This is a genomic window from Acidimicrobiia bacterium, from assembly GCA_041394025.1.
Classification (GTDB): Bacteria; Actinomycetota; Acidimicrobiia; order IMCC26256; family JAOSJL01; genus JAOSJL01.
The window spans coordinates 805,343-863,013 of record JAWKJA010000002.1 but is presented as its reverse complement, the minus strand read 5'-3'; the positions used below and the strand labels follow the sequence as shown (position 1 = coordinate 863,013).

The following is a 57,671-nucleotide window of genomic DNA, read 5'->3' as shown; positions in this document are numbered from 1 at the left end:
CGACGGCGCCGCCCACACGACCGACGCGGAGGCCGGGGTGCGGGCGCTGTTCGAGGCACTCATGGCCGCCGGGCCCGAGACCACCGACCACCTCCTGCGCGCGATGGAGGAGCTTCTCCTGGCGGCACGCACGGTCATGGTCGCCGCGGAGGAGGGCATCGTCGAGCAACGGGCGGCCCACCGACCCACGCACGGGTTCGCCGCGGGCGAAACGGGCGACGACTCGACCACACCCGACGACGGCGGATCGGCCCACTCCGGGTTCTCGTCCATCGATCTCGACTGACCGGTGTGCCGATGAGCACCGTCGGGATCGATGTGGGCGGCACCAAGATCCTCGGTGTCGCGCTGGACGACAGCGGAGAGGTGCTGTCCCGGACCCGGATTCCGACGCCCGACACCTATCCCGACCTGCTCGACGCCCTGGAGCAACTCACCGCGACGTTGAGCAGTGATGCGGGGGAGGTGTCCGGCGTCGGCGTCGGCATCGCAGGGCTCGTGACCCTCGACGGGAGAGTCCGCTACGCCCCCAACCTGCCGGCGCTGCGCGAGGCGTCCGTGGCTGCCGACGTCTCGCGCCGCGTCGGCGTGGCCGTGGCCGTCGACAACGACGCCAACGCCGCGGGGTGGGGTGAGGCCACGGCCGGGGCTGCACGCGACCTCGACAACGTCCTCGTCATCACTCTGGGCACCGGCATCGGGGGTGGCATCGTGACCGACGGCCGTCCCTACCGGGGTGCCAACGGGTTCGCGGCGGAGATCGGGCACTTCACCGTCGACCCGAGCGGCCCGCGTTGCGCGTGCGGCGAGACCGGCCACTGGGAGGCGCTTGCCTCCGGTACCGCCCTGGGCCGGCTGGCGCGCGAGTGGGTGGCGGCGGGACGTGCCCCGAGTGTGCTCGCCGACGCCGGCGGTACGGCCGACGCCGTCGGCGGCCACAACGTCACCCGCGCCGCGGCTACAGGCGCCGACGACGCCCTGGCGCTCCTGGCCGAGTTCGCCGACCGCGTGGCCGTGGGTCTCGCGGGCCTCGCCAATATCCTCGACCCCGAGGTGATCGTCGTCGGCGGCGGGGTCATGACGGTGGGGGAGGCGCTGCTCGAGCCCCTGCGGCGGAGCTTCGGCCACCGCATCGAGGCTCCCGAGTACCGCCCGGCCATCCCGATCGTTCCGGCAACGCTCGGCGAGGACGCCGGCGCCATCGGCGCCGCGACGTTCGCCAGAGTCCCCTCTACGACGTAGTGCGTCCTTGAGGCCACCTCCGCTATGCGGACCTCAGCGACGCACCACCCAGACGTCAGCTGTAGCGGGCCTCGACGCCGCGCGACTCGCCGTGGTGGGCGACCGCGTCGGCCAGGTCGGCGAGGAACACGTCGACGATCCGGGCATGACCCGGAGAGATCATCATGTGGAGTGCGTCGGGGCCCGTCTGGCGGTCGAGGTGCCAGCCGCGGTCGTCCATCACGTCGCCGACGGCGTTGATGTCGACGATGTCCGAGCCGAACGCCAGGAGGCTGGCCACCGGGTCCCCGAAGATCCCGAGCTCGGGGATCGCCTCGATGCCGGCCTTCAGGGCGTCGCTCGTGTCGAGAAGCGAGCGGACGAGCGCGCGGTATCCCTCCATGCCGAGATGCCGCATGACCGCCCAGGCCGACGCGATCGGCGCGGCGGGCCGGGCCCCGGCCATGGCGGGGGAGCCGTAGAGTCCCCCGGGCCACCGGTCGTAGAGGAAGACCTGGTGGTCGACGAAGTGCTGCCGGTCACGGTGGAGCACGACGGAGGCGCCCTTCGTGGTGTAGCCGTACTTGTGCACGTCGGCCGACATGGAGGTGACACCGGGCACGCGGAAGTCGAACGGTGTGACGTCACGACCGAGGCGCTCCACGAACGGGAGGAGGAAGCCGCCCACACAGGCGTCGGTGTGGAAGGCGATACCCCGCTCGGACGCCAGGGAGGCGAGATCCGGGATCGGGTCGATCACCCCGTTCGGGTACCCGGGAGCCGACCCGACGATCATCGCGGTGCGGTCGGTGACGAGGTCGGCGGCCGCGTCGACGTCGGCGCGGAAGTCGTCGGCCAGCGGGATCTGCACGTGCTCGAGACCGAGGTAGTGGGCCGCCTTGGCGAACGCCGGGTGCGCCGACATGGGTGCGAGGAGCTGCGGTTCGGTCACCCCGCGCTCGGCCAGGGCGCGGCCCCGGGCGACCGTGGTGGCCATGAGGATCGACTCGGTGCCCCCCGAGGTCATGGAGCCACCTGCGCTCTCGGGCGCGTTGAGCAGGCCCGCCGTCATCGACACCACGTCGGCCTCCATGTCCTTGAGGGACGGGAAGCGGAACGGGTTGAGAGCGTTCTCGTGGAGGTAGAGGTCGTGAGCGTCGGCCACGACCTCGTCCACCTCGAGGTCGAGATCGGTGGCCGCGCCCTCGGTGGGGTAGATGAGCGAGAAGGTGCGGCCCTCGCGCCAGCGGGCGTCGTGCTCCTTGGCCTCGCGCATCTCCGTGGCGATGACCTCTCGGGCGATTCCTCTGTCGGGAAGCTTCATGACCCGGTCCCTTCGCTCGACGTAGCGTTCGCAGCCGTGCGACGGAGCTCGCCGAAGTACTCCTCAGCCAACTCTGCGTCGAGCCCCACGAACAGGCCCTCGGCCTCGCAGGTCAGCTCGCCGTCGACGTGCAGCGTCGCATGCGCGACGAAGCGCCGCCCCTGGCGCCGCTCGTGCCACGCCTCGAACACGGCAGGCCGGTGCAGGGGTGTCGGGCGGCGGTAGCGCACGGTCAGCTTGGCGGTCATCCCGGGCGCCTCGCCCTCGACGTTCGCCACACCCAGCAACTCGTCGAAGACCGACGCGATCACCCCACCGTGTACGAAGCCGGGCGGGCCCTCGTAGGGAGCGGTGAAGGTGACGTGCCCGACGACGCGACGGTCGACGACGTCGATCGTCACGGGGACGGAGAGGGGATTCTCCGCCCCGATCTGCGGGCTTCCCAGCATGTGACTTCTCGGTCCCTCGAGGCCTGCGGCACCGTGCAGCTCGATCCGGTTCCGAGCGGTGGGACCCGAGGAGCGGAGCTCGGTGACGACCGCGTCGATCGCCGTCGATGCCTCCTCGAACGCGGAGTCGGGTACCTGCGCCGTCATGGCCGCGTCGACCGCCGCACGCACCGATGCGGCGAAGCGGTGCCGCGCACCCTCTCGTGAGGAGCGCCCACCCGACGTCGGGTCGGAGCGGGCCCCGCGGTCGCTCACCTGCCCCGGAAGTTCGGTGTGCGCTTCTCGGCGAACGCCTTCGGACCTTCCTTCGCATCTTCGGTGTCGAAGACCGGCCACCCGAACTCGAGCTCCCTGGCGAGGCCTTCCTCCTCCGACATGTCGCGCGTCGCCACCACCGACTCCTTGATGGCCTGGACGGCGAGAGGCCCGTTGGCGGCGATCTGCGCAGCGATCTCCCGGGCCTTGTCGAGCGCCGTCCCGTCGGGGACCACGTGGCCGATGAGCCCGATCTCACGCGCCTCGTGGGCCTCGACACGGCGGGCCGTGAGCAGCAACTCCATGGCGAGTGTGTAGGGGATCTGGTGCTGGAGGCGCACCGTCGACCCGCCCAGCGGGAACAGCCCGCGCCGGGCCTCGAAGATGCCGAAGAACGCCGACTCCGCGGCCACGCGGATGTCGGTGGCCTGGAGGATCTCGGTGCCCCCGGCCACGGCTGCCCCCTCCACGGCGGCGATGAGTGGCTTTCTCACCCGGTAGTGGCGCAGGAGCGCCTTCCAGTGCAGCTCGGGGTCGTCGGCCATGCGCTGCCGGTAGACCTCGGGGACCCCCGGGTCGGCCATCGCCTTGAGGTCGGCACCGGCGCAGAAGTCGCCACCTGCTCCGGTGAGGATCGCCACGCGGACGTCGGGGCTCTCGTTGATGTGGGCCCAGGCGTCGTACATCGCCACGAGCATCGGGGCGGACAGCGCGTTCTTCGCCTCGGGCCGGTCCATCGTGACGACGGCCACGCCCCCGTCCACCTCGAGGCGGCAGTCGTCGTTGGAGATCTCCTCGATCAGGGGCACCACGGACCTCCGGGTCGGCCGTCCGGGCCTGCGGGGGAGCGCCCGGTGTCAGCGGATACTGTCAGCGGATACTAGGGGGGCTCGTCGCCCGCCCCTCGTTCCGGCCCGCCGCCTTGTGCCGGAAAAGAGAACCTGTTTTCACTCTACTAGGGTGACGTTTGTCCGGATCGCGAGTGCCGCCGATTCCGAGAACGACCACCGCACCTGCCGTCGCACGCCGAGAGGATCGAGGTCGCTCCACCATGACCGTCACGTTGCGCCACGACGAGTTCCCGCTCGAGGACCAGACCGCCTACGGCGACGCGTCGCCGATGGAGTTCCTGTTGGAGCTCCAGGAGCACGACCCGGTGCACTGGCACCCGGCCGAGGGTGAGTTCGAGCCCGGCTTCTGGGTCGTGACGCGCTACGACGACGTCGTCACGGTGTCGCGCGAGGCGCAGACGTTCCGGTCGGGTGACGGCTTCCTCATGGAGAAGATGGTGCCGGGCCTCGAGAACCTCATCATCAACCAGGACCCGCCCGACCACACGCGCAACCGGATGATCGTGGCGCGCGCCTTCACGCCGAAGGTGGTTCGCGCCATGGAGCCGGCAGTGCGCCGAGCGACCACCGCCATCGTCGACCGCGCTCTCGACCTGAAGGAGTTCGACTTCGTCCGGGAGGTCGCCGCGGAGCTGCCGCTGGTCGTGATCGCCGACCTGATCGGTGTTCCCCAGGAGGACCGGTCGAAGGTGTTCGACTGGAGCAACCGCATGATGGGCCGCTTCGACCCCGAGTACGGCGGTGACGACGCCATGCTCGCGGCCGACACCGCGGCCGCGGAGCTGTTCGCCTACGCACAGGACATGGCCGAGGACCACCTGGCCAATCCCCGCGACGACCTCGTCACCAAGCTGCTCACCCCCGACGAGAACGGTGACCGGCTCACCACCGAGGGCTACAACTACTTCGTGCTCCTCCTGGCGGTGGCGGGGAACGAGACGACGCGCAACCTCATCTCGGGTGGGCAGCAGGCCCTGTTCGAGCACCCGGAGCAGCGCCAACGCGTGGCCGACGACCGCTCGCTGATCCCGTCGGCCGTGGAGGAGATGCTGCGCTGGGTGTCGCCGGTTCGGTACTTCCGCCGGACCGCAGCGACCGACACGTCGATCGGCGACCAGGAGATCGCCGCCGGCGACAAGGTCACGATCTGGTACGGCGCCGCCAACCGCGACCCGCGGATCTTCAACAACCCGAACGTGTTCGACGTGAGCCGCGAGCCCAATGAGCACCTCGCCTTCGGAGGGCGGGGGCCGCACTACTGCCTGGGTGTGGCGCTCGCCCGCATGGAGATCAACGTCATGTTCGAGGAGCTCGTCGAGCGCATCCCGAACCTGGCGCCCACCGAGCCGCCGTCACGCCTGAAGTCGAGCCTGATCAACGGGATCAAGCACCTGCCGGTCACCGTCTGACGTGCACGGTGCCGGGGTCGCGTCGACCCCGTCGCCCCCGTCGCCCGCCGCGGTCACCCCGCGGCCGTGACAGCTGCGACACCGGCGACCGACCACGTGGCTCCCGTCGCGAGGAGTTCGGGTGGCGAGACGACGAGCGCGTCCTCGACCGCCGCGGCAACAGCGGCCGCCATCGCATCTCCGCCCTCCGGACGGAGATGGAGCCCGTCGGCCCAGTTGGCGTTCGGTGTCGACGCCACGATCGCGTTCCAGTCGAGCACCTCGAGGGTGGCGTGTCGTCGCTGCGCCGCGCGCAGCTCCGCGTTCATCGACGGTCTGTCGCTGCGGAACTCCTGCTGGGTGAGCCAGATGACGTGGTCGACGTTGCCGAGGCCCGCCATGATCTCGTCGATGCGCGACCCGAAGCCGGCCGGGCCGTCGTTGTGTCCGATGGAGATCACCACCACATCGTCGGTCCGCCCGGCGAGGATTGCGGGCGACTCGAGAGCGGAACGGCTCTCCACGGCGTCGATCTGCACCGTGTAGCCCGCCAGGGCCTCCTCGATCTGGGGTGCCGCTCCGAGGAGGACCGAGTCGCCGACGACGAAGATCGAGGTGTCGCCCGGTGCCCCGTCGGCACGGCGGGCGCCGGGGACCGCAGCGACGACGGTGACGACCAGGAGAAGGCCCAGTACGGCGGAGAGGGGTCGAAGGGGTTTCATCGTGGGCCGTCCACGCTACCGCCCTGCCGTGACAGACTCGCCGCATGCCACCTCCCGGGACCGCGCCCGACATGTCCGTGCTCACGAGCTTCGGGATCGAGCCGATCGACGAGGGACCGCACCCACACAGCCCCGACGAGCCGTGGTGGAACGAGTCGTGGTTCCTCGACTGGTTCAACGACGACGGCTCACAGGCCGGCCACATGCGGATCGGCCTGCACCCGAATCAGGACCGGGCCTTCATCTGGGTTGCCATCTACGAGGACGGCGCCTGGACCCTCCTCGAGGAGCCCCGCCTCGCCCGGGAACTCGTCGACACCGACCGCCTGGCGTGCGACAGCTACGGGCTCCGCTTCGAGTGGGACCGCTCGGACGCGTTGCGAAGCGGCCGGTTGCGTGCCTCCGGTCACGGCCGGACCATGACCGGTCCCCGCGCGGGTATGACCGCGCCCTTCACGATCGACCTGTCGTACACCGCCGCGGGAGCCGCGCACTCCGGTGGTCCCTCCGACGTCGAGGGGCATTCCGCCGAGGGGTATGTGGCGAACCGCTTCGAGCAGCCGGTGACACTCGACGGTACGGTCGGCCTCGCCGGGGGACGTCCGTTCACCGGTCGCGGTGAGCGGGACCACTCGTGGGGCCCGCGTCCCTGGGACATGGAATGGCTCTTCGTGGTCGTGGGCTCCGCCACACAGCGGATGCAGTGGGCCGTCGTCGACATCCCCGGCCTCGACCGGATCGCGACCGGATACCTCCTGCGTGAGGCCACGTCGACGATCACCGGGATCGACTGCGGGTTCGAGTACGGCGACGACGATCTCGACGACCCCGTGCACGGGCCCTTCACCGTCACGACCGGGGACGGCACCGTCGTGAACGGCGCTGTGGAGTCCATCGCCGGTGTCGAGCTCGACATCTCGCACTGCTTCGACCCACCCCGGGCCTCCTGCTACCGCCGGACGGTCGCCCGGTTCACGCTCGACGGCGACGAACCCGCCATCGGCTGGATCGAGCGCAACACCTTCGGCGACGGCGACCGCGCCGGCTGAGGTGCCGGCCCGCGACCGGCGGACCGACCGTGTTGCAGGCCGAGTGAAACGTGTTCTAGTTTCGGTGCCCGGGCGCCGGGAGCCACCCGGTCGACACGCGACAGGGGGCGGGCGTATCCATGGCCGACGTCGGGTTCTGGAAACTGGCCGAGGCTGATCCCGACCGTCTCGCCGTCGTCGATCCCGACGGCACCGAGCACACGGCCGGTGAGGTGCTGGCACGCGCCAACCGCCTCGTCCACGGCCTCCGCTCGCTCGGCCTCGAGCACGGCGACACCGTCTCGACGATGCTTCCCAACGGGGCTTCCGCCCTCGAGGTCTACCTGGCCGCCCTGCAGGCGGGCTGGTACCTCACGCCGATCAACTACCACCTGAGCGGCCCCGAGATCGCCTACATCGTCAACGACGCAGGCGCCCGGGCGTTCATCACGTCGCCCCGCTACGCCGAGCAGGCGACGAGCGCCCTCGGTGAGATGGAGTTGCCCGACGGGTCACGGTTCACGGTTCCCGACAGGCCCGACGGTGGAACCGTCGACGGGTACCGACCCGTGGCCGAGCTCGTCGACGGGCAGCCCGACAGCGCGCCCGACAAGCGCATCGCGGGCCTCACGATGCACTACACGTCGGGAACCACCGGACGTCCGAAAGGCGTGAAGCGCACCCTCCCCGACCTCGATCCCAACACCAACGTCGAGCTCTTCTCCATGATCCTGTCGCTCTTCGGGATCCAGCCCGGCGACGGCAACGTGCACCTCGTGACGTCACCCAACTACCACACGGCGGTCACGATGTTCGGCGGCAGCTCGCTGCACTACGGACACCCGCTCGTGATGATGGACAAGTGGACGCCGGAGGGAACGCTCGAGCGCATCGAGAGGTACGGCGTCACCACCACGCACATGGTCCCGACGCAGTTCCACCGGATGCTGGCGCTCCCCGACGAGGTACGCGAGAGCTACGACGTGTCCTCGATGCGCTACGCCGTCCACGCCGCCGCACCGTGCCCCGTCGACACGAAGCGCAAGATGCTCGACTGGTGGGGGCCCGTGATCTACGAGTACTACGGCGCCACCGAGGGCGGCGGCACGCTCGCCACGCCCGAGGAGTGGATCGAGCACCCCGGCACGGTCGGGAAGCCGTGGCCGATCTCGGAGGTCGTCGTTCTCGACGACGACGGCCGCGAACTGCCCCGTGGTGACATCGGCACCGTCTACATGAAGACGATGGGCGCCGACTTCGAGTACAAGGGCGACCGCGAGAAGACCGACGAGAACCGCTTCGACGACTTCTTCACCGTCGGCGATGTCGGCTACATGACCGACGACGACTTCCTGTTCCTGTGCGACCGCAAGTCCGACATGATCATCTCGGGGGGCGTCAACATCTACCCGGCCGAGATCGAGGCCGAGATCCACTCGCATCCCGGTGTCGGTGACGTCGCGGTGTTCGGAATCCCGGACGCCGACTGGGGTGAGCAGATCAAGGCCGTGGTCGAGGCTGCCGAGGGCGTGGAGGCGGGCGACGAGCTGGCGGCGTCGATCCTCGAGCACGTGCAGGGCCGACTCGGGAAGTTCAAGTGGCCGAAGTCGATCGACTTCATCGAGACGATGCCGCGCGACCCGAGCGGAAAGCTCTACAAGCGGAAGCTGCGCGACCCGTACTGGGAAGGGCACGAGGCGAAGATCTGATGTCGTCGCCGTCAGGCGCCCCCGCCCTCGTCGAGCACCACGTCCTGGAGTACCCGGGTGGCTACACGCGCTCGCTCGGCCCGGTCATCGGCCGTTTCGTGACCGGGCTGCGCGACCGCAGGATCCTGGGTGTGCGGCTCGCCGACGGACGCGTCCTCGTTCCCCCCCTCGAGTACGACCCGGCCACTGCCGAGCCCCTCGGCTCCGATGACGACGACTTCGTCGAGGTCGGTCCGTCTGGTGTCGTGGAGTCGTGGACGTGGGTGTCGGAGCCGCGCGCCGGCAAGCACCACCTCGACCGTCCGTTCGCCTTCGCCCTCGTACGACCCGACGGGGCCGACACGGCGATGCTGCACGTCGTCGACGCGGGGAGCCCCGAGGTCATGTGCGTCGGCCTCCGTGTGATGCCCCGGTGGGCGGATGAGCCGACCGGTGGGCTCACCGACCTCGACGCATGGGTGCCGCAGGCCGACGGTGAGGAGCCCGTCGCACCCGTGGAACCCGGTGCAGCAGGCGACGCGGTGGAGCGCGTCGCCGTGCCGATCCGCCTGGAGTACGACATCAGCGCCGGGAAGGCGCCGGGCCGGTTCCTGCGAGGACTGGCGCAGCGGCGCCTGGTCGGCGAGCGTGCCGCCGACTCCGACGAGGTCTACGTACCGCCGCGGGGCTCTGACCCCAAGACCGGCCGGCCCACAGAGATCGAGGTCGAAGTCGGCCCCCGGGGCACGGTCACGACCTTCTGCATCGTCAACATCCCCGGCCTGTCGGCCCTCGCCCCCGAGATCCCCTACGTCTGCGCGCAGATCGTGCTCGACGGGGCCTCGCTGGCGTTCTTCGGGCTGATCGGGGAGTGCGAGGCCGAGGACGTGCGCATGGGGATGCGAGTCGAGGTCGTGTGGGCCGACGAGGTGAGTGCCGACCAGCGCAGCATCCGGTACTTCCGCCCGACCGGCGAGGCCGACGCCGACTACGACGACTACAAGGACTTCATCTAGTGGGCGGGCTGTACCGGGGACGGGTCGGACATGCGTGACGTCGGGATCGTGAGCTTCTCCCAGTCGCGCCACGTCGCCGCCGACACGGAGCACAACGAGGTCGAGACCATCATCCCGGTCGTGCGCGACGCGGTGGAAGCCTCGGGGATCCCCCGCGAGGAGATCGGTTTCACGATCTCGGGGAGTTGCGACTACCTGAGCGGTGGGCCCTTCACGTTCGTGGCGGGTCTCGACGCCGTGGGTGCGTGGCCGCCGATCAACGAGAGCCACGTGGAGATGGACGCCGCGTGGGCGCTCTACGAGGCATGGGTGGCGATCCAGACGGGGACCGTCGACTCTGCGCTCATCTACGGCTTCGGCAAGTCGTCGCTCGGCGACGTCCACGAGATCATGACCCTCCAGTCGGACCCCTACTACGTGGCACCGCTGTGGCCGAGCACTGTTCACCTCGGCGCACTCCAGGCGTGCGCGTACCTCGAGGAGACCGGTCGGGTGGAGGCGGACCTGGCCGAGGTGGCGGCCCGGTGCCAACGCGCGGCGCTGTCGAACCCGAACGCGGTGCGCTCCGGCGAGGTCACAGCCGACGACCTGCTCGCCGGGCCGGTCGTGGTGCCGCCGCTGCGCGACGCCGACATCGCTCCCGTCACCGACGGCGCGGCCGCGATGGTGATCACCGCCGGCGACCTGGCCACCTCGGTCTGCGAACGTCCTGCGTGGATCCGGGGAATCGACCACCGCATCGACCCTCAGGCGATGGGGCTGCGTGACCTGTCGGTGAGCGAGTCGGCCCGTCTCGCCGCGTCGAAGGCGGGCGTCGGTGACGGCCCCATCGACGTCGCCGAACTGCACGCGCAGTTCAGCCACGAGGAGCTGATCCTCGTCGACGCACTCGGCCTGTCCGACGACGTCACCGTGAACCCCAGTGGTGGGCCTCTGGCCGCCAACCCCGTGATGTCGGCCGGGCTGATCCGTTTCGGTGAGGCCGCGGCGAGGATCACCGACGGGAGCGCGGAGCGCGCCGTCGCACACGCCGCATCGGGCCCCGCGTTGCAGCAGAACCTCGTCGCGGTCCTGGAGGGCAGCTGAGGTGGGCGCGCAGCGATGTGCCGTCGTCGGTGTCGGTCAGACACACCACGCCGCGGAACGCAAGGACGTGTCGATCACCGGTCTCGTCCGCGAGGCGGCCCTCGAGGCCCTGGCCGACGCAGGAATGGGCTGGGACGACATCGACGCCGTCGTTCTCGGGAAGGCACCCGACACCTTCGAAGGCGTCGTCATGCCCGAGCTCTTCCTCGCCGACGCTCTCGGTGCGGTCGGCAAGCCGATGCTGCGCGTGCACACGGCCGGCAGCGTGGGCGGCTCCACCGCCATCGTGGCCTCGAAGCTCGTCGAGTCGGGCGTCCATGAGCGCGTGCTCACGGTGTCGTTCGAGAAGCAGTCGGAGAGCGACTCGGTGTGGGGCCTCACCGTGGAGATGCCGTTCCAGGCCCCGCTGGTGGCCGGCGCCGGCGGCTACTTCGCACCCCTCATCCGTGCCTACATCGAGCGGGCGAAGGCCCCGGCCGACACCGGCATGATGGTGGCGGTCAAGGACCGCCTCGCCGCTCTCGGCAACCCCAGGGCCCACCTCCACATACCCGACATCACCCTCGAGATGGTGGAGGAGTCGTTCATGCTCTGGGACCCGTTGCGCTACCTCGAGACATGCCCGAGCTCCGACGGCGCGATGGCCCTCGTGATCGGCAACGAAGACACGGCGATGGCCGCCGACGGCCCCCCCGCGTGGATCCACGGCACGGCGATGCGCTCGGAGCCCACGATGTTCGCCGGGCGCGACCAGGTGAACCCGCAGGCCGGTCGCGACTGTGCCGCCGACGTGTACGCGCAGGCCGGCGTCACCGACCCCCGTGCCGATTTCGACTGCGCCGAGGTCTATGTGCCGTTCAGCTGGTACGAGCCGATGTGGCTCGAGAACCTCGGGTTCGCCGAACCGGGTGAGGGCTGGGTGCTGACCCGCGAGGGTGCCACGGCACCCGACGGTGACATCCCGTGGAACCCGTCGGGAGGCGTGCTGTCGTCGAACCCCATCGGAGCGTCGGGGATGATCCGCTTCGGCGAGGCGGCGCAGCAGGTTCGCGGGCGCTGTGGCGACTACCAGGTCGACGGTGCGCGCCGCGCCCTCGGTCACGCCTACGGTGGAGGGTCACAGTTCTTCAGCATGTGGGTCGTGGGCTCCGATGCACCCGCCTAGGCCCATCGCCTGCCACGTCAGTGAGAGGGGGTAGAGCACCATGGCGCGATTCCCGTTCCCGATCCCGTTCGGCTGGTTCCAGGTCGGGTACCCCGACGACGTGGCGCCCGGAGAGCTGACACCGCTGCGCTACTTCGACAGCGACCTCGTGCTGTGGCGCGACAACAGCGGGGAGATCCACCTCCAGAACGCCATCTGCCCGCACCTCGGCGCCCACGTCGGCTACGGCGGGTGCGTGGAGGGCGACACCATCCAGTGCCCGTTCCACGGCTGGCGCTTCGACGGAGCGGGTACATGTGTGGAGGTGCCCTACAGCGAGCGGATCAACAAGCAGGCGAGGCTCGCCGATCTTCCCGTCGTCGAACGCAACGGGCTCATCATGGCGTGGTACCACCCCCACGGCACCGAGCCCACGTTCGACGTACCTGTCGTCGACGACATCAACACCGACGACTACACCGACTTCTACAGATCGTCGTACACGATCAAGACCGCCATCCAGGAGATGGGCGAGAACAGCGTCGACCCGGCCCACTTCCGCTACGTGCACGGAACCGACGAGGTGGCGGAGTGCGAGGAGTACGTCACCGACGGCCCGACCTCGCGGATGCTGTCGGCCCAGAAGTACGTGACGCCGCAGGGCGTCGTGAACGGCCGCATCGACTCCTACGCCACCGGGCCGGGCTTCTCGGAGGTCCGCTTCGACATGCCCGGGGTCGTGCAGGCGTGCCTGCTCGGCTGCGCCACCCCCATCGACGCCGAGACGGTCGAGCAGCGGTTCAACTTCAAGGTCAAGAAGACCGGCGACGAGAGACTCGACTCGGTGATGGCCGACGCCTTCGTGGCCGAGATCAACAAACAGCTCACCGAGGACATCCCCATCTGGGAGCACAAGGCCCACCTCGAGAAGCCGCTGCTGATCGACACCGACGGACCGTTCATGGCCTACCGGAAGTGGGCCTCGCAGTTCTACGCCGAGCCCGTGGCGGGATAGGAGAAGCGACGATGCGAGACGCCGTCGAAGCCTTCCTGCACCGGATCTTCGTCCCGATCGCGCGACTGCTCTCGCGCGTCCTGCCCGACCGGGTCCCCGTCACCTTCGCCGGGAGTGGCGCCGTCGACGACCTGTGCCGCAGCATCGCCCAGCGCGGGTTCCGGCGCGTACTGGTCGTGAGCGACAACGGGCTCGTCGGTGCCGGCGTTGTCGGCACGGTCACCGACCGTCTCGATGCCGCAGGAGTCGAACACACGCTCTACAGCGGGGTCGAGCCCGACCCGACGACCGACCAGGTCGAGGCCGGCCTCGCCCTCTACCGGGAGGACTCGTGCGAGGCCGTCGTCGCCGTCGGGGGTGGCTCGCCGATGGACGCCGGGAAGCTGATCGCCACTCTCGCCACCAACGACAAGCCGCTGCGTCGGCTGCGCGGCAAGTTCCACATCCGGCGCCGCTCTGCGCCGGTGTTCGCCGTGCCGACCACGGCGGGCACGGGCTCGGAGGTGACGATCGCCGCGGTCGTGTCGGACCCGGTGACCCACGCCAAGAGCCCGGTTGTCGACCCCAAGCTGCTCCCGACGATGGTGGCGCTCGACCCGGGGCTGACCGCCGGGCTGCCGCCGGCCGTCACGGCGGCCACCGGCATCGACGCCCTCACGCACGCCGTGGAGTCCTACATCTCGCTCACGGCGAACGCGCAGACCGAGGAGTACTCCCGCACCTCGGTGCGCCTGGTCTTCGAGTACCTCCCGCGTGCCTACACCGACGGTTCCGACGAGGATGCGCGCCAGGCGATGATGCTCGCCGCCTACTACGGCGGATTGGCCTTCACACGCACCAGCGTGGGCTACGTGCACGCCATCGCCCACAACCTCGGTGCCACCTACGGCACTCCGCACGGTCACGCCAACGCCGTGGCCCTGGCGCCGGTTCTCGATTTCTCGCTGCCCGAGGTGACGGACCGCCTGGCCGACCTCGCCGACCTCATCGGCGTCGAGGGCGCCGACACGGAGGAGAGGGCACGCGGTTTCATCGCCGCGGTCCGCTCGCTCGTCGAGTCGGTCGGCATCGATCCCCGCCTGGCCGAGCTCCGGGAGAGCGACATCCACTCGCTCGCCCGCCGCGCACGCACCGAGGCGTTGCTCGACTACCCGGTGCCGCGGTTCATGACACAGGCCGAGTGCGAGGACGTGATCCGGCAGATCCTCCCGACGGCGGCCTGACTCAGCCCGGCACGCGCCCCGACACGCGCGACGCCAGATCCTGGAGCGACACCACGCGCTCGCAGTCGAGGTGGCTGTTGAAGCCGTAGGGGTCCATGAGGAACGGCTCGATACCCGCGCGGCGTGCCCCGGCCACGTCGATGCCGGGCATGTCGCCGACGTACCAGACCCTCTCGGGGGGTAGCTCGAGGGCGAGGAGAGCCATCTCGAAGATCCGGGGATCGGGCTTCATCACGCCGACCTGACCGGAGTCGATGATGGTCTCCATCTCCACGCCCGGGCCGGGGCCGAGCTGGAGGACCTCCTGGTCCCGGAGACGGGCGCCGACATCGCCGTCGGCGTTCGAGACCACTCCGAGGCGAACGCCGGTGTCGGCCAGCGTGCGCAGCCCGTCGGGCGAGCCGGGGATCACCCGACGCCAGATCGCCGCTGTCGCGAACTCGCTCTCCAGGTGCTCCGTGGCCTCCGCACGGAGGTCGTCGGGGACCTCCAGCTCGGCCACGTAGGCGGCGAGGTACCTCTCCCACATCTCACGCCAGGGGAGCTCCCCCTCGTAGTCGGGAGGAAAGCACGCGGCGCCCGCGTAGTGCGCCCTGTCGAGCAGCTCGGGGTCGACCGCGACGCCGACACGCTCCAACGCGTCGAGGACGATGTCGTGGTCGGGGAGGTGGAAGATGCCACCGGCATCGAGAAGGACGGCGTCGGGTGTCACGACTGCCGAATCCTAACGGCGGTCCGAAAGGCCGGTGGTACCGTGCGCCCGATGGAGTTCCGGAGAATCGGCGACCTACCGCCCTACGTCTTCACGACCATCGACACGCTCAAGGTGGAGGGCCGGCGCGCCGGCCACGACATCATCGACCTGGGCTTCGGGAACCCCGACATCCCGTCGCCCGACGTCGCCGTCGAGAAGTTGGCGGAGGCCGTCCGCAACGGGCGCAACCACCGGTACTCCCAGAGCCGTGGGATCCCGAAGCTCCGTCAGGCCGTGGCCGACCGCTACCGCCGCCTCTTCGACGTCGATCTCGATCCCGACACCGAGGTCTGCGCCACGATCGGGGCCAAGGAGGGTTTCTCCCATCTCATGTGGACGCTCGTCGCGCCCGGCGACGTGGCGTTCGTCCCCAGCCCGTCGTACCCGATCCACATCTGGGGTCCGGTGCTCGCGGGCGCCGACGTGCGCCAGGTGCGCCTCGGCCCCGACGAGGACTTCCTCGCCAACCTGAAGTCGGGCTACGAGGAGTCGTGGCCACGCCCCCGCGTCATCGTGCTGTCGTTCCCGCACAATCCCACGACCGCGTGCGTGGATCTCGACTTCATGCGCGACATGGTCGAGTTCGCGGCCGAACGCGACATCGTGCTCGTACACGACTTCGCATACGCCGACCTCGGCTTCGACGACCACTCACCCCCGTCGATCCTCCAGGTCGACGGTGCCAAGGAGGTCGCCGTCGAGCTCTACACGCTCACGAAGTCGTTTTCGATGGCGGGGTGGCGCATGGGCTTCGCGCTCGGCAACCCCGAGATGGTCGCCGCGCTCGCCAAGCTGAAGTCGTACCTCGACTACGGGAGCTTCCAACCGATCCAGATCGCCGCCACCGTGGCGATGAACGAGGCGCCGGAGTACCCCCGGGAGATCAACGCCGTGTACCGGCGACGGCGCGACACCCTGTGCGACGGGCTCAACAGGGCCGGCTGGCCGCTCGAGGCCCCGCACGGGACGATGTTCGTGTGGGCCCCGATCCCCGAGCCCTACCGGGAGATGGGAAGTCTCGAGTTCGCCGTCATGCTGGTCAAGGACGCCAAGGTGGCGGTGTCACCGGGTGTCGGGTTCGGGCCCGGTGGGGAGGGCTACGTGCGGTTCGCGCTCATCGAGAACGAACAGCGGATCAACCAGGCCGTGCGGCAGATCCGCCGCGCGCTCACGAAGCTGGGCTGACCGGGTACGTGGGCCGCCTCGCGGGCTCCCTCCCGCCGCGGCCGCCACGTCGCCTAGGCTCGCTTTCGTGCTCTACTGGATCATCAAGGCGATCCTCAACCCCGTCCTGCGGTTCTGCTACCGCATCAGGGTGGAGGGGGCCGAGAACGTGCCCGCGAGCGGCGCCGTGATCCTGGCCTCCAACCACCGGTCCTTCCTCGACTCGATCTTCATCCCGCTCCTCGTGCGGCGCCGGGTCACCTTCGTGGCCAAGGCCGACTACTTCGACGACCCGAAGACGGCGTGGTTCTTCCGGGGCGTCGGCCAGATCCCCATCCGCCGGGAGGGGGGCAGCGCCAGCCAGCGCGCGCTCGACTCGGCCGCCGAGGTGCTCGAGGACGGTGGGGTCTTCGGGATCTACCCGGAGGGAACCCGCTCACGCGACGGCCTCCTGCACCGTGGGCACACCGGCTTCGCCCGCCTGGCTCTCTCCACCGGAGCGCCGGTCGTTCCCGTCGGGCTGATCGGCACCGACGAGATCCAGCCGGTCGACAGGAAGATCCCGCACATCTTCCGGACCGTCACGATCCGCTTCGGGACGCCACTCGACCCCGAGCGCTACCGCGAACGCGGCGACGACCGGATGGTGTGCCGCCAGATCGCCGACGAGGTGATGTTCGAGATCCGCGAGCTCACCGGCTACGAGTACGACGACAGCTACGCCACCCGCACGGCCGAGGACATCCCCGCCGAGCCGGCCACGGTCACGCCGCTGCCCGATCACGCCGGCAACGGGCACGGCCACGTGCCGGCAACATCGGAGATGGCGTCCTGAGGGTTCGAGGTCAGTCGGGCCCGCTCCGGGCCCACCCCGTCGACCGCTCCACCGCTCTGTGCCACTGCTCGACCGACGCTGCGACCGCTTCCGGGTCTCCCGAGGGCTCGAAGACGGCGTCCGCACGCCAGGCCGCCGCCGCCTCGGCCCGGTCGCTCCACACCCCTTCGGCGATTCCCGCCAGGTAGGCGGCGCCGAGCGCGGTGGTCTCCGCGACGGCGGCACGTCGGACGGGGAGCCCGAGCACGTCGGCCTGGAAGGAGCCCAACAGGTCCATCACGCTGGCGCCACCGTCGATCCGGAGTTCCGACGGCTGCGTGCCGCTCGCGGCGGTGATGGCTTCGACGACGTCGAGTGTCTGGAACGCCATCGACTCGACGACGGCGCGCGCGATGTGCGCCGTCGTGGTGCCACGGCTCAGCCCGACGATCGTGCCCCGCGCGAACGGATCCCAATGGGGGGATCCGAGCCCGGTGAACGCGGGCACGACGTAGACGCCGCCCGTGTCGTCGACCGACTCCGCGAGCGGGCCGGTCTCCGCGGCGTCGGAGATGATGCCGAGGCCGTCGCGCAGCCACTGGACGGCGGCGCCTGTCACGAAGATGGCGCCCTCCATCGCGTAGGAGACGTCGGCCCCTCCACCGTGCTCACCGAGGTCCCACGCCACGGTGGTGAGGAGGCCGTCGACCGGGTCGGGGAGCGTCGATCCCAGGTTCATCAGGACGAACGAGCCGGTACCGTAGGTGTTCTTTGTCATGCCCGGCTCGAAACAGGCCTGACCGAACAGAGCGGCCTGCTGGTCGCCGGCGATCCCGCTCACGGGAACGGTGAGACCTGCGGCCGACGCCGGGTCGGTCGTGCCGAAGCGACCACTCGACGGGAGGACCTCGGGAAGGATCGAGGCGGGAACGCCGAAGGTGTCGCACATCCGCTCGGACCAGCCGAGCGTGGAGATGTCGAACAGCATCGTGCGCGAGGCGTTGGACGGCTCCGTCGCGTGCACGCCGCCGTCGGGGCCGCCCGTGAGCTTCCACAGGAGCCAGGAGTCGACGGTCCCGAAGGCCGTCGTGGGCGTGACCTCGACGCCGCCGGGGCCGAGAAGCCACTCCACCTTCGACCCCGAGAAGTAGGGGTCCAGGACCAGCCCCGTGAGGGCCCGCACCGTGGGCTCGAGGCCGTCGGCCTTCAGGGCGTCACAGCGACCGGCCGTGCGGCGGTCCTGCCACACGATGGCACGATGGAGGAGCTGTCCCGTGGCGGTGTCCCACAGCACCGTGGTTTCCCGCTGGTCCGTGATCCCCAGGGCCGCAACCGTCTCGCCCTGCTCGTCGAGAACCGCCACGACCTCGGCGAGCGTGCCCACGGTGGCCTCCCAGATCTCGTCGGCGTCGTGCTCCACCCGCCCGGGCTCGGGGAAGTACTGCGGGAACTCGCGGTGAGCAGCAGCGACCGGGCGGCCGTCGGAGCCGACCGCCATCGTGCGGACACCTGTCGTGCCGGCATCGATGGCGAGAACCACACCCATCACGATCTCCCGATACGTCCGAAGTGGGTCTGCCCGGCGCAGGTCTACGATGGGCAGTCTGCCGTCGGCAGGCCACCCTACCGGCGCACAGGATGACGACGGGTGCGTCAGTTCGAGGAGGGTTTCATGAGGGTGGGAATGCTGACCGGTGGTGGGGACTGTCCGGGCCTCAACGCGGTGATCCGCGGCGTCGTGCGGAAGGGCGAAGGGGTCTACGGCCACAACGTCATCGGTTTCTGTTACGGATGGCGTGGGGTCCTCGACGGGACGACCGAGGACCTCACGGTGACGAGCACGCGCGGCATCCTGCAACTCGGCGGGACGATGCTCGGCAGCTCGCGCACGAACCCCTACAACGAGGACGATGGCGTCGAGCGTGTCCTGGCGTCTCTCGAGCGCGACAGGATCGACGCGTTGATCCCGATCGGGGGGGAGGACACGCTCGGGGTCGCCGCCAAGCTGTCCGAGGAAGGCGTGTCGGTCGTAGGAGTGCCCAAGACCATCGACAACGACCTGTCGGGTACCGACTACACCTTCGGGTTCCAGACGGCGGTTCAGATCGCCACCGACGCCATCGACCGGCTGCACACGACCGCCGAGAGCCACGACAGGGTGATGGTCGTAGAGGTGATGGGACGCCACGCCGGCTGGATCGCGCTGCACTCGGGGATGGCCGGGGGAGCCGACGTGATCCTCATCCCGGAGCGGCCCTTCGACATCGACGAGGTCTGCGACCGGATCCGCCACCGACACCGGAGCGGCTCGAGTTTCTCGATCGTGGTCGTGGCCGAGGGCGCCGTTCCCAAGGAGGGCACCCTCGTCGTCCAGGAAGGCGAGCGTGACGCCTTCGGCCACGTGCGCCTGGGTGGAATCGGCACGACCGTACGGGAGGAGATCGAGAGCCGGACCGGCTTCGAGACGCGCGAGACCATCCTGGGCCACGTTCTGCGGGGCGGGACACCCACGGCCTACGACCGGGTGCTCGCGACCCGCTTCGGGGTCGCGGCGATCGATGCGGTGGAGCACGGCGAGTTCGGGACGATGGTGGCGCTCCAGGGTTCCGACATCAACCTCGTGCCGATCGGTGAGGCCGTCGGGACCCTCAAGACGGTCGACGACGACCTCTTCGACGTGGCCGAAGTCTTCTTCGGCTGACGACGACCGCCGAGGAACGGAGACGCCATGGGGACCGCGCTCGACACGTTGTTGGCGCTGCTCGATGTAGAGGCGCTCGAGGTCAACCTGTTTCGGGGTCGCAGTCCCGATGAGGACACGCAGAGAGTGTTCGGTGGGCAGGTGGCGGGCCAGGCGCTGGTCGCGGCCGGTCGTACCGTGGAGCCCGAGCGCGACGTGCACTCGCTGCACGCGTACTTCCTCCGACCGGGTGATCCCGAAGTTCCCATCGTCTACGAGGTCGACCGGCTTCGCGACGGGCGTAGCTTCACCACTCGACGTGTCGTCGCGATCCAGCACGGCCGGGCCATCTTCAACCTCCAGGCGTCGTTCCAGATCCGTGAGGTCGGTCCCGAACACCAGTACGAGGCGCCCGAGGCTCCTGACCCCGAGTCGCTTCCGACATTCGGCGAACGTCTCGAACGCCATCGCGACAGGTTCGGGCCCGAGTTCGACGAGTGGGCCGAGCGCGACCGCCCGATCGACTCGCGTCACTGCGCCGAGCCACCGTGGCTCGATCCCAGCCCCCGGGGCGCTGAGCAGCTCGTGTGGATCCGTGCCGACGGCGACCTCCCCGACGAGCGCTTCATCCACGAGTGCGTGGTGACGTACGCGTCCGACTTCACGCTCCTCGACACGGCGATGCTGCCACACGACATGTCGTCGGCCTCGGGCGGATACCAGATCGCCAGCCTCGACCATGCGATGTGGTTCCACCGGCCGTTCCGCGCCGACGAGTGGCTCCTCTACCACCAGAAGACGCCCTCGGCGTCCGGGGCGCGCGGCATCGCCGAAGGGTTCCTCTACACCCAGGGCGGTGATCTCGTCGTCACGGTCATCCAGGAGGGCCTCATCCGCCCGCTGGAGACGCCGACCGGATGACCATCGGATCCCCGCGGGACGGCGCGGTGGTCGATCTCCGATCCGACACGGTCACCGTGCCGACACCGGAGATGCGCGCGGCCATCGCCGCGGCGGAGGTCGGCGACGACGTCTACGGCGAGGATCCGACCGTCAACCGCCTCGAGTCGCTCACCGCCGCACTGCTCGGCAAGGAGGCGTCGCTGTTCGTCCCGACGGGAACAATGGGCAATCAGTTGGCGCTCCGGGTCCTCGCCGGCTCGGGCACGACGGTGGTGTCCGGCGAGCGGTCGCACATCGTGAACTACGAGCCGCTGGGTGAGAGGGGGGCAGGGGTCGACCTCGTCCGCCTCGACGACTCCGGCGGGACGCTCGGTCCCGACACCGTGGCCTCTCAGCTCGCCGAGCTCGGGTCGGTTCGTGCCGTCACGATCGAGAACACCCACATGGCCGCGAGCGGACGACCGTGGGTGGACAACGAGCTCGCGGCGGTGTCGGGTGTGTGCCGGGACGCAGGTGTTGTGTTGCACATGGACGGTGCCCGTATCTGGAACGCCGCGATCGCCACGGGGCGCACACCCGCGGAGATCGCGGCGCACGCCGACACGGTGATGTGCTGCCTGTCGAAGGGTCTCGGCGCACCGGTGGGATCCCTGCTCTCCGGACCGGCCGACGTCATCGCCGAGGCGCGCCTGCAGCGCCACGACATGGGTGGGGCAATGCGCCAGGCCGGGGTCATCGCCGCTGCGGGCGTGGTGGCGATCGAGACGATGGTGGAGCGCCTCGCCGAGGACCACGACCGTGCCCGTAGGCTCGCCGAGCACCTCGCCGACCGCTTCCCGGGGTCGATCGACCCGGCGGCTGTCGCCACCAACATCGTGTGCACCGTCGCCGAGGCCCTTCCAGGCGACGTGCTCGAGCGCCTCGCGGCGGGCGGCGTGAAGGCGGGGATGGTGGGCGACGACACGGTTCGGTTCGTGACCCACAAGGACGTCGACGATGACGGCCTCACCCACGCCTGCGCCGTCCTCGACGACATGGCCGGCGCCCGGCAGCTGTCGGGCTGAGCCGTCAGTCGCCGGGAATGTTCGCCGGCGGGCCGTCGCGGTCCGGCGGGGTGTCCGTTTCCACTCGACCATGGCGCGCAGCACGAGGACCGCGACCACCCCGACTCCGGCGGCGGCCAGCGCGGCACCGACGAGGGTGCCGAGGGCGACCATCGGGCCGCAGTCGCCGTCGCACATGATGTCGGCGAGGCCGTAGCCGATCATCCCGCCGAGGACACCGGCGACGACGACCCCGGCGAAGGCCAGCATCACCGCGCCGCGGCCCGGCACACCGGGATGACCCGCCGGGATCACGATGTCGTTGGCCTGCGGCGTGTCGTCGGCCTGCGGTGTCTCGCCTGCTCCGGGCGTGTCACCGGGCGTGTCACCGGGCGGGGTCTCGGGTGTGTCGTCCACGCCGCGCAGCGTACCTGCGCCGGTTTCGCGGGCTCCCACCGGTAGGCTGATCGGCCCCATGCGCTCCCTCCTGGTTCTTCCCACCTACAACGAGGCCGAGAACATCGCCGAGGTCCTCCACCGCCTCCGAGCGGCCGCTCCCGACGTCCAGGTGCTCGTCGTCGACGACGGCAGCCCCGACGGCACGGCGGGAATGGCGCGCGACCTGGCCGACGAGATCGGGAATCTCGAGGTCCTCGAGCGCAGCGGTAAGTCGGGTCTCGGCTCCGCCTACCGCGCCGGCTTCCGGTGGGGCCTCGAGCGCGGTTACGAGGCGTTCGTGGAGATGGACGCCGACCTGTCGCACGACCCGGCGGTTGTCCCGTCACTGCTCGCCGGGGTGGAGGACGGCAACGACCTCGTCATCGGGTCGCGCTACGTGCCGGGAGGGTCGATCCCCGACTGGACGTTTCTCCGTCGCGCCATCTCGCGTGGTGGGAACCTCTACGCCAGGATCGTTCTGGGGCTCCGGGTGCAGGACGCCACCGCAGGCTTTCGCGCCTACAGCGCCACGGCGCTGCGCGGCATCGACCTCGACTCGGTACGCGCCGACGGGTACGGCTTCCAGGTCGAGATGGCCTACCGCGTCCAGCAACAGGGCGGGCGCCTCGCCGAGGTGCCCATCGAGTTCCGCGACCGAACGCTCGGGCAGTCGAAGATGTCGAGCCGGATCGTCGTGGAGGCCCTGATCCTCGTGACCTGGTGGGGCATCCGGGACCTCCCGCGCCGCCTGTTCGGCCGGCGACACCGTCGGTCACCGGCGATGGGCGACGGAGCGGTCGGGAGCACGGCACCCGGGGAGGCCGCGCGAGACTGACGTCGTGCCCGGCGCGCCCTCCCCCGACACCGATCTTCTCGACTGGACGGTGGCGGGCGGCCTGGTCGAGAACGCCGACGGGCTCCTCATGGTGCGCAACGTCCGCCACGGCGGACGGGTCGACTGGACGCCTCCGGGCGGGGTGATCGACGCCACCGACCGGTCACTGGCCGCCGGGCTCACCCGGGAGGTCGTCGAGGAGACGGGCATCACGGTCGGTCGGTGGGACGGTCCCGTCTACACCGTCCGCGCCGATGCCCCCGACATGGGCTGGCGGATGAGCTGCGAGGTCCACTACGCACTCGAGTTCGACGGCGAGCTCCTCGTCGACGATCCCGACGAGATCGTCGTGGCGGCCGAATTCCTCGATGACGCGGGGTGCAGCGACGTTCTCTCCACGTGCCCGCCCTGGGTGCGGGAGCCACTCGCGGCGTGGATGGCCGGGAGGTGGTCGTCGCGTGACGCCCAGGCATTCCACTACGAGGTGCGGGGCACACGCGTCGACGCCCTCGAGGTCCGTCGGCTGTCTCCATGAGCCGCGCAGGAGCCGACGACGAGGCTCGTCCCACCACGCGGTCGATCCTCCATGCAGACCTCGATGCATTCTTCGCGTCGGTCGAGCAACTGCACGACCCCTCGCTCGTCGGGCAGCCCGTCATCGTCGGAGGGCTCGGCAACCGCGGCGTCGTCGCCGCGGCGAGCTACGAGGCTCGACGGTTCGGGGTCCATTCGGCGATGCCGACAGCCCACGCCCGCCGGGCCTGCCCCGACGGCGTGTTCCTGCCCCCGCGGTTCGAGGCCTACAGCGAGGCCAGCCGCACGGTCCTGGAGGTGTTCCGGAGCGTCACGCCCCTCGTCGAGCCGCTCGCCCTCGACGAGGCGTTCCTCGACGTCACCGGTGCGCATCGGCTCCTCGGGAGCTCGGTGGAGATCGCCGAGGTGCTACGCGAACGGGTGAGGACCGCGACCGGCCTCGTGGTGTCGGTCGGGGGTGCGACCACGAAGCACCTGGCGAAACTGGCGAGCCAGGACGCGAAGCCCGACGGGGTTCTCGTTCTCGCCCCCGACGCCGAAGCCGGCTACCTCGAGCAGTTGCCGGTCGGCCGGCTGTGGGGCGTGGGCCCTGCCACCCTCGTGAAGCTGGAGCGTCTCGGGGTGGGCACGGTCGCCGATCTCGCACGGCTCCCCGACGGTGCACTCGACCGGGCTGTCGGACCCGGGCGTGCCGAGCATCTCCTCTCGCTGGCCACCAATGCCGACGACCGCCGGGTCGAGACCGTCCGGGAGGCCAAGTCGGTCGGCCACGAGGAGACATTCGCCCGCGATGTGCACTCGCGGCGTGCTCTCCACGCCGAGGTGGTGCGCCTCGCCGAGCTCGTGGCCCGGCGCCTCCGCTCTGCGGGCCTGGTGGCGCGCACGGTCGTGCTCAAGGCGCGGTACCCCGACTTCTCCACGATCACCCGGAGCCGGACGTTGACCGAGCCCACGGACCATGCGGCCACCATCTCGAGCGTGGCGCTGGAGCTGCTCGATGACGTCGACGTCGGCCGTGGACTCCGCCTCCTGGGGGTCTCGACCTCCAACCTCCTGGAGCGCGGGGCATCCCAGGAGACCCTCGACCTGGACGGCGGCGACGATCCGTCCCGGAGGCTCGACCTGGCGCTCGACGAGCTGCGTGACCGCTTCGGCGAGGAGGCCGTGGGACCGGCGCGCCTGGCGGGCCCGGGCGGCCTGCGGGTGCAGCGCCGTGGGTCGCTCTACGGGCCCGACGGGGGGCGGTGACGATCGTCGGTCTCCGCGGGCGTTCGCCGTCCCGCGTGCGCGAGAATGGGGGCCGACACGACCGACGGACCGACCGGTCCGGATCTGGCGAGGAGCCGCAGCGACCGATGCCACTGTCCGAGGACGAGCAGCGGATCCTGTCCGAGATCGAGCAGCAGCTCCACGACACCGACCCCGACTTGGCGCAGCAGGTTTCCGAGACCACCCTCTACAAGCACGCCGCACGGTCCATCAAGTGGTCGATCGCCGGCTTCGTCCTCGGCTTCGTCCTGCTCATCGCCACCGTCTCCACCAGCACGCTCCTGGCACTGGGGGCGTTCGGCATCATGCTGGCGTGCCTCTTCGTGCTCGAGAGCAACGTGCGCAAGATCGGAAAGGCCGGGCTCCAGAACCTCACGGGTGCCATGCGGGGCCGCGGCATCGGCGGTTCCGTCGGGAACGTCGGCCGGCGCTGGCGTGAGCGCTGGCGCCGCGACGACCCGTAGGGAACAGATTCCTACGGGGTCGCGGGAGTGTGCGTGCGGCGTAGGGAACGTGGGTCGAGGCGGCGGCGGAGGCGCCGGCCGGTGGAAACCTCGGCGTCGAGTGCTCGGGCCACGGCATCGGCGTCCTGCCACGCCTCCCGGGCCGACTCGTCGGCGGGTTGCGCCGCGGAGTAGCACGCCTCGGTGTAGTGGTGTGCCAGGTGTTCGAGAGGGGGCGCTGCCTCGCCGGCGGTGAGCGCAGCCCGGCGCGCGAAGTCGTTGGGGGAGTCCTGTGGCTCGGGTCGGATACCGGCCTCGGCGAGGCGCTCACCGGTTTCCTCCCACGCGCCGATGATGCGGTCGCGGGTCTCCGAGCGTGAGGCGCGCGACGAGCGACGGCGGCGCTTGATCCCGACGATCGCCAGGCACGGGCCGCCGACGAGAAGGACGACCCCGGCCGCCACCGCCGCGACCACCCTCGGCGCGGTCCAGGTCGCTCCCGGGGAGGCTGCCGGAACGCCGCCGGGATCGTCACCCTCCGCGGGATCGGGCACGGCGGGCTCCTGCGGCGGTGCGACCGTCGACGGGGGGGTTTCGCCGGTCGGAGGCCCTGTGGGCGGTGGCGCCTGTCCGCCGGCGCCGATCGGCTCGACCGAGTGGTCTCCGGCGACCCCTTCTGCCGCTCCGTTGCCGGGGGTGGCGTCGAAGGGGACCCACCCGGTGCCGTCGATGTAGACCTCCGACCAGGCGTGGGAGCGGTCGCCGCGGATCTCGTAGAGGCCCGACTCCTCCGAGCGCTCACCGCTCAGGTAGCCGACCGCCACACGGGTGGGGAGACCCAGGGAGCGCCCCAGGGCCGACATCGACGTCGAGAACTGCTCGCAGTACCCCGTGTGACCCCCCTCCTCCACGGGCAGCAGCACGAACTGCTCGATGGTGTCGACACCCAGCCCTGCCTCGACGGTGTCGTCGTACACGAAGCGCTCGGGCCCCTCCTGGTTGCGGAACCAGTCCCGCAGGGCCACGGCCATCTCGTAGGGCGTGGTGGCCCCTGCGGCTGCGACGATCTCGGTGGCCTTCTGCCGGAGAGGCTCGGGGAAGTCGTCGGGGAGATCCCGGTAGGGGTCGAGGCCGGTGCCCGCTGCCGGGCCGGCACTGTCGAGGTCGGCCGCGTCGAGCCTCTCGGGGATCTCGGAGCGCACGGTGTACGTGTCGCCTCCGGCGAGTCCGTCCTCGAGGAACACGTCCGGACGGTCCGGTGCCGTGCCCGCGTCGAGGCCGTCGACGTCCACCGGGCGGTACGGGGCGGGCAGCCAGGAGCCGCGGAGCGCCTCGATCGTGATCGCGAACTCGCGCTCGGTGGTGGGGGCCTGCCCCGTACCGGGGAACCCGGAATCGGGGTCGGCGTCACCGAAGCGCTGCTCGGAGAAGGTCCACGAGGTCCCGTCGAACACGTCGAGCGTCGCCTGACGGTAGTAGGGCGCGTCGGCATCGGCCGTGAACATCACGGTGTCGGGGAACTCGAGGAGGTTCGAGTGGATGTCGACGACGGGGTTGCCCGCGACGAGGTCACCGCCGCCGCTGTCCTCCAGGAGACCGTCGTAGTCGAACAGGGCGTCGGCGTCCGAGCCGGGAAGGGCGGGAACGAGCAGGAGCGCACCGAGGACGGCAACGGCGGCGAACGCCAGGGAGCGCGACATGCTCCAACGACGGGGATGTCCGGAGGGGAGGAACCAGCTGCGCGAGCGCTCGCGCAGTGAGGCGTGCCGCAACGCGAGAAAGACGGCGAAGGACAGGCAGAAGACCGCGGCGGGAGCGAGCGCTCCGGTGTCGTCCCCGAGTATCCCGGTGATCGTGAGCAGGACGACGCCGGGAATGGCCGCTCCCACGGTTGCGTCCGCTGTGAACGCCAGCGTGTCGGCTGCCGTCGAGAGCAGCCCGACGCCGATGACCGACAGGAGCAGGACTCCGGGCTCGACCGGGACGGGGACCGCGTCATGGCGCACGACGCTCCAGCCCTGGTCCCAGGAGTCGACGAGCTCCCCCAGCGTCGCCGGCGTGGGGACCCCGAAGGCGGTCGTGCCGGGAGCGACCGTCCAGGCGGCGTAGAGGGCGAGCGCCGCGAGCGCCATGACCGGTACGAGCACCGCCGGCAGGGAGCGTCGGCGGCACACGTGGCCGACGAGGTGCGGGACGACGACGGCGCCGGCGAGCGCGGGGAAGAACCGCCAGTCGTCGAAGACCGCCGAGAACGAGGCGGCCGCGGCGATGCCGGCACCGGCGAGTGCTAGCGTCTCTCCACGGCCTGTGGTGTCCACCGCCGGTCTCCTTCTCGTGGGCTGTGGGCCGGGGCGGGGATGTCGGTGCTCGGCACCGCCGCCAGAGCGTCGTTCCAGGACCGCGCAAAGGTGTCCATGTCGGTGGCGTCCACGGTGATCTCACCGGCGGGAGCGGTGCCGGCGACCGGCCTCGTGAGGACCGCGACCGTGGACGCGCGCTGCCGGACCGGGAGGTCCGTGAAGGGGTCGCGTCCCGGTGCTCCGCTACCGAGGATCACGATCGCGATGTCGCCCTCGGACCACCCCGTGGCCTCCCGGTGGGTGCTGCCCGGTGACCGCCTGTCGTCGGGGGAGACCAGGACGAGCTCGTCCCCGGCCAGGGCGCTACGACCGGGGCGGTGACCGTCGAGGAGCACACCGTGGAGCGTGACGAGCCGGAAGGGCCGTCCGCGCTCCTCGAGTGCTGCAATCACCGAGGCGGCCACCTCCACCGCCCGCTCGAACGACGCGGCATCATGGACGGCCCGACGTGTGTCGAGGTAGACCGTGACTGTCTGCGTGGAGCGCCGCTCGTGTTCGCGCACCATGATCGTGCCCGTGCGCGCAGTCGACTTCCAGTGGATCGACCGGGGGTCGTCACCCGATCGGTACGCGCGCACAGAGCGAAACGTCCCGTCGGTTCCCGAGAACGGGATCGGCCGTCGTACGCCGCTCGTTCCGAGAGCGGTGTCGGGCACGAGGCGCAGTGGATGGACACGTGGGTGGACGAGCAGGGAGTCGACCTGCTCGTCCATGAAGGCGCGGCGGGCGAGGCCGAAGGGGTCGGTGAGCGTGACGCGCAGGGGACCGACGTCGACGCGACCCCGCCTCGTGGCCGGGAGCGTGTAGTGGGCCTCGGTCGTGGCCCGCCGGGCGACAGGACCGACGAGGAACGGGGCGATACGGCGGCCCCCGTCGATCGTGTCGGTGACACTGACGACGGGTGTGGAGCGGGAGACCCTGTTCTCCACGGTCACGGTCACCACGGCCTCCCCACCGACAGAGGTGTGGTGCGGTGCGATCCGACGCCTGACGTCGAGCTCCACCGTTCGGAGGCGGACCCAGAGAACGGTGAGGGCGAGCCCCACCAGCGCGGCCACCGCCGGCACGGCGAGCTCCGGGAGCCCGAGCACCCGACCGGCCACGAGGAGGCCGACGGAACCGCCGAGGAGCGACCACCCACGGCTTGTCGGCACGGTTGCTACCCGGGCGGGCCGGGGACGGCGACCGAGTCGAGCACACCGGCGAGCACGTCCCCGGCTGTGACGTCCCGCAGCCGGGCCTCGGTCGACACCAGCATGCGGTGCGCCAGGACCGGCCGGGCCAGGAGCTTCACGTCGTCGGGGATCACGTACTCGCGCCCGACGCTCGCCGCAAGCGCCCGGGCCGCGCGCTGGAGGCCGATGGCCCCGCGCGGGCTCACACCCAGCACGAGGTCGCGGTGGCGGCGTGTGGCCTCGACGATGTCGACCATGTAGCCGCGCAGCCCGTCACTCACATGGACGTTCTCGACAGCGGTGATCGCGGTTTCGAGGGCGTCACCGTCGAGCACGGCTTCGAGCGTGTCGACGGGGTCGTCCCGGCAATGCGACTCGAGGATCTCGATCTCGGCCGACCGGTCGGGGTAGCCGATCTCGAGGCGCATCAGGAAGCGGTCGAGCTGTGCCTCGGGAAGCGGGTAGGTGCCCTCGAGCTCGATCGGGTTCTGGGTGGCGACGACGAGGAAGGGGCGCCGGAGCGGGTAGGTACGGCTGTCGACCGTGACCTGGTGCTCCTCCATGGCCTCGAGCAGCGCCGCGTGCGTCTTCGGGGAGGCACGGTTGATCTCGTCGGCGAGCACGACGTTGGCGAACACCCCGCCGGGGCGGAAGTCGAACTCGCCCGTGGAGCGGTTCCACACCGACACGCCGGTGACGTCGGAGGGGAGGAGGTCGGGCGTGAACTGGATCCGTCGCCAGGTGCCGCCGATGGAGCGGGCCACGGAGCGTGCCAGAACGGTCTTGCCGATCCCCGGGACGTCCTCGATGAGGAGATGACCCTCGGCGAAGAGGGCCACCAGGGCCAGGTGGACGGCCTCGCGCTTGCCGGTGAGGGCCCGGCCCACGTTCTGCGCCAGACGCTCGAACAACGTGGCGAAGGAGGTGGTGTCGGGTGTGGTGGCAGGCTGGCTCACGCGACCTCCGCGGGGCAACGGCAGACGGCCGTTCGCCGCTCTCGATGGCACTATCGTGCGGAATGATGCTACCCGGGCGAAACCACGCCACCGTCGCAGACCCCGTCGGCGGGACGCCCCGAGACGCCTCGTGGACCGGGTCCGTCCTCGCCGTGGGCGCCCGCCCCGACCTCTGGTGGACGGCGCTTCGCGTGGCCGTGGGGCTGAGCCCCCGTGGGTGGTGGCGGCGCCCGCCATATCTGCCGGTCCCGAGCCGGGGGTACCTGCGCTTCCGAGCACTCACCGCCTACGGGCGCGACCGTCCACCGTCCCGGCACGACATCGTCGACTACCTGGCGTGGTGCCGTGACCTGAGCCGATGTCGTGCCGGGCGGAGTTGAGGTCCCACTACACTCACCTGCCACACGGCGACACGGAGGGTCGAGGTGGGACGGGCACTGCTGCTCAACGCCACGTTCGAGCCTCTCTGCGTCCTCACGGCGCGGCGAGCCGTGGTTCTCGTGCTGAAGGACAAGGCCGAGATCATCCACCGTAACGGCGCCGAGTTCCGTGCCGAGACGATGACGATCCCGGCTCCCGCCGTGGTGCGTCTCCACACCTACGTGCACGTCCCGCATTCCAACAGGGTGCCGCTGTCGCGGCGCGCCGTGTTCGCCCGCGACGGGCACCGCTGCCAGTACTGCGACCGGGCCGCCGAGAACATCGACCACGTCGTCCCCCGGTCGCGCGGCGGCGGGCACAGCTGGGACAACGTCGTGGCGTCGTGCCGGCGCTGCAACAGCGCCAAACGCGACCGGTACCTGCACGAGACGAACCTGTCGCTTCGCCGGGCACCCGTGGCGCCCCGCGCCCGCGTCTGGATCGCTGCGGTGGCCGGCTCGCTCGACCCGACCTGGGAGCCCTACCTCCGCTCGGTGTCCGCCTGACCTGACGCCCCACTCCGGGACACCCGCCGGGTTGGTGCGCTCGTGTTGCCTTGCGCGACAGCACTGCACCATCCCGGCCTGATCGGTGCGGGGTTGGTGCGCTCGTGTTGCCAAGCGCGACAGCCCTGCACCATCCCGGCGACGCCTTGCCGGCGGGTTCGGCGCGCCCGGGTGGTGGCCGGTGGGGGAGACGGGGTCCGGGAAGGGGGAACGAGGGGCACGTGGGGGTTGACGAGTGGGTAGTAGTGGCATATGGTGGTGCGCAGTGGGTTTCAGGGGTGAACGGGACAGCCCGCGTGGACCGGACACGAGTGAAGCGTCGGAGCCCCCACGGGGGCACAGCGTGAGGGGCCAGGCGATGGCCGACGAGGGGGACCATGTTTCTAGGGGAGTACCGGCACTCCCTCGACGCGAAGGGCCGTGTGACCCTTCCCGCGCGCTTTCGCGACGAATTGGCCGACGGCGCCTACATGGCCAAGGCCATGACCGACCCCTGCCTCTACGTCTACACGGCCGGGGAGTTCGAGGAGGTCGCCCGAGCGACTCGCGAGACGATGCGGGAGGGCAACCGGGCCGCCCAGGAGGCCGCACGCTCGTTCTTCGCCGGGGCCACCGAGCTCGAGCCCGACAAGCAGGGCCGTGTGGCGATCCCACCGCAGCTGCGCTCCTTTGCCGGGCTCGACAAGGACGTCGTCGTGGCGGGCGTGTTCGCCCGCATCGAGATCTGGGACGCCGCAGCGTGGGACGAGCGCGAGGCGCGTGCCGAGGCCGCCTCGGCGTCGGCCGACGACCTCCACGGATTCGCGCAGTGAACCCGCCGCCGATCGGCTCACCATTCGCTCAACCGGGGAGGTCGACGTACTGAGACGGCAGCAACCAGAGGACGAGGGTTCGGCTGCGTCGGACCCCTCGACAGCCCCCCGGACGGTGCGGTGGAAGGCCCCTACTCCGCCCGCTTTCAACCGAGCCGCCCGGAAAGTCTCCGGGTGGTGCACGCCGGACCGGGGGGCTGTCGAGGGATCGGGCACGGCCGGGCGGGGGACCAGTGGACGAGCAGTTCGGACATGCACCGGTACTGGTGGAGGAGGTCACCGGCCTCTTCCGACCGGTCCCGGCGGGCGTCATCGTGGACGCCACCGTCGGGGGCGCAGGTCACGCAGTCGCCCTCCTGGAGTCCCGTACCGACATCAGCGTGCTCGGGGTCGACCGTGACCCTGCGGCCGTGGAGGTCGCCCGGAGTCGACTCGCACGTTTCGGCGGGCGGGCCGTCGTGGTCCGGGGAGTGTTCGCAGAATTGGAGAACGTCGTCGGGGACGCGCTCGGGCGCCTCCCCGACAGCAAGGGGGACATCGTGGGCATCCTTTTCGATCTCGGTGTGAGCAGTCCGCAGCTCGACCGACCCGAGCGTGGCTTCTCGTACCGTCACGACGCACCGCTCGACATGCGCATGGACAGTGGCCAGAGCCTCACGGCGGCCGAGGTCGTGAACACCTACGACGAAGACCGACTCACCGGGATCATCCGCGACTACGGCGAGGAGCGCTTCGCCCGGCCCATCGTCCGTCGCATCATGGAGGCCCGGCCGCTGTCGACGACCCGCGAGCTCGTGGACGTCGTACGCGACGCCGTCCCGGCCAGGGCGCGTCGCAAGGGGAGTCCTGCGCGCCTCACCTTCCAGGCCATCCGTATGGAGGTCAACCGGGAGCTTCCCAACCTCGCCGAGGGCCTCGACGAGTCAGTGCGTCTCGTGAGCCCCGGAGGGCGGGTGGTGGCGATCGCCTATCACTCGCTCGAGGACAGGATGGTCAAGGAGCGGTTCCTCGACATCACCGAGGTCGACAGCCTGCCGGTCCAGCGGACCGACGAGGGTGACCAGCCGGAGTTCGAGCGGGTCACGACGCGGGCCCTGAAGGCCCGTGACGACGAGGTGGCGGCCAACCCCCGCTCCCGGAGTGCCCGCCTCCGCGCGGTGGAGCGCCTCCGTCGCCGGAGATCACACGATGTCGCTCAAGGGGTGGGATGACCGCCGTCACCGCTCCCCGCCGGAACGTGGCAACTGCCGCGTCCGCTGCCCCGCTGCGCCGAACGGGTGGCTCACCCGAACGCGCGCGTCCTCGTCGCCATCTCCGTGCGGTCGAGGAGCCTCGACCGCGCACACGAACGCGCGGCCTGGGCCTGGTCCGCTTCATGGGACTCATCGTCTTCGTCGGGCTTCTCGCCATCGTCGTGTTCCAAGTCGTGATCGCACAACGGGGACTGGCCCTCGACTCGATCCGCTCCCGGATCGACGAGGAGCAGACGCGCTACGAGCGACTCCGTCTCGAGGCCGCGGCGTTGAGCTCGCCCGAGCGGATCGAGTCCGAGGCAACGGAGCGCCTGGGCATGGTTCGACCCGATTTCGTGAACTACCTCGAGGCGCCCATCGGGGGAACGGATACCGGAACCGTGGGCGGGACGACCTCCACGCTGGCTGACCCCGAGGAGTGGGACGCGGTCAAGCCGCACCTCGATGCCCAGCCCTAGGCCTGGTGAACGGCCCCGCCGTCCCTCGCACGTCCGCCGGTCGGCGGCGCGTTCGGGGGCGAGGGGCGCCCCGAGGCGTGGGGTCTCACACGGACGCAGCGGAAAGCGCCGTCCGCGGGCACGCCGGCGGAGGCTGGGTGCGGGCGCGCTGCGTCTCCAGGCCCGCCGCCGCGTGGTGGCGCTTCTCGTTCTCGTCGTTCTGGCATTCGGAGGCATCACCGCCCGCCTGGTGCAGATCCAGGGCTTCAGCGCCGATCGTCTGAGCGCCCTCGGTGCCGGTCAGCGCGTCAGCACGGTCGAGTTGTCGGCCGAGCGGGGCACGATCTTCGACCGCAACGGCGTCGATCTCGCCCTCTCGGTCCCCCAGGAGTCGGTCTTCGCCGACCCGCGTCTCGTGCGGGACCCCGTCGGAGACGCTGCACGCCTGGCCCCGGTTCTCGGTGTCGACCAGGCGGAGCTGGAGGCGAAGCTGAGTGTCCCCGACAGTGCCTTCGCCTACCTCGCGCGCCAGATCGACCCGGCGGTCGCGGACGAGGTGCGTGCCCTCGGCATCGCCGGTGTCGACTTCCTGCCCGAGTCGAAGCGGCACTACCCGGCCGGTGGCCTCGCCGCGCCCGTGGTGGGTTTCACCGGGATCGACAACAACGGGCTCGGTGGCCTCGAGGCGGCCTACGACGACGTTCTCTCGGGAACGCCCGGTGAGCTGGAGGTGGAGCTGGATCCGCAGGGACGCGAGATCGCGAACGCCGAGCGGCGCTACACGCCGGCACAGCGGGGCAGTGACCTCGTGTTGACCATCGACCAGTCCCTCCAGCACGAGGTGGAGGAAGCGTTGCTCGACCAGGTGGCTGCCACCAACGCTCGCGGCGGCACCGCCATCATCGCCGATGTGCGGACCGGTGACGTCATCGCGCTGGCGACCATCGACGGCGGTGAGGAGGGTGCACGTCGCGCAGGAGCGACGTCGCACAACCGCGCCTTCCAGGACGTGTTCGAGCCGGGCTCGACCAACAAGGCCATCACCATAGGAGCGGCGCTCGAGGAGGGTGTCGTCACACCCGACACCATGTTCACCGTGCCATCGCAGATCGGTGTGGCCGACGGCGTCTTCCACGACAGCTCTCCACACCCGGTGCTCGGGATGTCCGTCACCGACATCCTCCGTGAGTCGTCGAACGTCGGGACGATTCAGATCGCCCAGCAACTCGGCAAGGACAAGCTCGACGAATACCTGCGACGCTTCGGCCTGGGTAGGAGCACGGCCGTGGACTTCCCCGGCGAGGCACCGGGGATCCTCCTGGCACCGGAGGACTACTCGGGAACGAGCATCGCCACCGTTCCCATGGGCCACGGCCTCGCCGTGACACCGATCCAGATGCTCGACGTCTACATGACGATCGCCAACGGCGGTGAGTCACGTGATCCGCGTCTCGTCAGCGCCACGGTCGATCCCGACGGCCGGAGGCAGAACAAGCCGATCGACACGGGTACGCGCGTCATCTCCGAGTCGACCGCTGCCGCCCTCACGAGCATGATGACGGACGTGGTCACGTCCGGCACGGGGGTCCTGGCTGCTGTCGACGGTTACACGGTCGCCGGCAAGACGGGGACGGCACAGCAGGTCGCCGACAACGGCGCCGGCTACGTCGAGGGAGCCTTCGACGCCTCGTTCGCCGGCTTCGCCCCCGTCGAGGATCCGCACCTCGTGGGTCTCGTCGTGCTGGACCGCCCACAGCCCTACTACGGCGGAACCGTCGCCGCGCCGGTGTTCGCCGAGATCATGCGCATGGCGCTGCGTGCGTGGATGGTCCCGACGAACGGGTCGGGTCAGTACGCGCAGGCATCGGAGGCCGCTGCGGCTCAGGCGGCTGCTCAGGCCGCCCAGGAGCAGGCGGACGCCGAGGCAGCAGCGGCGGAGGCACAGGCCGCGTCGGCGGCCGCCGTCCCGGCGTCCACGCCGGTCGGGGAACCGCCCGCGCCGGCACCGGTCCAGGGTGGCGATCCGGCCGCCCCGATCGGGTGAGGGGCGCCCGTGCTCCTGCGCGATCTCGTCGCACCGGAGGGGCCCCTCGCCGACGCCGAGGTCCTGGGTTCCCCGGCGCCCGCTGACCTCGACGTGACATCGGTGGCCCACGACAGTCGTGCCGTCGCTCCGGGCGCGTTGTTCGCGTGCATCCCCGGGGAGCTCACCGACGGTCACGACCACGCGCCCGACGCCGTTGCCGCCGGTGCGGTCGCCCTCCTCGTGGATCGTCCCCTCGACCTCGACGTGGTGCAGATCCTCGTCGGGTCGGTCCGCGCGGGCCTCGGCCCTGCCGCAGCGGCCGTCGAGGGAAACCCCTCGCGTCACATCGTCGTCGTCGGTGTCACGGGGACGAACGGGAAGACGAGCACGACCCTGCTCCTGGAATCGGTGTTCACAGCGGCGGGGCTGCGACCCGGCGTCGTGGGGACCCTCGGCGCGAGGATCGCCGGTGAGCACCACCCGGGGGCGCGCACGACGCCCGAGGCACCCGACCTCCAACGCTCACTCGCCATGATGAGGGCGTCGGGGGTCGAGGCGGTTGCGATGGAGGTGTCGTCGCACGCGCTCGAACAGCACCGTGTCGACGGCACGTGGTTCACCGCAGCGTGCTTCACGAACCTCTCCCATGAGCACCTCGACTACCACGGGACCCTCGAGGCCTACTTCGAGGCCAAGGCGGCCCTCTTCACTCCCGACCACACGGGTGCCGCGGCTCTCAACGTCGACGACGCCCACGGCCGCGTCCTCCGGGAGAGGTTGGAGGGGTCGCCCCTCGACGTCGCCACGTTCGGAGAGACCACGCCGGCGACCTGGAGTACGGCAGCGGTGCGCAGCACCGGCTGGACCACCTCCTTCACGTTGCTGCGGGAGGGCCAGGGCGTCGGAACGGTCACTCTGGCGCTCCCCGGCGCGTGGAACCGCCAGAACGCGCTCGCCGCAGCGGCGACCGCCGCACTGGCCGGTGTCCCGGCCGATTCCATCGTGGCGGGGCTGTCCCGGCGCGTGCCGATTCCCGGTCGCCTGGAGCGCATCACCGAGGCCGAACCGTTCGATGTCGTGGTCGACTACGCGCACACACCCGATGCCCTGGCCCGAGTTCTCGACACAGCCCGTTCCCTCGCACGGGGCCGGGTCCGGGTCGTCGTGGGTTGCGGAGGGGACCGTGACCGTGGGAAGAGGCCGCTGATGGGTCGCGCCGCCGCCCAGGGCGCCGACGAGGTGATCATCACATCCGACAACCCACGGTCGGAGGACCCCGGCGACATCGCACGGGCGGTGGCCGAAGGTGCCCGGGCGTCCGGGGCGGAGCCCCTGACCGAGCTCGACAGGCGGCGGGCCGTCTACCGCGCGATCGAGGACGCCGAGCCGGGCGACATCGTCGTGATCGCCGGGAAGGGCCACGAGCAGGGCCAGGAGATCCACGGCGAGCTGGTGCCCTTCGACGACCGCGAGGTGGCGAGGCGCGCCATCGAGGAGCTCCGGTGACACCCGTGCCGGACGGGCCGGTCGCGTGGACGACGGCCTCTGTCGCCTCCGTCACCGGTGGGCGCCTCCTCGGTGGTCCCGGGGACACCCCCGTCGTCGGGTTCAGTATCGACTCGCGTTCGCTCGTGGCCGGTGAGTGCTTTGTGGCGTTGCGTGACAACCGCGACGGTCACGACTTCGTGGTCGACGCCTTCCGGTGCGGAGCGGCGGCCGCCGTCGTGGGGCGTGTGCCCGCCGATCCAGCGCTCGCGCCGGGCGCTCCACTCGTTCTCGTGCCCGACCCGCTCACGGCCCTCGGAGAGCTCGCGGCGCATGCCCGTCGCGCCGTCGATCCCACCGTGGTGGGAATCACGGGCTCGGTGGGCAAGACGGGCACCAAGGACCTCACAGCGGCGATCCTGGGCACCGACCGTCGCACCCACGCCAGTCCGGCCTCCTTCAACAACGAGTCGGGCCTTCCCCTCGCCGTGCTCGGCGCACCCGGCGACGTCGACGTGCTCGTTCTCGAGATGGGCGCGCGCTTCCCCGGGAACATCGCCGAGCTCGCGGCCATCGCCCGTCCACAGGTCGGCGTGGTCACCAACATCGGCTCGGCGCACGCCGAGCACCTCGGGAGCCCCGAGGAGGTCGCGGCCGTCAAGGGCGAGCTCCTGGAGGCACTCGAGCCCGGGGGATTCGCCGTTCTGAACGCGGACGACGCCGCAACACCCCGACTGCGGCAGCGAACCGGTGAAGAGGTCATCACCGCCGGTCGGGCGGGCGACGCCGATGTCCGCATCAGGTCCGTGACCGTCGACGACGAGCTGTTCCCGAGTCTCACGCTCGACTCCCGGTGGGGAGAGGTGACGGCGCGGCTGGCAGTGCGGGGTGTCCACCAGGTCGCCAACGCGGCCCTCGCCTCGACCGTGGCACTCCGACTCGGTCTCACCCCGGAGCACGTGTCGACCGGGCTCGCCGCGGCCCTTCCCGCCCGGCTGCGCATGGAGCTCCGGCACTCGTCGTCGGGAGCCGTCGTGCTCGACGACAGCTACAACGCCAATCCGGTCTCGATGCGGGCGGCCCTCGAGTCGTTTGCCGAGCTCCCGGTGTCGGGCCGGCGCATCGCGGTCCTGGGGTCGATGCTCGAGCTCGGGGAGCAGTCGGATCCCGAGCACGCCGACGTTGGCGGACGCCTCGCGTCGCACGGGGTCAGCGAGGTGATCGTCGTGGGGGAGGAGGCCGCGCCCCTTGCGGAGGCGGCTCGCCGTGAGGGGACGTTGCACGTGATCGAGGCCCGCGACCCCGACCACGCATACTCTCTGCTCGCGGGCAGGGTCACCGGCGCCGACGCTGTCCTGGTGAAGGGATCGCGGGCCGTCGGGCTCGATGCCCTCGCCGAGCGGCTCGCACCGAGAGGAGCCGAGGCGGACCCGGCGCCACGACCCGGAAGCGGAGCTGTGCCGTGATCGGACTCCTGCTGGCGGCGACGGCCGCCTTCGTGCTGTCGGTCCTCGGGACGCCGCTGCTCATCCGCGTCCTGTCGACGAGGGGGGTCGGCCAGACCATCCGCGACGACGGCCCCATCTCGCACCCCCACGTCACCAAGGAGGGCACCCCCACCATGGGTGGTGTCGCTCTCGTCGGTGCCGCCGTGGCCGGCTACCTGATCGCGCACGTCCGTACGGAGTCGGTGGCCTTCGCCCGCTCGGGCATCGCCGTCGTCGGCCTCGTCCTCGGGATGGCCGTGATCGGGTTCCTCGACGATGTGCTCGGCGTTCTCAAGCGACGCAACCTCGGACTGCGAAAGCGCGGCAAGACCACCGGGATGGTGCTCGTGTCGGTGGGGTTCGCGCTCCTCGCTCTCGAGTGGGTCGACGTGTCGACCGACCTCTCCTTCACGCGTTCACTCGACCTCCAGATGGGAGCGACCCTCTGGTGCGTGTGGGCCGTGCTCATGATCCTCGGCTCGTCGAACGCCGTGAACATCACCGACGGCCTCGACGGTCTCGCGGCAGGTTCGGCGACACTGGTCCTCTCGGCGTTCGTGATCATCGCCTTTTGGAAGTTCCGTCACCCCGACATCTACGGCATCGAGCCGGCCCAGGCGCTCGATCTGGCGATCGTGGCGGCCGCTCTTGTGGGAGCCTGCGCGGGCTTCCTGTGGTGGAACGCGGCTCCGGCGCGGATCTTCATGGGCGACACCGGCTCGCTGGCTCTCGGCGGCGCGCTCGCAGGACTGGCGCTGCTGCTCGACGTGGATCTCCTCCTGCCGATCCTCGGCGGGCTCTACGTGATCGAGACGTTGTCGGTCATCACCCAGATCGTGTCGTTCCGCCTCTTCGGGACCCGGGTCTTCCGGATGGCGCCGATCCACCACCACTTCGAGGTCGGCGGGTGGCCCGAGTTCACCGTCATCGTCCGTTTCTGGCTGATCGCAGGGCTCTTCGTGGCGCTCGGTGTCGGGATCTTCTACTCCGACTACATCAACATCCCCGGGTCGATCGATTGAACGCCGTCGTGATCGGCTCCGGCGTCACCGGTCTCGCCGTCGCCCGTGTGCTGACCGAACGGGGTGACGCCGTGACCGTCCTCGACGACTCGGCCGAGGCGGTGCAGCGCCGGTCACCCGACTTCGCCGGGCTGCGGGTCCCGATTCTCGTCACACCGGAGCCCGCCGCGGTCAGGGATCTCGTCGCCGCCGCCGATCTCGTGGTGCCCAGCCCGGGTGTCGCGCCCGACCACACCGTGGTGTCCGCCGCCACGACGGTGTCGACACCCGTTCGCGCCGAGGTCGACCTCGCTGCCGAGACGGCGGAACGACGCGGGCACCCGACACTCCTGGCGGTCACGGGCACGAACGGCAAGACCACCGTCACACGCCTCATCACGGCCATGCTCCGGAGGTCCGGCATCGCGGCGGAGGCGGCCGGCAACATCGGCCAACCTCTCATCGAGGTCGTGGCCGATCCCGCCGTCGACGTCGTGGTCGTCGAGGTCTCGTCGTTCCAACTCGAGTTCACGACGGTGTTCCGACCGCGTGTCGCTGTGTTCCTCAACATCGCCGCCGACCACCTCGACTGGCACGCCGACCTCGATGCCTACGCCGCCGCGAAGGCCCGCATCTTCTCCAATCAGTCGCGCGACGACACCCTCGTCTTCAACGCCGACGACGCTCGGGTGTCGACGGCGGCCACCGCGGCTCGGTCGCGAACTGTGCCGTGGACCGTCCGTGGGCAACGCGCGGGAGCCTGGAGTGCCACGGCCGATGCCCTGGTCACGCCGGAGGGCACCGAGCTCGTACGCCGGGCCGAGCTCCTGCGCTCCGGTCCTCACGACCTGGCGAACGCGCTGGCCGCAGCCGCCGCGGCGCGCGAGGCCGGGGCAACACCGTCCGCCATCGCCGCGGAGCTGTGCGACTTCCGGGGATTCCCCCATCGGATGGAGCTGGTGGGAGAAGCTGGAGACGTGCGTTACGTCGACGACTCGAAGGCCACGAACCCCCACGCGGCACGCTCCGCGCTCGAGGCCTTGACCGGGGAGGGGCGCGTCGTGCTGCTCGCCGGTGGGCGGAACAAGGGCCTCGATCTCACTGTCCTGGTGGATCCCTCGTGCCTGCCGCGATCGGTGGTCGGCTTCGGTGAGGCCGGCGCGGACGTTGCCGACGCCTTCCGGGCGGTCACGGGCACACCGGCGGTGCGGGTCGGCACCATGGCGGAGGCCGTGGATGCCGCCAGAGCGGCGGCGGAGCCCGGCGACGTCGTCCTGCTCTCACCGGGATGCGCCTCTTTCGACGCCTACGAGAGCTACAGCCAGAGGGGCGACCACTTCGCAGCCCTGGTCCGTGAGCTGCCCGGGTTCCGGCCTGTCCGAGGGACCACCGGTGACAACGCGCGCTAGCACCACCACGCGGCGCCGTGCCCCGACGGCGGTCGAGCGTCCCGCAGGGGCGGTGCGCACACTGCGCCAGGCGTGGCGCGGTCCAGGAGCACAGCGCCCGGCGCTTTACGTGCTCCTGTTCGCCACTGTCGTGGTCCTCAACGTGGTCGGCCTCGTGATGGTCCTGTCGGCATCGTCGGTCGTCGCCGAGGCGAACTACGGCTCGGCGTGGTTCTTCTTCGAGCGCCAGATCCTCTGGACGCTCCTGGGCATCGGGACCTTCGTCGTCGTCGCGCGTGTCGACTACAGGAAGTGGCGCCGGCTCGCGCTCCCGCTGCTGGCGCTCAGCGCAGGCCTCCTCGTCCTCGTCCTCGTCCCCGGGGTGGGCATCCACGTCGACGGCGCCACTCGGTGGTTGGGAACCGGGTCGCTGCGGTTCCAGCCCACCGAGGTCGCCAAGCTCGCCCTCCTGCTCTTCAGCGCCGACCTCCTCACGCGGCGCGCACGCGAGATCTACGACTGGCGGCTCGTCGTCGCCCCGGTGCTGGGGGTCCTGGCGATCTTCTCGGTCCTCGTCCTCAAGCAACCCGACCTCGACTCCACGATCGTCCTCGGTCTCATCGCGTTCGCGCTCCTCATCGTCGGCGGTGTGCGCATGAAGCACCTCATGACACTCGGCGTCGCCGGCATCTCGCTGGCGGCGCTCCTCGCTGTCGGCGCCGGGTACCGCCGCGCCCGCGTGTTCGCCTTTCTCGACCCGTGGTCCGACTCGTCGAACACGGGGTACCAGATCGCCCAGTCGCTCATTGCGCTGGGAAGTGGCGGCTGGACCGGTGTGGGACTCGGAGCCGGTCGTGCCAAGTGGATGTTCCTGCCGAACGCGCACACAGACTTCATCTTCGCCATCATCGGGGAGGAGCTCGGCCTGGTGGGGTGCCTCATCGTCGTGGCGCTGTTCGTGGCTTTCGCCGTGTTCGGTGTCCTGACGGCGGTACGGGCACCCGATCGCTTCGGGATGCTGGTGGCCGCAGGCGTCACCGTGTGGGTCGTCGGTCAGGCGATCATCAACATCGGCGCGGTCATCGGCCTGCTCCCCGTGTCGGGAATCCCGCTGCCCTTCGTGTCCTTCGGGGGCTCTGCGCTCGTCTTCACCATGGTCGCGGCGGGGATCCTCGGCAACATCGCCCGCCAGGGACGACCCGCCGCGTCGGGCACGGCGCGGTGAGCACCGGCCCCGTCGTCATCGCCGGGGGTGGCACCGGAGGTCATGTGTACCCGGCACTGGCACTGGCCGAGGAGCTCGTGGCCCGCGGGCACGCCCGCGACGACGTCCGGTTCGTCGGTGCACGGCGTGGCCTCGAGGCACGCGTCGTTCCCGGGGCCGGGTTCCCCGTGGAGCTGCTTCCCGGGCGCGGGATCGAGCGTCGCCTGAGCCTGCGCAACATCCGTTCCGTCCTGGAGATCCTCCGGGCCTGTGTGGTGGCACTCGGCCTGATGCGCCGCTGGCATCCGCGTGTCGTGGTCGGCGTGGGCGGCTACGCGTCCGTTCCGGCGGTCCTCGCCGCCCGGCTCCGGAGGATCCCGGTGGTCGTGCACGAGCAGAACGCCGCCCCCGGTATCGCCAACCGACTCGCGGTCCGGCTCGGCGCCGTACCGGCCGTGTCGCTTCCGGACACCCCGCTGCCGGGTGCGGTCCTCACGGGGAACCCGGTCCGCCGGGAGGTCCTGTCAGTGGAGCGCCGTCCCGACACGACCCGGCCCCGGCTCGCCGTCGTGGGGGGCAGCCTCGGGGCGCGGCGCCTCAACGATGCCGCTCTCGGCCTCTACGACCGATGGCGTGAGCGTCGTGACGTCACCATCCGCCACGTGGCCGGGTCGCGGGACTTCGACCGGTGCTCGGGGAGCCTCGACACGCTCCGCCGGCCCGACGATGCCCTCGTCTACGAGCTCGTCGACTACGAAGACCACATGGACACCCTGTACGCCACGTCGTCGCTCGTCGTGTCGCGGGCCGGAGCCGTCACGGTGGCGGAGCTCACGGCTGCCGGTGTGCCATCGGTCCTCGTTCCCTTCCCGGCGGCCACTGGCGACCACCAGACCCACAACGCCCGTGTCGTCGAGGAGGCCGGGGGAGCCGTGCTCCTCGCCGACAGCGACTGCGACGCGGCGTCGCTGGAGCCGATCGTCGACGGAATCCTCGGATCGCCGGCCAGGATCCGGGCGATGACCGAGGCAACCCGTTCCCTCGCTCGTCCCGACGCCGTGAGTGATCTCGCCGATCTCGTCGAGGAAGCCGCCCGTGCCTGAGGACCGCAGGCCCGTGCGTCAGGAAGCGCCTGCCGGCGCCCCCGAACGCGGGGGCTCTCTCGACCTCGCCGAACCGCGGGTCGTCCACGTCGTCGGTGTCGGCGGTGCGGGCATGAGTGCCATCGCCACGGTCCTGGTTCAGATGGGCCACCGCGTCAGCGGTTCGGACCTGAAGGACTCCACCACCCTCGAGCGTCTCGCACTCCTCGGTGTCGATGTCCACGTCGGCCACGACGCCACGAACATCCCCGCCGACGCCGACGCGGTCGTGATCTCCACCGCCATCCTGGCGACCAACGCAGAGGTCGTCGAGGCGCAGGCGCGCGGCGTCCCCGTTCACCGACGCGCCGATGCACTCGTCGCGATCGCGCAGACCCGGCGCACCATGGCCGTCGCCGGATCACACGGCAAGACGACGACAGCGTCGATGCTCGCCCTCGTTCTTCGGGCCGACAACCGGCATCCGAGCTTCGTGATCGGAGGAGACCTCAACGAGGTCGGGACCAACGCCGCCTACGACGACGGTGAGTGGCTCGTGGTCGAGGCCGACGAGAGTGACGGGACCTTTCTGGCCCTCGAGCCGGCGGCCGCCCTCCTCACCAACGTGGAAGCCGACCATCTCGACCACTTCGGCGGGCTCGTGGAGCTGACGGAGTCGTTCCACACGTTTGCCCGCGGGGTCGGAGGGCCGTTGGTCTGCTGTGCCGACGACCCGGTCGCCCGGCAGATCGCCACGGAGTGCTCGGGGATCACCTACGGCTTCTCCGAGGGTGCCCGTTACCGCGGCGTCGACTACCGCGGCGGCGGAAACGGCTCACGCATGCGTGTCGTCCACACGACCGACGCCGGGAAAGCGGAGCTGGGTGAGATCGAGCTGCCGGTCCCCGGCCGTCACAATGCGCTGAACGCCCTGGGGGCCACCGCGCTGGCGCTGGAGGCCGGTGTCCCGTTCCCCGCTGCCGCCGCGGCACTCGCGGGCTTCGGGGGCGTTGCCCGACGCTTCCAGTTCCGGGGCGAGGCCGACGGCGTGACGATCGTCGACGACTACGCCCACCTGCCGAGCGAGGTGCAGGCCGCCATCGCCACCGCACGGGAGGGCTGCGCCGACGGGACCTGGCGACGTGTGGTCGTGGTCTTCCAGCCACACCGCTACTCACGCACGGAGTCGCTGTGGCGCGACTTCGCCGACGCCTTCACGCTCGCCGACGCCCTGGTGATCACCGATGTCTACGCGGCCGGCGAGCCACCCCGCCCGGGCGTGTCGGGTCGCCTCATCCTCCGGTCGGTCCTCGACGCCCACCCCGGCCTGGCCGTGAGCTACCTGCCCCGTCGCGGCGATGTGGAGGCGGCGTTCGCACGCCTCACGCGGCCGGGCGACGTCGTCCTCACGCTGGGCGCCGGCGACGTCAACACATTGGCCGACACGTGGCTCACCCGGCAGGCGTCGTGAACGCCCCGAACCCGACCGGGCTCCCGGAGGTCGCGGACCGCCTCCGGGATGCCATCGGCGACGGGGTCACTCTGGACGTACCCGCACGTGAGCTGACCACCTACCGCCTCGGTGGCCCGGTGGCCGTCCTGGTGCGTGCGCGCGAGGAGGCTCACCTCCTGGCGCTCGCGGAGGCGCTCGCCGGCACCGACGTCCCCGTCCTGGCCATCGGTCGCGGGTCGAATCTGGTGGTGGCCGACGAGGGGTTTCCCGGCGTGGGGGTGCTGCTCGAGGGGAGCTTCGAGACGCTGGACCTGCCACCGGAACCCGCGGGAGCGTCGCCGGGCGACGGTGTCGACGTGGCCGCAGGCGGCTCCGTACCTCTGCCTGTCCTGGCCCGACGGTGCGCCGCCGCGGGGATCACGGGCCTCGAGTTCTACGTCGGGATCCCCGGCAGTGTCGGCGGAGCGGTCCGCATGAACGCCGGGGGCCACGGGCAGAGCACCCACGAGGTCCTCGGTGGCGCGCGGGTCGTGGATCTCGTGGCGGGCACCGTGTCCGACCGGTCGGTACCGGCGCTCGGCCTCGGTTACCGCACGTCGGCCCTGAGAGCACACGAGATCGTTGTCGCCGCCACGTTCCGGGGGGCCACCGACGATCCGGGTGCGTGCGACGCTCGTCTGGGCGAGATCGTGCGATGGCGTCGTGACAACCAGCCCGGCGGGTCGAACGCGGGCTCGGTCTTCACCAACCCACCCGATGACTCGGCCGGCCGCCTCATCGACGCGTGCGGGCTCAAGGGGCTCCGGGTCGGCGGTGTGGAGGTGTCCCACAAGCACGCCAACTTCTTCCAGGCCGACGACGGCGCCACGGCAGCCGACGTTCGGGCGCTGGTCGAGACGGTGCGACGTGTCGTGCACGAGCGCACCGGGGTCGAGCTGCGCCCGGAGCTGGTGTTCGTGGGCGACGGGCCCGGCGCCGGGGACGGGCGAAACGAGCCGTGACGACCACCGCGGAGCCCCGGGCGCGGCGGAAGGTCGACTCCCGCGTGGCGGCCCGACGCGTGGAGGTCACGCGCACGGCGGGCCGACGGCGTCTCCGCGTGCTGCTCGTGGTGCTCGGGCTCGGCGCGCTCGTGGGGATCGCGTACCTCGTCACGCGCTCGCCGGTCCTCGACGTCGACACCGTGGCGGTACGCGCTTCCTCGCCGGCCGGCCCGGAGGCGGATCTGCGCACGACGGCCGACGAGGTCATGACAGCCTCGGGCATCGACGCCGGCGACCCGATGCTGTACCTCGACGCGGGCGCGGCGGCGTCGCGTGTCGAGGAGCTCCCGTGGATCGCCGAGGCCTCCGTCGACAAGAGCTATCCCGGTGACATCACGATCACGGTGACCGAGCGGGTCCCCGTGGGATGGGTTCGCGTCGCCGAGGAGCAGGTGGCCCTCGTCGACCGAAGCGGCCGGGTTCTCGCCGACGACGAGAAGCTGGCGCTGTACATCCCCGAGCTGCGCGGCGTCGGTGCGCTGCCGTCCGCCGGGGGGACACTCGACGGAGCCGACGCGGCGCGGATCGCCGCGGCCCTCCCCGAGGAGCTGCTGGGCCACGTCGTCGCGATCGCGCTCGACGGGCCCGACGCGCGCCTGCTCCTGCGCGAGGGGGGAGAGGTGCGCCTCGGCGACCCGGCGGCGGTGGACGTCGACGACGCCCTGGCCGCCGCCGAGGCGGTCCGGGCGTCGCTCGGGGAGCGCCCGGTGAGCTACATCGACGTGCGGGTCCCCGGCGCCCCGGTGGTGGGCCCCTGACCAGCGCGAGACCACCCGCGCGAGACCACCCGCGCGAGGCTGGCGTGGAGTCGTTGCGTTTCGCGGCGTTACTCTGTACAGTCTTCACCGAAACGAGAGGTTTACATAACTATACACCTCAACCTGAGGTTGAGGGTGTTCCCCGGATGGCAGGGACTCCGGTGTGCATCCTCCCGTACGCACGAGACCGGCGCACGCCGCCGACCGACTCAGGCCCGGCACGCACGAGGAAGCGGGGACAGACGTGACAATGCTCGGAGCTCCGCAGAACTATCTGGCCGTCATCAAGGTCCTGGGAGTCGGCGGTGGGGGTTGCAACGCCGTCAACCGCATGATCGACGCGGGCCTGAAGGGCGTCGAATTCGTAGCGGTCAACACCGACGCCCAGGCGCTCCTGTTGAGCGACGCCGACGTGAAGCTCGACGTGGGCCGCCAGCTCACACGCGGTCTCGGCGCGGGCTCCGACCCCGATGTCGGCAAGCAGGCCGCCGAGGAGCACCGCGAGGAGATCGAGGAGGTCCTCAAGGGCGCCGACATGGTCTTCATCACCGCCGGCAAGGGCGGCGGCACCGGAACGGGTGGTGCGCCGGTGATCGCGGAGGTCGCCAAGTCTCTCGGCGCGCTCACGATCGGCGTGGTCACGCGACCGTTCACCTTCGAGGGGCGTCGTCGCGCCGTGCAGGCCGAGAGCGGTATCCAGAAGCTGAAGGAGAAGGTCGACACGCTCATCACGATTCCCAACGACCGGCTCCTCCAGGTCTCCGACGAGAAGACGTCCATGTTGAACGCCTTCAAGATGGCAGACGAGGTGCTCCTCCAGGGCGTGCAGGGCATCACCGACCTCATCACGACCCCGGGCCTGATCAACACCGACTTCGCCGACGTCCGCATGATCATGACCGACGCCGGTTCGGCCCTCATGGGCATCGGCTACGCCTCGGGGGAGGGCCGGGCCGTCAACGCGGCGCGAGCGGCGATCTCCTCCCCGCTGCTCGAGGCCAGCATCGAGGGGGCCCGCGGCATCCTCCTGTCGGTGTCGGGGCCCTCCGATCTCGGTCTTCTCGAGGTGAACGAGGCCGCCGAGATCATCTCGGAAGCGGCGCACCCCGATGCCAACATCATCTTCGGTGCCGTGATCGACGACGCCCTCGGGGACGAGGTGCGCCTCACCGTCATCGCAGCGGGTTTCGAGCGCTTCGAGGGTGAGCGCCGGCTCGAGCCCGCCTCGCTCGGCCTCGACGACGACAGCTTCGGTGACAGTTTCGGCGATGCGGGCGACTCACCGCCCGGGGATGTCGACCTGGGCGACGACGACTTCGACGTCCCGGAGTTCCTCCGCTGAGCGATCACATCGTGCGGCGCCTCGGCGACGCACTCGTGATCTACACGAACCGGCACGGGGGTGTCTCGTCGCCTCCGTTCGAGTCGCTCAACCTCGGTCGGTTCACCGACGACGACCCCGAAGCGGTACGCGTCAACTGGGGACGTGTGGTGGACGTGCTGCGTGACCGGGGTGTCGGCCTGCCCGCCGGGGTGAACGGGATCGCCTGGGTCCACCAGGTCCACGGCTCGGATGTCCACGTCGTGGGCCCCGGCGATCTTCCCGGGCCCGGGCCCACGGTCGAGGCCGACGCACTCGTCACGACGGAGGTGGGGCTTCCGCTCGGTGTTCCCGGGGCCGACTGCGCGCTGGTGGCGCTCGCGACCACCGCGGCTGTCGCGGCGGTGCACGCGGGGTGGAAGGGGCTCGCGGCCGGGGTGATGAAAGCGGCGGTGGATCGGCTCCGCGACGTCAGCGCGCCCGCCGACGGAGTCCGGGCGGTGCTCGGCCCGTGCATCCACGCCGGCTCCTACGAATTCGACGACGCGGCACTCGATGATCTCGTCGCCCGCCTCGGGCCCTCGGTGAGGGGAGCGACCCGCGACGGCGCTCCCGCCTTCGATCTACCCGCCGCTGTCCGCAGCGAGCTGGCCCGAGCGGGTGTCACCGACCTCGACGACGTCGGCGTGTGTACGGCGAGCTCACCCGACCACTTCTCCCACCGTCGTGATGCACCCACCGGGCGTCAGGCCATGCTCGTGACGCGGTTCCGGTGACCGGGCATCCCCGAGGCCCGGTCGACGTGGGGGGGATCGCCGCCCGGGTGCGTGCGGTGTACGACACGGTCGCCGAGGCGGCGGCTCGCGTCGGGCGCCGCGCCGACGACGTCACGGTCGTGGGTGTCGGAAAGACGTTCGACGCGCCCACCGTCGCCGCGGCCCTGGCGAGCGGAATCGTCGATCTCGGGGAGAACCGGGCACAGGAGCTGCTCGCCAAGCACGACGACGTCGAGGCCCTGGCCGGACGGCGCGCCACGTGGCACTTCGTGGGCCGACTCCAGCGCAACAAGGTCAGGGACCTCGCGGGGTACGTCGATGTCTGGCACTCGGTCGACCGCGCTCGGTTGGCCGACGAGATCGCCCGTCGGGTGCCGGGAGCCACCGTGCTCGTACAGGTCAAGCTCGGCGGCGAGGCGTCGAAGGGCGGATGCGACCCGGCGGCGACCGGCGATCTCGTCGGGCACGCGCGCGAGTGCGGCCTCGACGTCCGGGGCCTGATGACCGTACCTCCACCCGACGACCCGCCCCGCCCCCATTTCGCCCGCCTCCGGGACCTGGCCCGGGAGTTGGACGTCCCCGAGCTGTCGATGGGGATGACCGACGACTACCCCGCGGCGGTCGAGGAGGGCGCGACGCTCGTGCGGGTGGGTCGTGCCCTGTTCGGTGGGCGGTCCGGTCCGGGAAGGGCCGAGCGCCTCCCGCTAGGCTGATTTTTCGAGAGGGGACGACATGGCAGGAATGTGGCACCGGGCGATGGTCTACCTCGGGCTCGTCGACGACGAGTTCGACGACTTCGACGACGACTACACCGACGACGACGGCGATTTTCTCGACGACGGTACCGGCGACAGCGGTCCGGAGCGCCCGCGCAACCCCTACGAGTCGCCGCGACGGGCGGTCGAGCCGAGGCCCGATAGCGGCCCGACGGTGCGCACGCTTCCGCGACAGGGCGACTCCGACCCGGGTGAGCAGGGCGGTGAGCCGCGACCGGCGGCCGAACCCGTCCGACCCAGCACGATTCGTGCCGTGGAGACGACCCGCTCGCGGGTCCACGTCGTGGAGCCGCACGGGTTCAACGACGCCCAGGAGGTCGGCGACCGCCTCAAGGCGGGTCAGCCCGTCATCATCAACATCCAGGGCCTGTCGCGCGACCTCCAGCGGCGGCTGATCGACTTCTCCTCCGGCCTCGCCTACGCCGTCGAGGGCTCGATGTCGCGGGTCGCCGACCAGGTGTTCCTGCTGGCGCCCGACAACGTCGAGGTCTCCGAGGAGGAGAAGGAGAGGCTCCAGGCCCGGGGCCTCTACCGGGCCTGACCCGGGTGCCTCGTCGTGGAAATCCTCTGTGTCCTCATCAACGTCTATCTCGTCGTCCTCGTCCTCCGGGCGGTCCTGAGCTGGTTCCCGGTCCGTCCCGGCACGGGAATGGCGACGGTTTCGGGCATCCTGCGTGATCTCACCGAGCCGGCACTCGCCCCTCTCCGGCGCCTGATACCGCCCGCCGGGATGTTCGATCTCTCCTTTCTCGTGCTGTTCATGGGCCTCCTCGTCCTCCAGCAGTTCGTGTGCAGGGCCTGAGCGCAACCAGCCACTTTCCGCCCCTCGCGCACGTTCCGTCGCTACCATGGGCCCATGGACGTCACCCCGCAGGAACTTCGCAACTCCGAGATCAAAGAGGAGCGCCGCGGCTACCACCGCGACCAGACCGACGACCTGCTCGAGCGGGCCGCCGCGACGATCGAGGCGCTCACCGAGCGCGTCAACGGCCTGAGTGAGCGCGTCGCCGAGGTCGAGTCGAGTAGCGGCCGAACGCAGGACTCCGAAGGTCTGTTGCAGCGGACGCTGCTCCTCGCGCAGCGCACAGCCGACGAGACCGTCGCGGAGGCCAAGGAGCGCGCCGACCAGATGGTCGAGGAGGCGACCCTCCAGGCCGACACGACGGTCCGCAACGCGGAGGCGGAGGCGCGCCGCCTCGCCGAGGCAGAGCGCTCACGGATCGAGAGCGAGGTCGCACGTCTCATCTCCGAGCGCGACGCCCTCGCCGCCAACGTCGAGGCCCTCGACACGTTCGAGTCCGACTACCGCGACCGCCTGCGCGCCGCAATCGCCGGCGACCTCGAGACGCTCACGGCGCGCCCCCCGGTCGAGACACCGGAGCGACCTGCGCTGCACGAGACCGACATCCCCGCGGGCCCGGAGCGCTACGCCACGCCCGACGACCGCGCCGCCTCCGGGGAGTACGCCGCCACCACCGACACACCGGAGCCCGGCGGCGCCGACGTGGCGTCGTCGGAGCACGCGGAGCCCGACAACACTGTCGAGCTGGGGATGCTCGAGCGCGCCGAGATGGGCCTGCCCGAACCCGGGGAGCCCGACGACGGGCCAGCCGGTGGCTCCGCACCGCTGGAGGCCGTGCCGGTCGACGTGCCCGCCGACGACGTGTCCCCGGAGACCACGGGTGAGGTGTCCCAGCCTGTCGCACGCGGCCGTCTGTTCACCTCCAACGAGGACGACACCGACGACGAGCCGGGCTCGCTCGACGATGACGCCTTCTTCGCCAGCCTCCGCGACGCCGTGCGTGACGACGCCCCGCTCGGTCCACGTGACGAAGGCGACGACGCCACGGCGTTCGACCAGGACGACGTCGCCGAGAACTCCGGGCGCTTCGGCGACATGTTCCGCCGGGGCCGCTGAGCCGTCAGTCGTCTCGGCTGATCTCCAGCACCACCCACATCGGTTCGCCCGCGACGACGACCTCCCGCGCCCGCTCCGGTGCGTCGTCGAGGACCTCGAACGCCACCGCGAGGATCTCACCGGCGATCCAGTCGGCGTGTACGCGCGACGCCGACACGAGGGCGTCGGGGCCTGCGAGGCGCACGGTGACCCGGTCGGCGATGTCGAAGCCCGCCTTCTTGCGCTCCTCGTTGAGGGCGCGCGCGATCTCCCGGGCCCGACCCTCCGCGATGAGCTCATCGGTGAGTGAGAGGTCGAGCGCCACGGCCAGCGAGCCCTCCTCGGCGAGCGCGAGCTCCTCGTGCTCGCGCGCCCGGATCTCCACGTCGTCAGGACCGAGTTCGACGGTGTCGTCGCCGATGTGGACCGTGAGCGACCCTGTGTCGTCGAGGGATCGCCGCGCGAGTGCGCCGTCGAGCGCGGCCAGCGCCTCCTTCACGGCGGGGAGTTGCTTCCCGAGGCGGGGGCCGAGCGCCCGGAAGTTGGGTGTGACCGAGTAGTCGAGCAGTCCTTCGAGGCTGTCGACGGCCTCCACCGACTTGACGTTGAGCTCGGCGGCAACCTCCGCCACGACGGTGTCGCTCAGCGGATCGCGTGTGAGGACCAGGGCGCGGGGCAGTGGCTGGCGCACACGCACCTTGGCCTCCTCCCGGGCCGCACGGCCGAGCGACACGACCGAGCGCGCGAACGACATCTCGTCCTCGAGGCCGGGATCGAGCGCCGTGTCGTCGACCTCGGGCCAGTCCTCGAGGTGGACGCTGCAGTAGCGGGCGGAGCCCGACAGCGTGTGGTGGATCTCGTCGGCCACGAACGGCGTGAAGGGAGCCAGGAGCCGGGCCAGTGTGGAGAGCACCTCGTGCAGCGTGGCGTGAGCCGTGTGGTCGGCCGCGTCGGACCGCCAGAAACGCGGCCGACTCCGCCGGACGTACCAGTTGGACGTGTCGTCGACGAGGCGCTCGAGGTGCTGTGCGGCACTCAGCGCGTCGAAGGACTCGAGGGCGTCGGTGACGGCGGCGATCGTGTGATGGAGCCGTGAGCGCATCCAGCGGTCGAGGGGGTGGGTGGGCGCAGCGACACTCGTACCGTCGGCCGGCGGCTCGAAGCCCTCGAGGTTGGCGTAGGTCACGAAGAACGACAGCGTGTTCCAGAGGGTGAGGAGGAACCGGCGGGTCGACTCGTCGATGCCGTCCTCGTGGACGCGGCGCTGCGTCCACGGTGATCCGGCGGCGAAGAAGTACCAGCGCAGGGCGTCGGCCCCCCGAGAGTCGAGGATCGACCAGGGGTCGATCACGTTCCCCTTCGACTTCGACATCTTCTGGCCGGCGCGGTCGACGACGAGCGCCAGACACACGACGTTTCGATAGGGAGTGGCGTCGAACGCCAGTGTGTTGACGGCGAGGAGCGAGTAGAACCAGCCGCGTGTCTGGTCGATGGCCTCACAGATGAAGTCGGCGGGAAAACGCTTCTCGAAGGTGTCGGCACCCTCGAACGGGTAGTGGAGCTGTGCCGCGGGCATCGATCCGGAGTCGAACCACGCGTCGAGGACAGGACCGACCCGGTGGGCCGACCCGTCGCATTCGGGGCACGACACGGTGACGTCGTCGACGAAGGGGCGGTGGAGATCGAGGTCACCGAGGTCGCGTCCGGCCAGCCCGGACAACTCCTCGACGGATCCCACACATACGTCGTGGCCGCACTCGTCGCAACGCCACACCGGGATGGGGGTCCCCCAGAACCGGTCGCGCGAGAGAGCCCAGTCGACGTTGTTCTCGAGCCAGTCGCCGAAACGCCCGTGCTTGATGTGCCCGGGGTGCCATCCGATGGTCTCGTTCTCACGCAGAAGCGCCTCGCGCCGCGACGACGTGGCGGCGAACCAGGTCGGCTTGCCCCAGTAGATGAGCGGCGTGGAGCAACGCCAGCAGTGTGGGTAGGAGTGGGTGTAGTCGACGACCTTCTCGAGAAGGCCACGTTCGTCGAGCTCGCGCACGAGAGCGGCATCGGCGTCCTTGACGAACGTCCCTTCGTGGGCGGGTACCTCCGGGCCGAAGCGCGCCTCCGCGTCGACCGGGTTGAGGACCGGGAGGCCCTCGGCCTCTGCGACCTCACGGTCGATCTCACCGAACGCCGGAGCCAGGTGCACGATCCCCGAGCCCTCGTCGATGGTCACGAAGTCGGCGGCCACGACCCGGTGGGCCTCACCGTCGACGGGCAGCGTGTCGAAGGGGCGCGCGTAGTGGCGCCCCACGAGGTCGGGTGCCCCGAGGAGCTCCACGATCTCCGCGTCCTGACCGAGCACGTCGGGAACCCGCGCGGCGGCCATGATCAGGTCGCGTCGCCCGGCCGGCACGCCGCCGGGCGCGCGCACCCGTGCATACTCGACGTCGGGGCTCACGGCGGTGGCGATGTTGGACACGAGCGTCCACGGGGTCGTCGTCCACACCAGCAGGTCGGCGTCGTCGTCGACGAGGGGGAAGCGCACGTAGACCGACGGCTCGGTGATGTCGCGGTACGCGCCCGGCTGCCCGAGCTCGTGGCTCGACAGGGCTGTCCCGCACCGCCCGCAGTACGGGACGACCTTGAAACCCTCGTAGATGAGGCCTGCGTCCCAGATACGCCGGAACAGCCACCACACGCTCTCGATGTACGAGTTGTCGAGAGTCCAGTAGGCGTCGTCGGTGTCGATCCACATACCGATCCGCCGGGTGAGCTCCTCGAAATCGCCCACGTAGCGCTGGACCGACTCGCGGCACCGGGCATTGAAGGCCTCGATGCCGTAGGCCTCGATCTCGTCCTTGCCGGCGAATCCCAGCTCCTTTTCAACCTCCACCTCCACGGGGAGCCCGTGGCAGTCCCACCCTCCCTTGCGGGCGACGTAGCGACCACGCATCGTGTGGAACCGGGGGTAGAGGTCCTTGAAGAGGCGTGCCCACACGTGGTGGATTCCGGGCCGACCGTTGGCCGTGGGCGGGCCCTCGTAGAAGACCCACTCGGGTGCCCCGGTGCGCTGCTCGAGGCTCCGGGCGAAGACGTCGTGGGAGTCCCAGCGGCTGAGGACGCGCTCCTCGAGCGCGACGAGGTCGAAGGACCCGGGAGGCTCGAACGGCATGGCGCTCACAGTACCGATCCGCCGTGGCCGGACGGGAAGGATGTTTGCCCACCCCACGGGGTGCGCCTACACTCCCGCGCCCCCGGGCGCCCCCGTCGAGTCGCCGGGCCGAACGCGAGGAACGATGGCCACCAGGAAGCCTGCGAAGAAGAAGACGCCGGCGAAGAAGGCAAAGAAGGCGACGAAGAAGGCACCCGCACGGCGGAAGGCACCGGCCGGGAAGGCGACGAAGCCCGCGAGGAAGAAGCCGGCGAAGAAGAAGCCCGCGAGCAAGAAGCCGGCGAAGAAGAAGCCCGCGAGCAAGAAGCCCGCGAGCAAGAAGCCCGCGAGCAAGAAGCCCGCGAGCAAGAAGCCCGCGAAGAAGAAGCCCGCGAAGAAGAAGCCCGCGAAGAAGGCACCGCCCAGGAAGTCGCCGACCGAGATGGTCCGGCCCAAGCTCAAGCCGGGGAAGGTCATCTGCTCGGTCTCGGGCTTCGTCGTCACCCCGCAGAAGCCCAACCTCAGCCCGAAGCGCATCGAGCAGTTCCGCGAGCAGCTTCGCACCGAGCGTGCGCACCTGCTCGAACAGGCCGACGAACTGCGCGCCGAGGCCGATCAGCTCGCGGCCGAACGTGACCAGGGCGACACCCAGTTCGACGAGGAGTCGGGTGAGGGCGACACGCTCAGCGTCGAGCGTGAGCGTGACCTCTTCCTGAGCGCCGCCAACCGGCAGATCGTCGAGGAGATCGACCGGGCGATGGAGCGGATCGAGAACGGAACGTACGGCGTGTGCGTCCCCGCACGGAAGCGCCTCCCGATCGCGCGCCTGGAGGCGCTGCCGTGGGTCGAGACGTGCGTGGACTGCAAGACACGGGCGGAGCGTCGTCGTTAGGCAGCAGGGCGTGTCCGAGACCGACGAGCCACTCACTGACCGGAGGGGGCCACCCGGATGGCTCCCGCCCGTTGTCGTTGCTGCGGTCCTGTTGATCGACCAGGTCACGAAGGCGTGGGCGGTCCGTGACCTCGCCGATCAGCCGATCCGCGTGTGGGGCGATGTCATCATGTTCCAGCTCGGGCGCAACACCGGCGGTGCGTTCAGCCTCTTCCAGTCCTTCACGCCCGTGCTGGCGATCTTGGCGGTCGTCGTCGCGGTGTTCCTCGCACGCGCCGCGACCCGCTCCACCGACGTGTGGATGGTGGTCGGCCTGTCGCTCGTCCTGGGTGGCGCTCTCGGGAACCTCCTCGACCGGATCTTCCGGGACCCCGGTTTCTTGAAAGGGGCGGTCGTCGACTTCATCTACGTGGGCGGGTGGCCGACGTTCAACGTGGCCGACTCCGCCATCACCGTCGGAGCCGTGCTCATCATCTGGCGGGGCTGGAAGGCCTGAGGCGCCGCAATGCCGGTGCGGCGCGTCGAGACACCCGCCACGCTCGACGGCGAGCGAGTCGACCGGGCGCTCGCCCTCCTGTTGGAGCGCCCGCGCACGTCCGTGGCGGCACTCGCCGACGCCGGCGGCATATCAGTCGACGGGGAAGTCGTCGGCAAGAGCCACCGCCTTGTCGCGGGCAGCACCGTCGTGGTCGTCGAGGAGACGTCCACGCAGTCGGATCCCACGGCAGGACCTGTCGAGGTGGATGTCCGCTACAGCGACGACGACGTGGCAGTGGTCGTCAAGCCGGCGGGCGTCGTCGTGCACCCCGGCGCCGGCCACCACGACGACACCCTCGTCCACGGCCTGTTGCGCGTCTTCCCCGAGATCGCCGGCGTGGGGGACCGCGACCGCCCCGGGATCGTCCACCGCCTCGACAGGGACACCAGTGGGCTCCTCGTCGTCGCGCGTTCTGCGACCGCCTACGACGACCTCGTGGCGCAGATGGCCGCCCGCGAGGTGCAACGGCGCTACCTGGCGCTCGTGTGGGGATCGCCGGATTCCGAGCGGGGGTTGATCGACGCCCCGATCGGCCGGTCGCCGGGCCGAAGGACCCGGATGGCGGTCCGGTCGTCGGGCCGCGAGGCCCGAACCGGCTACGAGGTCCTGGAGCGCTTCACCCGCCCCGAGGTGTCGCTACTCGAGTGCAGCCTCGAGACGGGCCGGACGCACCAGATCCGTGTGCACTGCGCGGCCATCGGTCATCCCGTCGTCGGCGACGCGGAGTACGGAGGCGCACGCTCGGGAGTCCGTCCCGACCGACTCTTCCTCCATGCCCGGCTCCTGGGGTTCCGTCACCCGCGAACGGGCGAGATGCTGTCCTTCGAGGAACCGCTTCCCCCCGACCTCGACGCGGTACTCGAGAGTTTGCGCGACACCGACTGACCGACCCGACCGCGAGGGCGCCCACGACAGGATCAGGTCGCGGCGACACTCCCGGCGGACGTGGCGGCGGTCCCGTCGGTCCCTTCGGTGTCGGACGCACCCGCGTGGCCGATCCGTGTCCGGTGCACGAGGTCGGCCAGCGTGTAGCCCTCGAGCGTGCGGCGCATCTCCTCCGACACGCCGGTCCAGACCTCCTGGAGGACGCAGTGGCCCTCGCAGTGGTCGTGGTCGTCGACGACCTCGGTGAGCGGCCCGTCGACGGCAGCCAGGACATCGGCGAGCGTGATGTCGTCCGGTGGTCGTGCGAGCACGTAGCCACCCCCCACACCACGCTTGGAGCGCACCAGACCGGCACCCTTCACGGTGAGCAGGATCTGCTCGAGATAGGGCTGGGGGAGGTCGGTTCGCTCGGCGATCTCCTTCACCGAGGTCGGGTCGGGCGAGTTGCGCAACGCCAGCGACAGCAGCGCCCGTGCCGCATAGTCACCTCGGGTCGAGACCTTCACGGCACCATGGTCGCACGCCCGACAACGCGTGTGCGGAACGTCGCCCGGCGTGGCGTCCGGTTGTGGCCGCACCCGGCGGCAACGGGAGGCACTAGGTTGCGCCGATGGATCCCGTCCGGCCGGACTACGACGCCGCCAACGTCCGGGGCGTCGTTCCCGCGTTGCTGACGGGTACATCGCCCGCCTGGATGCCTGATCTGCTGGCCGAGGCCGATGCCGTGGTTCTCCTCGTCCTCGACGGGCTGGGTACACACTCCCTCGACGCGCACGGCAGCATGCTGCCGACACTCGCCGGGATGCAGCGCTCGGATCTCACGACGGTCGTACCCTCGACGACGAGCTCGGCGCTCACGTCGATCGTCACGGGCCTGACACCCTCACAGCACGGCGTCACGGGATTCCGGATGCGGGTTGACCGTCGCGTCCTCAATGTTCTCCGGTGGCGCTACGAAGACGGTCACCCTCCTCCCGACCCCTACGAGATCCAACGCCACGCCGGCTTTCTCGGGCGACCGGTACCTGTCGTCACCAAGCGGGAGTTCCGCGGGTCGGGCTTCTCCGAGGCGCACCTGCGGGGAAGTCGCTTCTTCGGCTGGTCGGCGACATCCACCCTCGTCGAACGATGCCGGGAGCTCGTCGAGGACGGAGAGAAGCTCGTCTACGCCTACTACCCGGGAGTCGACACCGTCGCCCACGAGTTCGGGCTGCTCGACGGCTACTTCACCCGGGAGCTCGCTGCCACCGACCGCCTGGTGGGTGAGCTCCTGTCGGCGCTTCCCGCTCACGCCGCGGTGGCGGTCAC

The 57,671-nt window shown here is 70.6% G+C and carries 56 protein-coding genes (2 of these 56 running past the window's edge); 44 read left to right on the top strand and 12 right to left on the bottom strand.

Translation table 11 applies throughout. From position 1 onward, the window contains the following. Positions 1 to 286, top strand: partial view of a hypothetical protein gene (locus R3A49_03995; GenBank protein ID MEZ5169892.1) — the 3' portion only. Its footprint begins 188 nt before the window's first position; the window shows 286 of its 474 coding nt (coding positions 189-474); the start codon falls outside the window, past its left edge; it ends in the stop codon at positions 284 to 286. Between the two features lie 11 nt (positions 287 to 297). Beyond that, complete coding sequence (locus R3A49_03990) at positions 298 to 1,242, top strand: ROK family protein (protein MEZ5169891.1); 945 nt, start codon at positions 298 to 300, stop codon at positions 1,240 to 1,242. A gap of 55 nt (positions 1,243 to 1,297) precedes the next feature. On the opposite strand, the gene R3A49_03985 is transcribed toward R3A49_03990, so the two are convergent. The 3 genes from R3A49_03985 to R3A49_03975 are packed head-to-tail and all read right to left on the bottom strand — an operon-like array spanning position 1,298 to position 3,986. Continuing rightward, positions 1,298 to 2,545 (bottom strand): aspartate aminotransferase family protein, encoded by a 1,248-nt coding sequence (locus tag R3A49_03985; GenBank protein MEZ5169890.1) that lies wholly within the window; start codon positions 2,543 to 2,545, stop codon positions 1,298 to 1,300. Continuing rightward, positions 2,542 to 3,249, bottom strand: coding sequence for a PaaI family thioesterase (locus R3A49_03980; GenBank protein MEZ5169889.1), 708 nt, complete (start codon positions 3,247 to 3,249; stop codon positions 2,542 to 2,544). Before R3A49_03980 ends, R3A49_03985 begins: the two co-directional genes overlap by 4 nt. Then, positions 3,246 to 3,986: a crotonase/enoyl-CoA hydratase family protein gene (locus tag R3A49_03975; GenBank protein ID MEZ5169888.1), complete on the bottom strand. Its 741-nt coding sequence runs from the start codon at positions 3,984 to 3,986 to the stop codon at positions 3,246 to 3,248. The genes R3A49_03980 and R3A49_03975 overlap by 4 nt, the downstream gene beginning before the upstream one ends. A 314-nt stretch (positions 3,987 to 4,300) precedes the next feature. On the opposite strand from R3A49_03975, the gene R3A49_03970 reads away from it, so the two are divergent. Next, complete coding sequence (locus R3A49_03970; protein ID MEZ5169887.1) at positions 4,301 to 5,509, top strand: cytochrome P450; 1,209 nt, start codon at positions 4,301 to 4,303, stop codon at positions 5,507 to 5,509. Positions 5,510 to 5,562: 53 nt separating this feature from the next. Here R3A49_03970 and R3A49_03965 read toward each other — a convergent pair whose 3' ends face one another. Further along, a complete protein-coding gene (locus R3A49_03965; GenBank protein ID MEZ5169886.1) occupies positions 5,563 to 6,210 on the bottom strand; it encodes a hypothetical protein in 648 nt (215 codons plus the stop codon). Between the two features lie 44 nt (positions 6,211 to 6,254). Here R3A49_03965 and R3A49_03960 point away from each other — a divergent pair, with 44 nt between their 5' ends. From R3A49_03960 to R3A49_03930, 7 genes are all read left to right on the top strand, one after another. Further along, complete coding sequence (locus R3A49_03960) at positions 6,255 to 7,259, top strand: hypothetical protein (protein MEZ5169885.1); 1,005 nt, start codon at positions 6,255 to 6,257, stop codon at positions 7,257 to 7,259. A 119-nt stretch (positions 7,260 to 7,378) separates the two neighbouring features. Next, positions 7,379 to 8,947 (top strand): acyl-CoA synthetase, encoded by a 1,569-nt coding sequence (locus R3A49_03955; GenBank protein ID MEZ5169884.1) that lies wholly within the window; start codon positions 7,379 to 7,381, stop codon positions 8,945 to 8,947. Further along, positions 8,947 to 9,942 (top strand): OB-fold domain-containing protein, encoded by a 996-nt coding sequence (locus R3A49_03950; GenBank protein ID MEZ5169883.1) that lies wholly within the window; start codon positions 8,947 to 8,949, stop codon positions 9,940 to 9,942. The genes R3A49_03955 and R3A49_03950 overlap by 1 nt, the downstream gene beginning before the upstream one ends. A 30-nt stretch (positions 9,943 to 9,972) precedes the next feature. Next, positions 9,973 to 11,028, top strand: coding sequence for a thiolase domain-containing protein (locus R3A49_03945; GenBank protein MEZ5169882.1), 1,056 nt, complete (start codon positions 9,973 to 9,975; stop codon positions 11,026 to 11,028). Position 11,029: 1 nt separating this feature from the next. Beyond that, positions 11,030 to 12,193, top strand: a complete 1,164-nt coding sequence (locus tag R3A49_03940; GenBank protein ID MEZ5169881.1) for a thiolase domain-containing protein — start codon at positions 11,030 to 11,032, stop codon at positions 12,191 to 12,193. A 40-nt stretch (positions 12,194 to 12,233) separates the two neighbouring features. Further along, on the top strand, positions 12,234 to 13,187 hold the full coding sequence (locus tag R3A49_03935; protein ID MEZ5169880.1) for a Rieske 2Fe-2S domain-containing protein: 954 nt from the start codon (positions 12,234 to 12,236) through the stop codon (positions 13,185 to 13,187). A gap of 11 nt (positions 13,188 to 13,198) precedes the next feature. After that, positions 13,199 to 14,410 (top strand): iron-containing alcohol dehydrogenase, encoded by a 1,212-nt coding sequence (locus R3A49_03930; GenBank protein MEZ5169879.1) that lies wholly within the window; start codon positions 13,199 to 13,201, stop codon positions 14,408 to 14,410. Between the two features lies 1 nt (position 14,411). Here R3A49_03930 and R3A49_03925 read toward each other — a convergent pair whose 3' ends face one another. Further along, on the bottom strand, positions 14,412 to 15,122 hold the full coding sequence (locus tag R3A49_03925; GenBank protein ID MEZ5169878.1) for an HAD hydrolase-like protein: 711 nt from the start codon (positions 15,120 to 15,122) through the stop codon (positions 14,412 to 14,414). A 51-nt stretch (positions 15,123 to 15,173) separates the two neighbouring features. Here R3A49_03925 and R3A49_03920 point away from each other — a divergent pair, with 51 nt between their 5' ends. Continuing rightward, the gene (locus R3A49_03920) at positions 15,174 to 16,349 is read left to right on the top strand and encodes an aminotransferase class I/II-fold pyridoxal phosphate-dependent enzyme (GenBank protein MEZ5169877.1); all 1,176 of its coding nucleotides are present in this window, start codon (positions 15,174 to 15,176) and stop codon (positions 16,347 to 16,349) included. Between the two features lie 67 nt (positions 16,350 to 16,416). Further along, positions 16,417 to 17,163, top strand: a complete 747-nt coding sequence (locus R3A49_03915) for a lysophospholipid acyltransferase family protein (GenBank protein ID MEZ5169876.1) — start codon at positions 16,417 to 16,419, stop codon at positions 17,161 to 17,163. A 10-nt stretch (positions 17,164 to 17,173) separates the two neighbouring features. Here the strand turns inward: R3A49_03915 and glpK are convergent, their stop codons facing one another. After that, on the bottom strand, positions 17,174 to 18,688 hold the full coding sequence (glpK, locus tag R3A49_03910) for a glycerol kinase GlpK (protein ID MEZ5169875.1): 1,515 nt from the start codon (positions 18,686 to 18,688) through the stop codon (positions 17,174 to 17,176). A 126-nt stretch (positions 18,689 to 18,814) separates the two neighbouring features. Between glpK and R3A49_03905 the strand changes: the two genes are divergently transcribed. The 7 genes from R3A49_03905 to R3A49_03875 all read left to right on the top strand — a co-directional run bounded on the left by R3A49_03905 (position 18,815) and on the right by R3A49_03875 (position 25,308). Then, a complete protein-coding gene (locus tag R3A49_03905; GenBank protein MEZ5169874.1) occupies positions 18,815 to 19,843 on the top strand; it encodes a 6-phosphofructokinase in 1,029 nt (342 codons plus the stop codon). A gap of 27 nt (positions 19,844 to 19,870) precedes the next feature. Then, positions 19,871 to 20,743, top strand: coding sequence for an acyl-CoA thioesterase II (locus R3A49_03900; protein ID MEZ5169873.1), 873 nt, complete (start codon positions 19,871 to 19,873; stop codon positions 20,741 to 20,743). After that, on the top strand, positions 20,740 to 21,789 hold the full coding sequence (locus tag R3A49_03895) for a threonine aldolase family protein (protein ID MEZ5169872.1): 1,050 nt from the start codon (positions 20,740 to 20,742) through the stop codon (positions 21,787 to 21,789). Before R3A49_03900 ends, R3A49_03895 begins: the two co-directional genes overlap by 4 nt. A gap of 454 nt (positions 21,790 to 22,243) precedes the next feature. Further along, complete coding sequence (locus tag R3A49_03890) at positions 22,244 to 23,041, top strand: polyprenol monophosphomannose synthase (protein ID MEZ5169871.1); 798 nt, start codon at positions 22,244 to 22,246, stop codon at positions 23,039 to 23,041. Between the two features lie 4 nt (positions 23,042 to 23,045). Beyond that, positions 23,046 to 23,576: an NUDIX hydrolase gene (locus tag R3A49_03885; protein MEZ5169870.1), complete on the top strand. Its 531-nt coding sequence runs from the start codon at positions 23,046 to 23,048 to the stop codon at positions 23,574 to 23,576. Further along, a complete protein-coding gene (locus tag R3A49_03880) occupies positions 23,573 to 24,823 on the top strand; it encodes a DNA polymerase IV (protein MEZ5169869.1) in 1,251 nt (416 codons plus the stop codon). The genes R3A49_03885 and R3A49_03880 overlap by 4 nt, the downstream gene beginning before the upstream one ends. Before the next feature lie 107 nt (positions 24,824 to 24,930). Next, complete coding sequence (locus R3A49_03875) at positions 24,931 to 25,308, top strand: DUF3040 domain-containing protein (GenBank protein MEZ5169868.1); 378 nt, start codon at positions 24,931 to 24,933, stop codon at positions 25,306 to 25,308. Positions 25,309 to 25,319: 11 nt separating this feature from the next. Here the strand turns inward: R3A49_03875 and R3A49_03870 are convergent, their stop codons facing one another. Genes R3A49_03870 through R3A49_03860 form a run of 3 tightly spaced genes read right to left on the bottom strand, consistent with a single transcriptional unit; the run spans position 25,320 to position 29,778 of the window. After that, on the bottom strand, positions 25,320 to 27,605 hold the full coding sequence (locus tag R3A49_03870; protein ID MEZ5169867.1) for a DUF3488 and transglutaminase-like domain-containing protein: 2,286 nt from the start codon (positions 27,603 to 27,605) through the stop codon (positions 25,320 to 25,322). Further along, positions 27,575 to 28,801: a DUF58 domain-containing protein gene (locus R3A49_03865; protein MEZ5169866.1), complete on the bottom strand. Its 1,227-nt coding sequence runs from the start codon at positions 28,799 to 28,801 to the stop codon at positions 27,575 to 27,577. Before R3A49_03865 ends, R3A49_03870 begins: the two co-directional genes overlap by 31 nt. A gap of 5 nt (positions 28,802 to 28,806) precedes the next feature. Then, positions 28,807 to 29,778 (bottom strand): MoxR family ATPase, encoded by a 972-nt coding sequence (locus R3A49_03860; GenBank protein MEZ5169865.1) that lies wholly within the window; start codon positions 29,776 to 29,778, stop codon positions 28,807 to 28,809. Between the two features lie 65 nt (positions 29,779 to 29,843). Between R3A49_03860 and R3A49_03855 the strand changes: the two genes are divergently transcribed. The 21 genes from R3A49_03855 (at position 29,844) to R3A49_03755 (ending at position 50,924) form a co-directional block, all read left to right on the top strand. Beyond that, on the top strand, positions 29,844 to 30,158 hold the full coding sequence (locus R3A49_03855) for a hypothetical protein (GenBank protein MEZ5169864.1): 315 nt from the start codon (positions 29,844 to 29,846) through the stop codon (positions 30,156 to 30,158). 45 nt (positions 30,159 to 30,203) lie between these two features. Further along, on the top strand, positions 30,204 to 30,704 hold the full coding sequence (locus R3A49_03850; protein MEZ5169863.1) for an HNH endonuclease: 501 nt from the start codon (positions 30,204 to 30,206) through the stop codon (positions 30,702 to 30,704). 377 nt (positions 30,705 to 31,081) lie between these two features. Beyond that, positions 31,082 to 31,516, top strand: a complete 435-nt coding sequence (mraZ, locus tag R3A49_03845; protein MEZ5169862.1) for a division/cell wall cluster transcriptional repressor MraZ — start codon at positions 31,082 to 31,084, stop codon at positions 31,514 to 31,516. 233 nt (positions 31,517 to 31,749) lie between these two features. Next, complete coding sequence (rsmH, locus tag R3A49_03840; GenBank protein ID MEZ5169861.1) at positions 31,750 to 32,727, top strand: 16S rRNA (cytosine(1402)-N(4))-methyltransferase RsmH; 978 nt, start codon at positions 31,750 to 31,752, stop codon at positions 32,725 to 32,727. Between the two features lie 164 nt (positions 32,728 to 32,891). Then, the gene (locus R3A49_03835; protein ID MEZ5169860.1) at positions 32,892 to 33,227 is read left to right on the top strand and encodes a cell division protein FtsL; all 336 of its coding nucleotides are present in this window, start codon (positions 32,892 to 32,894) and stop codon (positions 33,225 to 33,227) included. Between the two features lie 172 nt (positions 33,228 to 33,399). After that, positions 33,400 to 35,250, top strand: coding sequence for a penicillin-binding protein 2 (locus R3A49_03830; GenBank protein ID MEZ5169859.1), 1,851 nt, complete (start codon positions 33,400 to 33,402; stop codon positions 35,248 to 35,250). 9 nt (positions 35,251 to 35,259) lie between these two features. Beyond that, entirely contained in the window at positions 35,260 to 36,738 is a 1,479-nt protein-coding gene (locus R3A49_03825; protein MEZ5169858.1) for a UDP-N-acetylmuramoyl-L-alanyl-D-glutamate--2,6-diaminopimelate ligase, read from the top strand. Further along, positions 36,735 to 38,183, top strand: a complete 1,449-nt coding sequence (gene murF, locus R3A49_03820) for a UDP-N-acetylmuramoyl-tripeptide--D-alanyl-D-alanine ligase (protein MEZ5169857.1) — start codon at positions 36,735 to 36,737, stop codon at positions 38,181 to 38,183. Before R3A49_03825 ends, murF begins: the two co-directional genes overlap by 4 nt. Then, positions 38,180 to 39,226, top strand: coding sequence for a phospho-N-acetylmuramoyl-pentapeptide-transferase (gene mraY / locus R3A49_03815; protein ID MEZ5169856.1), 1,047 nt, complete (start codon positions 38,180 to 38,182; stop codon positions 39,224 to 39,226). Before murF ends, mraY begins: the two co-directional genes overlap by 4 nt. A gap of 8 nt (positions 39,227 to 39,234) precedes the next feature. After that, complete coding sequence (murD, locus tag R3A49_03810; GenBank protein ID MEZ5169855.1) at positions 39,235 to 40,614, top strand: UDP-N-acetylmuramoyl-L-alanine--D-glutamate ligase; 1,380 nt, start codon at positions 39,235 to 39,237, stop codon at positions 40,612 to 40,614. Next, positions 40,598 to 41,818, top strand: coding sequence for a putative lipid II flippase FtsW (gene ftsW, locus R3A49_03805; GenBank protein ID MEZ5169854.1), 1,221 nt, complete (start codon positions 40,598 to 40,600; stop codon positions 41,816 to 41,818). Before murD ends, ftsW begins: the two co-directional genes overlap by 17 nt. After that, on the top strand, positions 41,815 to 42,900 hold the full coding sequence (gene murG / locus R3A49_03800; protein MEZ5169853.1) for an undecaprenyldiphospho-muramoylpentapeptide beta-N-acetylglucosaminyltransferase: 1,086 nt from the start codon (positions 41,815 to 41,817) through the stop codon (positions 42,898 to 42,900). Before ftsW ends, murG begins: the two co-directional genes overlap by 4 nt. Further along, on the top strand, positions 42,893 to 44,350 hold the full coding sequence (gene murC, locus R3A49_03795) for a UDP-N-acetylmuramate--L-alanine ligase (protein ID MEZ5169852.1): 1,458 nt from the start codon (positions 42,893 to 42,895) through the stop codon (positions 44,348 to 44,350). Before murG ends, murC begins: the two co-directional genes overlap by 8 nt. After that, entirely contained in the window at positions 44,347 to 45,333 is a 987-nt protein-coding gene (gene murB / locus R3A49_03790; protein ID MEZ5169851.1) for a UDP-N-acetylmuramate dehydrogenase, read from the top strand. Before murC ends, murB begins: the two co-directional genes overlap by 4 nt. Then, entirely contained in the window at positions 45,330 to 46,133 is an 804-nt protein-coding gene (locus R3A49_03785; protein MEZ5169850.1) for an FtsQ-type POTRA domain-containing protein, read from the top strand. Before murB ends, R3A49_03785 begins: the two co-directional genes overlap by 4 nt. A gap of 250 nt (positions 46,134 to 46,383) precedes the next feature. Continuing rightward, on the top strand, positions 46,384 to 47,475 hold the full coding sequence (ftsZ, locus tag R3A49_03780; protein ID MEZ5169849.1) for a cell division protein FtsZ: 1,092 nt from the start codon (positions 46,384 to 46,386) through the stop codon (positions 47,473 to 47,475). An 11-nt stretch (positions 47,476 to 47,486) separates the two neighbouring features. Then, positions 47,487 to 48,230 (top strand): polyphenol oxidase family protein, encoded by a 744-nt coding sequence (locus R3A49_03775; protein MEZ5169848.1) that lies wholly within the window; start codon positions 47,487 to 47,489, stop codon positions 48,228 to 48,230. Further along, positions 48,227 to 48,943, top strand: coding sequence for a YggS family pyridoxal phosphate-dependent enzyme (locus R3A49_03770; GenBank protein MEZ5169847.1), 717 nt, complete (start codon positions 48,227 to 48,229; stop codon positions 48,941 to 48,943). The genes R3A49_03775 and R3A49_03770 overlap by 4 nt, the downstream gene beginning before the upstream one ends. A 19-nt stretch (positions 48,944 to 48,962) precedes the next feature. After that, positions 48,963 to 49,547: a cell division protein SepF gene (gene sepF, locus R3A49_03765; GenBank protein ID MEZ5169846.1), complete on the top strand. Its 585-nt coding sequence runs from the start codon at positions 48,963 to 48,965 to the stop codon at positions 49,545 to 49,547. A 15-nt stretch (positions 49,548 to 49,562) separates the two neighbouring features. Continuing rightward, positions 49,563 to 49,808 carry a YggT family protein gene (locus tag R3A49_03760; GenBank protein MEZ5169845.1) on the top strand — a complete coding sequence of 82 codons (246 nt, stop codon included), beginning with the start codon at positions 49,563 to 49,565 and terminating at the stop codon, positions 49,806 to 49,808. A 54-nt stretch (positions 49,809 to 49,862) separates the two neighbouring features. Beyond that, positions 49,863 to 50,924, top strand: a complete 1,062-nt coding sequence (locus R3A49_03755; protein MEZ5169844.1) for a DivIVA domain-containing protein — start codon at positions 49,863 to 49,865, stop codon at positions 50,922 to 50,924. 4 nt (positions 50,925 to 50,928) lie between these two features. Here R3A49_03755 and ileS read toward each other — a convergent pair whose 3' ends face one another. Beyond that, the gene (gene ileS, locus R3A49_03750; GenBank protein ID MEZ5169843.1) at positions 50,929 to 54,069 is read right to left on the bottom strand and encodes an isoleucine--tRNA ligase; all 3,141 of its coding nucleotides are present in this window, start codon (positions 54,067 to 54,069) and stop codon (positions 50,929 to 50,931) included. A gap of 66 nt (positions 54,070 to 54,135) precedes the next feature. Then, positions 54,136 to 54,504 (bottom strand): hypothetical protein, encoded by a 369-nt coding sequence (locus R3A49_03745; protein ID MEZ5169842.1) that lies wholly within the window; start codon positions 54,502 to 54,504, stop codon positions 54,136 to 54,138. Here R3A49_03745 and R3A49_03740 point away from each other — a divergent pair. From R3A49_03740 to R3A49_03730, 3 genes are read left to right on the top strand one after another with little or no spacing between them, the layout of a single operon-like run. Beyond that, a complete protein-coding gene (locus R3A49_03740) occupies positions 54,491 to 54,940 on the top strand; it encodes a hypothetical protein (GenBank protein MEZ5169841.1) in 450 nt (149 codons plus the stop codon). The genes R3A49_03745 and R3A49_03740 overlap by 14 nt on opposite strands. 10 nt (positions 54,941 to 54,950) lie before the next feature. Beyond that, on the top strand, positions 54,951 to 55,436 hold the full coding sequence (gene lspA / locus R3A49_03735) for a signal peptidase II (GenBank protein ID MEZ5169840.1): 486 nt from the start codon (positions 54,951 to 54,953) through the stop codon (positions 55,434 to 55,436). A gap of 9 nt (positions 55,437 to 55,445) precedes the next feature. Then, positions 55,446 to 56,363, top strand: a complete 918-nt coding sequence (locus R3A49_03730; protein ID MEZ5169839.1) for an RluA family pseudouridine synthase — start codon at positions 55,446 to 55,448, stop codon at positions 56,361 to 56,363. 32 nt (positions 56,364 to 56,395) lie between these two features. Here R3A49_03730 and R3A49_03725 read toward each other — a convergent pair whose 3' ends face one another. Next, positions 56,396 to 56,869 (bottom strand): Rrf2 family transcriptional regulator, encoded by a 474-nt coding sequence (locus R3A49_03725; GenBank protein MEZ5169838.1) that lies wholly within the window; start codon positions 56,867 to 56,869, stop codon positions 56,396 to 56,398. A gap of 104 nt (positions 56,870 to 56,973) precedes the next feature. Here R3A49_03725 and R3A49_03720 point away from each other — a divergent pair, with 104 nt between their 5' ends. Beyond that, positions 56,974 to 57,671, top strand: the 5' portion of a protein-coding gene (locus R3A49_03720; GenBank protein MEZ5169837.1) for an alkaline phosphatase family protein. It continues 397 nt past the right edge of the window; 698 of the gene's 1,095 nt are visible here — the first part of the coding sequence; it begins with the start codon at positions 56,974 to 56,976; the stop codon falls past the right edge of the window.

Coding starts and splice junctions, on each gene's coding strand:
- R3A49_03990 (MEZ5169891.1), top strand. CDS start 298: ATGAGCACCGTCGGGATCGATGTGGGCGGCACCAAGATCCTCGGTGTC.
- R3A49_03985 (MEZ5169890.1), bottom strand. CDS start 2,545: ATGAAGCTTCCCGACAGAGGAATCGCCCGAGAGGTCATCGCCACGGAG.
- R3A49_03975 (MEZ5169888.1), bottom strand. CDS start 3,986: ATGGACCGGCCCGAGGCGAAGAACGCGCTGTCCGCCCCGATGCTCGTG.
- R3A49_03970 (MEZ5169887.1), top strand. CDS start 4,301: ATGACCGTCACGTTGCGCCACGACGAGTTCCCGCTCGAGGACCAGACC.
- R3A49_03965 (MEZ5169886.1), bottom strand. CDS start 6,210: ATGAAACCCCTTCGACCCCTCTCCGCCGTACTGGGCCTTCTCCTGGTC.
- R3A49_03960 (MEZ5169885.1), top strand. CDS start 6,255: ATGCCACCTCCCGGGACCGCGCCCGACATGTCCGTGCTCACGAGCTTC.
- R3A49_03955 (MEZ5169884.1), top strand. CDS start 7,379: ATGGCCGACGTCGGGTTCTGGAAACTGGCCGAGGCTGATCCCGACCGT.
- R3A49_03950 (MEZ5169883.1), top strand. CDS start 8,947: ATGTCGTCGCCGTCAGGCGCCCCCGCCCTCGTCGAGCACCACGTCCTG.
- R3A49_03945 (MEZ5169882.1), top strand. CDS start 9,973: ATGCGTGACGTCGGGATCGTGAGCTTCTCCCAGTCGCGCCACGTCGCC.
- R3A49_03935 (MEZ5169880.1), top strand. CDS start 12,234: ATGGCGCGATTCCCGTTCCCGATCCCGTTCGGCTGGTTCCAGGTCGGG.
- R3A49_03930 (MEZ5169879.1), top strand. CDS start 13,199: ATGCGAGACGCCGTCGAAGCCTTCCTGCACCGGATCTTCGTCCCGATC.
- R3A49_03920 (MEZ5169877.1), top strand. CDS start 15,174: ATGGAGTTCCGGAGAATCGGCGACCTACCGCCCTACGTCTTCACGACC.
- glpK (MEZ5169875.1), bottom strand. CDS start 18,688: ATGGGTGTGGTTCTCGCCATCGATGCCGGCACGACAGGTGTCCGCACG.
- R3A49_03905 (MEZ5169874.1), top strand. CDS start 18,815: ATGAGGGTGGGAATGCTGACCGGTGGTGGGGACTGTCCGGGCCTCAAC.
- R3A49_03900 (MEZ5169873.1), top strand. CDS start 19,871: ATGGGGACCGCGCTCGACACGTTGTTGGCGCTGCTCGATGTAGAGGCG.
- R3A49_03895 (MEZ5169872.1), top strand. CDS start 20,740: ATGACCATCGGATCCCCGCGGGACGGCGCGGTGGTCGATCTCCGATCC.
- R3A49_03890 (MEZ5169871.1), top strand. CDS start 22,244: ATGCGCTCCCTCCTGGTTCTTCCCACCTACAACGAGGCCGAGAACATC.
- R3A49_03880 (MEZ5169869.1), top strand. CDS start 23,573: ATGAGCCGCGCAGGAGCCGACGACGAGGCTCGTCCCACCACGCGGTCG.
- R3A49_03875 (MEZ5169868.1), top strand. CDS start 24,931: ATGCCACTGTCCGAGGACGAGCAGCGGATCCTGTCCGAGATCGAGCAG.
- R3A49_03855 (MEZ5169864.1), top strand. CDS start 29,844: ATGCTACCCGGGCGAAACCACGCCACCGTCGCAGACCCCGTCGGCGGG.
- mraZ (MEZ5169862.1), top strand. CDS start 31,082: ATGTTTCTAGGGGAGTACCGGCACTCCCTCGACGCGAAGGGCCGTGTG.
- R3A49_03835 (MEZ5169860.1), top strand. CDS start 32,892: ATGGGACTCATCGTCTTCGTCGGGCTTCTCGCCATCGTCGTGTTCCAA.
- ftsZ (MEZ5169849.1), top strand. CDS start 46,384: ATGCTCGGAGCTCCGCAGAACTATCTGGCCGTCATCAAGGTCCTGGGA.
- sepF (MEZ5169846.1), top strand. CDS start 48,963: ATGGCAGGAATGTGGCACCGGGCGATGGTCTACCTCGGGCTCGTCGAC.
- R3A49_03755 (MEZ5169844.1), top strand. CDS start 49,863: ATGGACGTCACCCCGCAGGAACTTCGCAACTCCGAGATCAAAGAGGAG.
- ileS (MEZ5169843.1), bottom strand. CDS start 54,069: ATGCCGTTCGAGCCTCCCGGGTCCTTCGACCTCGTCGCGCTCGAGGAG.
- R3A49_03740 (MEZ5169841.1), top strand. CDS start 54,491: ATGGTCCGGCCCAAGCTCAAGCCGGGGAAGGTCATCTGCTCGGTCTCG.
- R3A49_03730 (MEZ5169839.1), top strand. CDS start 55,446: ATGCCGGTGCGGCGCGTCGAGACACCCGCCACGCTCGACGGCGAGCGA.